The sequence below is a fragment of the Salmonella sp. SJTUF15570 genome (assembly GCF_043357055.1).
GTDB lineage: Bacteria > Pseudomonadota > Gammaproteobacteria > Enterobacterales > Enterobacteriaceae > Salmonella > Salmonella enterica.
The window spans coordinates 1-57,671 of the sequence record NZ_JBEUKJ010000012.1; the positions used below are offsets into that span (position 1 = coordinate 1).

47 protein-coding genes, 1 pseudogene and 1 riboswitch (1 of these 49 running past the window's edge) are annotated in these 57,671 nt (G+C 53.3%); of the genes and pseudogenes, 27 read left to right on the top strand and 21 right to left on the bottom strand.

The genetic code is table 11. The features are described from left to right. Nucleotides 1-428: 428 nt before the first annotated feature. Together murI and btuB are read right to left on the bottom strand one after the other, a co-directional pair. A complete protein-coding gene (murI, locus tag ABVN44_RS19750) occupies nucleotides 429-1,280 on the bottom strand; it encodes a glutamate racemase (RefSeq protein ID WP_023232576.1) in 852 nt (283 codons plus the stop codon). Next, nucleotides 1,225-3,081, bottom strand: a complete 1,857-nt coding sequence (gene btuB, locus ABVN44_RS19755) for a TonB-dependent vitamin B12 receptor BtuB (RefSeq protein WP_023232575.1) — start codon at nucleotides 3,079-3,081, stop codon at nucleotides 1,225-1,227. The genes murI and btuB overlap by 56 nt, the downstream gene beginning before the upstream one ends. 65 nt (nucleotides 3,082-3,146) lie before the next feature. Beyond that, nucleotides 3,147-3,340, bottom strand: a riboswitch (cobalamin riboswitch). Between the two features lie 114 nt (nucleotides 3,341-3,454). On the opposite strand from btuB, the gene trmA reads away from it, so the two are divergent. After that, nucleotides 3,455-4,555 (top strand): tRNA (uridine(54)-C5)-methyltransferase TrmA, encoded by a 1,101-nt coding sequence (gene trmA, locus ABVN44_RS19760; RefSeq protein ID WP_023232574.1) that lies wholly within the window; start codon nucleotides 3,455-3,457, stop codon nucleotides 4,553-4,555. Nucleotides 4,556-4,601: 46 nt separating this feature from the next. Here trmA and ABVN44_RS19765 read toward each other — a convergent pair whose 3' ends face one another. Next, a complete protein-coding gene (locus ABVN44_RS19765) occupies nucleotides 4,602-4,961 on the bottom strand; it encodes a YijD family membrane protein (RefSeq protein WP_000813838.1) in 360 nt (119 codons plus the stop codon). 15 nt (nucleotides 4,962-4,976) lie between these two features. After that, on the bottom strand, nucleotides 4,977-5,612 hold the full coding sequence (fabR, locus tag ABVN44_RS19770) for an HTH-type transcriptional repressor FabR (RefSeq protein WP_000971958.1): 636 nt from the start codon (nucleotides 5,610-5,612) through the stop codon (nucleotides 4,977-4,979). Nucleotides 5,613-5,810: 198 nt separating this feature from the next. Between fabR and sthA the strand changes: the two genes are divergently transcribed. Beyond that, nucleotides 5,811-7,211 (top strand): Si-specific NAD(P)(+) transhydrogenase, encoded by a 1,401-nt coding sequence (gene sthA, locus ABVN44_RS19775; protein ID WP_001120789.1) that lies wholly within the window; start codon nucleotides 5,811-5,813, stop codon nucleotides 7,209-7,211. On the opposite strand, the gene oxyR is transcribed toward sthA, so the two are convergent. The 4 genes from oxyR to argC all read right to left on the bottom strand — a co-directional run bounded on the left by oxyR (nucleotide 7,194) and on the right by argC (nucleotide 11,676). Further along, nucleotides 7,194-8,111 (bottom strand): DNA-binding transcriptional regulator OxyR, encoded by a 918-nt coding sequence (gene oxyR / locus ABVN44_RS19780; protein WP_001025919.1) that lies wholly within the window; start codon nucleotides 8,109-8,111, stop codon nucleotides 7,194-7,196. The genes sthA and oxyR overlap by 18 nt on opposite strands. 282 nt (nucleotides 8,112-8,393) lie before the next feature. Then, on the bottom strand, nucleotides 8,394-9,770 hold the full coding sequence (gene argH, locus ABVN44_RS19785) for an argininosuccinate lyase (RefSeq protein ID WP_023232573.1): 1,377 nt from the start codon (nucleotides 9,768-9,770) through the stop codon (nucleotides 8,394-8,396). A 117-nt stretch (nucleotides 9,771-9,887) separates the two neighbouring features. Beyond that, nucleotides 9,888-10,664, bottom strand: a complete 777-nt coding sequence (argB, locus tag ABVN44_RS19790; RefSeq protein WP_001575262.1) for an acetylglutamate kinase — start codon at nucleotides 10,662-10,664, stop codon at nucleotides 9,888-9,890. A 7-nt stretch (nucleotides 10,665-10,671) separates the two neighbouring features. Continuing rightward, entirely contained in the window at nucleotides 10,672-11,676 is a 1,005-nt protein-coding gene (argC, locus tag ABVN44_RS19795) for an N-acetyl-gamma-glutamyl-phosphate reductase (RefSeq protein ID WP_000935332.1), read from the bottom strand. A gap of 88 nt (nucleotides 11,677-11,764) precedes the next feature. Between argC and argE the strand changes: the two genes are divergently transcribed. The 7 genes from argE to ABVN44_RS19830 all read left to right on the top strand — a co-directional run bounded on the left by argE (nucleotide 11,765) and on the right by ABVN44_RS19830 (nucleotide 21,814). After that, nucleotides 11,765-12,916, top strand: coding sequence for an acetylornithine deacetylase (gene argE / locus ABVN44_RS19800; protein ID WP_000800208.1), 1,152 nt, complete (start codon nucleotides 11,765-11,767; stop codon nucleotides 12,914-12,916). A gap of 391 nt (nucleotides 12,917-13,307) precedes the next feature. After that, nucleotides 13,308-15,959 (top strand): phosphoenolpyruvate carboxylase, encoded by a 2,652-nt coding sequence (gene ppc / locus ABVN44_RS19805; protein ID WP_001005548.1) that lies wholly within the window; start codon nucleotides 13,308-13,310, stop codon nucleotides 15,957-15,959. 210 nt (nucleotides 15,960-16,169) lie between these two features. After that, nucleotides 16,170-17,903 (top strand): phosphoethanolamine transferase CptA, encoded by a 1,734-nt coding sequence (locus ABVN44_RS19810; RefSeq protein ID WP_129339489.1) that lies wholly within the window; start codon nucleotides 16,170-16,172, stop codon nucleotides 17,901-17,903. Nucleotides 17,904-18,063: 160 nt separating this feature from the next. Then, on the top strand, nucleotides 18,064-18,900 hold the full coding sequence (locus tag ABVN44_RS19815; RefSeq protein ID WP_048348794.1) for an AraC family transcriptional regulator: 837 nt from the start codon (nucleotides 18,064-18,066) through the stop codon (nucleotides 18,898-18,900). Between the two features lie 254 nt (nucleotides 18,901-19,154). Next, a complete protein-coding gene (gene fsa / locus ABVN44_RS19820) occupies nucleotides 19,155-19,817 on the top strand; it encodes a fructose-6-phosphate aldolase (RefSeq protein WP_000424866.1) in 663 nt (220 codons plus the stop codon). An 11-nt stretch (nucleotides 19,818-19,828) separates the two neighbouring features. Further along, on the top strand, nucleotides 19,829-20,932 hold the full coding sequence (locus ABVN44_RS19825) for a glycerol dehydrogenase (protein ID WP_000374041.1): 1,104 nt from the start codon (nucleotides 19,829-19,831) through the stop codon (nucleotides 20,930-20,932). A gap of 258 nt (nucleotides 20,933-21,190) precedes the next feature. Next, entirely contained in the window at nucleotides 21,191-21,814 is a 624-nt protein-coding gene (locus tag ABVN44_RS19830; protein ID WP_000666688.1) for a DUF1287 domain-containing protein, read from the top strand. 57 nt (nucleotides 21,815-21,871) lie between these two features. Here the strand turns inward: ABVN44_RS19830 and katG are convergent, their stop codons facing one another. From katG to ABVN44_RS19845, 3 genes are all read right to left on the bottom strand, one after another. Continuing rightward, nucleotides 21,872-24,052 carry a catalase/peroxidase HPI gene (katG, locus tag ABVN44_RS19835; RefSeq protein WP_000108105.1) on the bottom strand — a complete coding sequence of 727 codons (2,181 nt, stop codon included), beginning with the start codon at nucleotides 24,050-24,052 and terminating at the stop codon, nucleotides 21,872-21,874. Nucleotides 24,053-24,216: 164 nt separating this feature from the next. Beyond that, nucleotides 24,217-25,107, bottom strand: a complete 891-nt coding sequence (metF, locus tag ABVN44_RS19840) for a methylenetetrahydrofolate reductase (protein WP_000007508.1) — start codon at nucleotides 25,105-25,107, stop codon at nucleotides 24,217-24,219. 194 nt (nucleotides 25,108-25,301) lie between these two features. Further along, on the bottom strand, nucleotides 25,302-26,858 hold the full coding sequence (locus tag ABVN44_RS19845) for a bifunctional UDP-sugar hydrolase/5'-nucleotidase (RefSeq protein WP_023232482.1): 1,557 nt from the start codon (nucleotides 26,856-26,858) through the stop codon (nucleotides 25,302-25,304). Nucleotides 26,859-26,993: 135 nt separating this feature from the next. Here ABVN44_RS19845 and ABVN44_RS19850 point away from each other — a divergent pair, with 135 nt between their 5' ends. The 3 genes from ABVN44_RS19850 to mscS all read left to right on the top strand — a co-directional run bounded on the left by ABVN44_RS19850 (nucleotide 26,994) and on the right by mscS (nucleotide 30,211). Further along, complete coding sequence (locus tag ABVN44_RS19850; RefSeq protein ID WP_023232483.1) at nucleotides 26,994-28,118, top strand: hypothetical protein; 1,125 nt, start codon at nucleotides 26,994-26,996, stop codon at nucleotides 28,116-28,118. Between the two features lie 234 nt (nucleotides 28,119-28,352). Next, entirely contained in the window at nucleotides 28,353-29,351 is a 999-nt protein-coding gene (locus tag ABVN44_RS19855; protein WP_023232484.1) for a hypothetical protein, read from the top strand. 2 nt (nucleotides 29,352-29,353) lie between these two features. Beyond that, a complete protein-coding gene (gene mscS / locus ABVN44_RS19860; RefSeq protein WP_000398251.1) occupies nucleotides 29,354-30,211 on the top strand; it encodes a small-conductance mechanosensitive channel MscS in 858 nt (285 codons plus the stop codon). Between the two features lie 115 nt (nucleotides 30,212-30,326). Here the strand turns inward: mscS and ABVN44_RS19865 are convergent, their stop codons facing one another. Both ABVN44_RS19865 and metB read right to left on the bottom strand, forming a co-directional pair. Further along, on the bottom strand, nucleotides 30,327-32,759 hold the full coding sequence (locus tag ABVN44_RS19865; RefSeq protein ID WP_063054233.1) for a bifunctional aspartate kinase/homoserine dehydrogenase II: 2,433 nt from the start codon (nucleotides 32,757-32,759) through the stop codon (nucleotides 30,327-30,329). Between the two features lie 2 nt (nucleotides 32,760-32,761). Continuing rightward, nucleotides 32,762-33,922, bottom strand: coding sequence for a cystathionine gamma-synthase (gene metB / locus ABVN44_RS19870; RefSeq protein ID WP_000197213.1), 1,161 nt, complete (start codon nucleotides 33,920-33,922; stop codon nucleotides 32,762-32,764). Nucleotides 33,923-34,186: 264 nt separating this feature from the next. Between metB and metJ the strand changes: the two genes are divergently transcribed. Together metJ and ABVN44_RS19880 are read left to right on the top strand one after the other, a co-directional pair. Then, complete coding sequence (gene metJ / locus ABVN44_RS19875) at nucleotides 34,187-34,504, top strand: met regulon transcriptional regulator MetJ (RefSeq protein WP_000852811.1); 318 nt, start codon at nucleotides 34,187-34,189, stop codon at nucleotides 34,502-34,504. A 456-nt stretch (nucleotides 34,505-34,960) separates the two neighbouring features. Then, nucleotides 34,961-36,751 (top strand): aryl-sulfate sulfotransferase, encoded by a 1,791-nt coding sequence (locus ABVN44_RS19880; RefSeq protein ID WP_000899644.1) that lies wholly within the window; start codon nucleotides 34,961-34,963, stop codon nucleotides 36,749-36,751. 602 nt (nucleotides 36,752-37,353) lie between these two features. Here ABVN44_RS19880 and ABVN44_RS19885 read toward each other — a convergent pair. Together ABVN44_RS19885 and rpmE are read right to left on the bottom strand one after the other, a co-directional pair. Continuing rightward, nucleotides 37,354-37,467 (bottom strand): annotated as a pseudogene (locus ABVN44_RS19885) (hypothetical protein); the annotation flags it as partial. A gap of 279 nt (nucleotides 37,468-37,746) precedes the next feature. Continuing rightward, entirely contained in the window at nucleotides 37,747-37,959 is a 213-nt protein-coding gene (gene rpmE / locus ABVN44_RS19890) for a 50S ribosomal protein L31 (protein WP_000715284.1), read from the bottom strand. A gap of 203 nt (nucleotides 37,960-38,162) precedes the next feature. Here rpmE and priA point away from each other — a divergent pair, with 203 nt between their 5' ends. The 7 genes from priA (at nucleotide 38,163) to rraA (ending at nucleotide 46,170) form a co-directional block, all read left to right on the top strand. Beyond that, on the top strand, nucleotides 38,163-40,361 hold the full coding sequence (gene priA, locus ABVN44_RS19895) for a primosomal protein N' (protein ID WP_000109392.1): 2,199 nt from the start codon (nucleotides 38,163-38,165) through the stop codon (nucleotides 40,359-40,361). 154 nt (nucleotides 40,362-40,515) lie between these two features. Further along, a complete protein-coding gene (gene cytR, locus ABVN44_RS19900) occupies nucleotides 40,516-41,541 on the top strand; it encodes a DNA-binding transcriptional regulator CytR (RefSeq protein ID WP_000841337.1) in 1,026 nt (341 codons plus the stop codon). Between the two features lie 93 nt (nucleotides 41,542-41,634). After that, on the top strand, nucleotides 41,635-42,633 hold the full coding sequence (ftsN, locus tag ABVN44_RS19905; protein WP_023232485.1) for a cell division protein FtsN: 999 nt from the start codon (nucleotides 41,635-41,637) through the stop codon (nucleotides 42,631-42,633). A gap of 91 nt (nucleotides 42,634-42,724) precedes the next feature. Continuing rightward, nucleotides 42,725-43,255, top strand: coding sequence for an ATP-dependent protease subunit HslV (gene hslV / locus ABVN44_RS19910; RefSeq protein ID WP_000208240.1), 531 nt, complete (start codon nucleotides 42,725-42,727; stop codon nucleotides 43,253-43,255). Between the two features lie 9 nt (nucleotides 43,256-43,264). After that, the gene (gene hslU / locus ABVN44_RS19915) at nucleotides 43,265-44,596 is read left to right on the top strand and encodes an HslU--HslV peptidase ATPase subunit (protein WP_001293360.1); all 1,332 of its coding nucleotides are present in this window, start codon (nucleotides 43,265-43,267) and stop codon (nucleotides 44,594-44,596) included. A 66-nt stretch (nucleotides 44,597-44,662) separates the two neighbouring features. Further along, nucleotides 44,663-45,592 carry a 1,4-dihydroxy-2-naphthoate polyprenyltransferase gene (gene menA / locus ABVN44_RS19920; protein WP_000139639.1) on the top strand — a complete coding sequence of 310 codons (930 nt, stop codon included), beginning with the start codon at nucleotides 44,663-44,665 and terminating at the stop codon, nucleotides 45,590-45,592. Between the two features lie 92 nt (nucleotides 45,593-45,684). Next, nucleotides 45,685-46,170, top strand: a complete 486-nt coding sequence (gene rraA, locus ABVN44_RS19925) for a ribonuclease E activity regulator RraA (protein ID WP_000872918.1) — start codon at nucleotides 45,685-45,687, stop codon at nucleotides 46,168-46,170. Between the two features lie 221 nt (nucleotides 46,171-46,391). Here the strand turns inward: rraA and zapB are convergent, their stop codons facing one another. Then, nucleotides 46,392-46,631 carry a septal ring assembly protein ZapB gene (gene zapB, locus ABVN44_RS19930; RefSeq protein ID WP_000051370.1) on the bottom strand — a complete coding sequence of 80 codons (240 nt, stop codon included), beginning with the start codon at nucleotides 46,629-46,631 and terminating at the stop codon, nucleotides 46,392-46,394. A gap of 398 nt (nucleotides 46,632-47,029) precedes the next feature. Here zapB and ABVN44_RS19935 point away from each other — a divergent pair, with 398 nt between their 5' ends. The 4 genes from ABVN44_RS19935 (at nucleotide 47,030) to fpr (ending at nucleotide 51,369) form a co-directional block, all read left to right on the top strand. Continuing rightward, nucleotides 47,030-47,875, top strand: coding sequence for an MIP/aquaporin family protein (locus ABVN44_RS19935; protein WP_000084285.1), 846 nt, complete (start codon nucleotides 47,030-47,032; stop codon nucleotides 47,873-47,875). Nucleotides 47,876-47,895: 20 nt separating this feature from the next. Further along, nucleotides 47,896-49,404, top strand: coding sequence for a glycerol kinase GlpK (gene glpK, locus ABVN44_RS19940; RefSeq protein WP_000136811.1), 1,509 nt, complete (start codon nucleotides 47,896-47,898; stop codon nucleotides 49,402-49,404). 111 nt (nucleotides 49,405-49,515) lie between these two features. Next, nucleotides 49,516-50,526, top strand: a complete 1,011-nt coding sequence (gene glpX / locus ABVN44_RS19945) for a class II fructose-bisphosphatase (protein WP_023232486.1) — start codon at nucleotides 49,516-49,518, stop codon at nucleotides 50,524-50,526. Between the two features lie 96 nt (nucleotides 50,527-50,622). Further along, on the top strand, nucleotides 50,623-51,369 hold the full coding sequence (gene fpr / locus ABVN44_RS19950; RefSeq protein WP_023232487.1) for a ferredoxin--NADP(+) reductase: 747 nt from the start codon (nucleotides 50,623-50,625) through the stop codon (nucleotides 51,367-51,369). A 106-nt stretch (nucleotides 51,370-51,475) separates the two neighbouring features. Here the strand turns inward: fpr and ABVN44_RS19955 are convergent, their stop codons facing one another. Next, nucleotides 51,476-51,904, bottom strand: a complete 429-nt coding sequence (locus tag ABVN44_RS19955; RefSeq protein WP_000155239.1) for a DUF805 domain-containing protein — start codon at nucleotides 51,902-51,904, stop codon at nucleotides 51,476-51,478. Nucleotides 51,905-52,004: 100 nt separating this feature from the next. Between ABVN44_RS19955 and ABVN44_RS19960 the strand changes: the two genes are divergently transcribed. Together ABVN44_RS19960 and tpiA are read left to right on the top strand one after the other, a co-directional pair. Then, nucleotides 52,005-52,601: a YiiQ family protein gene (locus ABVN44_RS19960; protein WP_129339493.1), complete on the top strand. Its 597-nt coding sequence runs from the start codon at nucleotides 52,005-52,007 to the stop codon at nucleotides 52,599-52,601. 112 nt (nucleotides 52,602-52,713) lie between these two features. Then, the gene (gene tpiA, locus ABVN44_RS19965; protein ID WP_017441865.1) at nucleotides 52,714-53,481 is read left to right on the top strand and encodes a triose-phosphate isomerase; all 768 of its coding nucleotides are present in this window, start codon (nucleotides 52,714-52,716) and stop codon (nucleotides 53,479-53,481) included. A 109-nt stretch (nucleotides 53,482-53,590) separates the two neighbouring features. Here the strand turns inward: tpiA and ABVN44_RS19970 are convergent, their stop codons facing one another. The 4 genes from ABVN44_RS19970 to ABVN44_RS19985 all read right to left on the bottom strand — a co-directional run. Continuing rightward, complete coding sequence (locus ABVN44_RS19970) at nucleotides 53,591-54,895, bottom strand: SLC13 family permease (RefSeq protein ID WP_023232488.1); 1,305 nt, start codon at nucleotides 54,893-54,895, stop codon at nucleotides 53,591-53,593. A gap of 97 nt (nucleotides 54,896-54,992) precedes the next feature. Further along, a complete protein-coding gene (locus ABVN44_RS19975) occupies nucleotides 54,993-55,715 on the bottom strand; it encodes a GntR family transcriptional regulator (protein WP_001533426.1) in 723 nt (240 codons plus the stop codon). A gap of 62 nt (nucleotides 55,716-55,777) precedes the next feature. Next, the gene (locus ABVN44_RS19980; RefSeq protein ID WP_023232489.1) at nucleotides 55,778-56,818 is read right to left on the bottom strand and encodes an ADP-ribosylglycohydrolase family protein; all 1,041 of its coding nucleotides are present in this window, start codon (nucleotides 56,816-56,818) and stop codon (nucleotides 55,778-55,780) included. Between the two features lie 9 nt (nucleotides 56,819-56,827). Further along, nucleotides 56,828-57,671 carry the 3' portion of an aminoimidazole riboside kinase gene (locus tag ABVN44_RS19985; protein WP_023232490.1) on the bottom strand. The gene runs 116 nt beyond the window's last position, so 844 of the gene's 960 nt are visible here — the last part of the coding sequence; the start codon falls outside the window, past its right edge — the gene reads right to left on this strand; it ends in the stop codon at nucleotides 56,828-56,830.

Consider the following 57,671-nt stretch of genomic DNA (forward strand, 5'->3'; position numbering starts at 1 on the left):
AGGCCTGCCGCCAGCGTTCAATCTGAGCCATGATCAAACTCTTCAATTTAAAAGTTTGATGCTCAATGAATTAAACTTCGTAATGAATTACGTGTTCACTCTTGAGACTTGGTATTCATTTTTCGTCCGAGGACGTTAAGAATCCGTATCTTCGAGTGCCCACACAGATTGTCTGATAAATTGTTAAAGAGCAGTGCCGCTTCGCTTTTTCTCAGCGGCGCGGGGTGTGCATATTACGCTTTCCCGCTTCAGAGTCAAGCGTTTATTTTCGCTTTTCTCCGTGAGGTTCTGGTCTGAACCCCGCTGACCCGGCGGCCTGTGTGCCGTTGTTCCGTGTCAGTGGTGGCGCATTATAGGGAGTTATTTCTGCCTGACAAGAGGAAATTTAAAATAATTTCTCAAGTGCCTGGTATTTACCCAAAACGCCATTAAACCGCCAGTTTTTCGAGCGTTTCAAAGCCATAACGCTGTAAAACGGGTAATAATTGTTCAGCTCCTGGCGTCATTGCCATGCAATAAGCAATATTGGCATCGGTTGATTTCGCATCCGGCGCTTCATGTTCCAACAGCCAGGCTGTACGACGCGCTATCGCCGCGCCGGAATCCACCAACCGCGTCCCTTCGGGCAGGACTTGCAAAAGCTCGTCCCGTAATAGAGGGAAATGCGTACACCCCAGAACGACCGTGTCAGGCGGCTCCGGCATTCGTAGCCATGGGCGTAATATGCGACGCAGCTCTTCCAGCGATACCGAGTCGCCATGTAGTTTAGCTTCCGCCAGTTCCACCAGTTCTGCCGACCCCAACATCGCTATCTGACATTCATTGGCGAAGCGCGCAATCAGCTCGTGAGTATAAGGACGTTTGACCGTCGCTCTCGTCGCCAGTAGCCCGACGACGCCATTGGCGGTCAGCCGCGCCGCTGGTTTAATCGCAGGCACAACGCCCACCACCGGGAAGGCAAACTTTTCACGTAATGCGGGAAGTGAGACCGTACTGGCGGTATTGCAGGCAATCACCGCCAGTGAAAGGGGATAGCGCTGCTGTAACGCAGTCACAATCTCGACAACGCGCTCGACGATAAACGTTTCGCTCTTTTCCCCGTAGGGGAACGCCACGTTATCGAAAGCATATATATAGTGGAGATCCGGCAGGAGCCGCCGAATCTCATCATAGACCGACAATCCACCGACGCCGGAATCAAATACCAGCACGGTGGGACGTGGTTCAGAAGGTGTAGCTGCCAGACAAGGTGTATTCTCGTCCTGCAGTTTGGTAGCCATAAACTGTCTCGTAATCTTTGTCGAACAGGTTGGCTATTTTACCACGAACTGTCAGATGTGAGGTGACCGGATATGAAACTCCAATATCCCACAAGCTCAAGCCGCCCATTTTTACATCTCTATTATTGTCGTAGTCTTTATCGTAACGTTCGCCGAGGTACTGATACATCACATTCCAGCCGAGTTCAAAAATCTGTCCGGTCAGCTCATACTTTACCTGCTGCTTAGCACGGCGATAGAGAACCTTATTGGTTTCATCATCACGCGGATCGACGTATTGCAGCGTCAGGTGGTGATCTACCGGGCCAGTGGTGATATTTCCGGTCCACTCCAGACCTTTAATGGTGGCCGACTTCAGATTAACGTATTGATTATCTTTATAATCGATCAGGTTTTGAACCTTATAATGATATGCAGAAAGGCGCCAATCCAGCGGTCCGGTCAGCCCATCAATGCCGGCCTCCCACTGCCTGGATTCTTCCGGCTTTAGGTTTGGGTTAGCGGCAATACCAGGCCCATAAGAAGATGCAAAACGCGTCGCGCCATATTGCTGCCCAAGGGACGGTGCCAGGAACCCCGTACCATAGGAGAGAGTTGCCCGATAACCATCAACAAACTCCCAGCCCGTTGCGGTCTGCCATGTCCCATGCCAGCCGAACTGCTCATCATGATCTTCACGGCCAGAAGCTTCCAACGTGACACTATCGATTTGTTGCTGTCCGGTCAGATAGAGCCCGGTGGTATCACGTTTGTAAGTATCGGCCTTCGTTGTACTACTGGAGGTCAGTTTTTCCTGTTTCCAGTCAGCCCCACCGCTAACCGCTCCGTGCCCAACTTCAACACTATTACCCCATTGAATATAACGCTGCTCCATGTTATCCAGCGAGGCATCCCCCGCATACCGACCAAGATCGTTACTGTAGTTGTAATCTTTAATATGTTGATAATTGGCGATCAGCTGAGAAGAATAGATGCCAGAACTGTATTGCAGGCCAGCATCCCAAGATTGGGTGTAATTCTGGGCCTCATCATTGCCGCCAACATAACCATATGAACCCTGATCGTAATCGCTATTCGCCGTATAACCATAGCCGCGAAAGAAACCGGAGACGTTATCGTTAAACTTATGCTGTACGCCTCCCCAGAACAACTTATTGCGGTAGCCGTCCCGGTCACTGTCCCCGTTATAGGGAGAGTCAGGCTGAATGTTAAAACCCCTGGTCGTCTCATACGCCCCGGCAGCAGTTACAATCGTATCGCCAAACCGTTTATTCATAATCCCATCATAGGTCTGGTAGCTATCCGATCCCATACCGGCGTTGATCTGTGATTTCTCGTCATTGCTCATCGTAATAATATTGACGACGCCGCCAATCGCGCCAGAACCGTACACCGCTGAACGCGGTCCGCGAATGTATTCAATGCGCTGCACTAACGACACCGGAAGCTGACCAATATCAATCGCGTTACTAATGCCCGCCCGCGCCATCGGCACACCATCAATCAGTACCAGGACATGCCGCGATTCGGTGCCACGAACATACAGCGAGGAACTCTTCCCCATTCCGCCACTCTGTGAAATATCCACACCAGGAAGACGGCGCATTACGTCATTAAGATCTTTTGACTGCCAGCGCTGAATATCCTCGCGGGTGACGACATCGGTTGGCGCCAAAACAGAGTTTACAGGCTGCTGAAAACGGTTGGCGGTGACAACCAGGGTATCCGGGCTAGTGTCCTGCGCCCAAGCGGAAAAGGCCGTGACGGAGAACGCCGTCAGCAGCGTAGCTTTTTTAATCATTGTAAAGCATCCACAATATAAGAAGGATGCCGCAGGCTTCATCGATAGTACGCGATGATGAAAAACCAGATGCGACGTTAGCCGGCAGGTCTTCGGGCTTGGAGGGTTATCCGTTGACTGGATAGCAGAAATGATGACTTCCCGCCGGAGGCAGTGTCTGCTTACGCTCTCATCTCACCTTTCCTTACCGCTGCGCGTCAGCTCCAGATTTTCACTGGATTCCCTATTAACTCACAGGACCGGCCCACGGATGCTACCGTCTGTCACAACACCCTGTCCAGACCGCGCATCACAAATCAGAAATCATCAATAGCTGGACATCCACTGAGCAATCCCTACAATCCCCGCGTACTTTTATTATTCAGGATGCGATATGACCCCCGAACATCTTCCGACAGAACAGTATGAGGCGCAGCTGGCCGAAAAAGTGGCGCGCTTGCAGAGTATGATGGCGCCGTTTTCTGACCTGGTTCCGGAAGTATTTCGCTCGCCGGTCAGTCACTATCGTATGCGTGCGGAATTTCGCCTGTGGCATGACGGCGATGACCTGTACCACATTATGTTTGATCAGCAGACCAAAAGCCGGATTCGCGTTGACACCTTCCCGGCGGCCAGCCAACTGATTAATACCTTAATGAAGGCGATGATTGCCGGCGTGCGCGATAATCATGCACTGCGGCATAAGCTGTTCCAGATCGATTATCTCACGACCTTGAGCAACCAGGCGGTAGTGTCGTTGCTGTACCATAAGAAGCTGGACGAAGAGTGGCGTGAAGCCGCCACTGCGTTACGCGATGCTTTACGCGCGCAAGGTCTGAACGTACACCTGATTGGCCGGGCCACTAAAACTAAAATCGAATTGGATCAGGATTATATTGATGAGCGTCTGCCTGTGGCAGGTACAGAGATGATCTACCGCCAGGTCGAAAACAGCTTTACGCAGCCAAACGCCGCCATGAATATTCAGATGTTAGAGTGGGCGCTGGAGGTGACGAAAGACTCAAAAGGCGATCTGCTTGAGTTGTATTGCGGCAACGGCAATTTTTCTTTAGCGCTGGCGCGCAATTTTAACCGCGTGCTGGCAACCGAAATCGCCAAACCGTCCGTCGCTGCCGCACAGTACAATATTGCCGCTAATCATATTGATAATGTGCAAATTATTCGCATGGCGGCGGAAGAGTTTACCCAGGCGATGAATGGCGTTCGTGAGTTTAACCGCCTGCAGGGGATCGACCTGAAGCGCTATCAGTGCGAAACCATTTTTGTCGATCCGCCGCGCAGCGGTCTGGACAGCGAAACGGAAAAAATGGTGCAGGCTTATCCACGTATCCTGTACATTTCCTGCAATCCGGAAACGTTGTGCAAAAACCTGGAAACGTTAAGCCAGACGCATACGGTGTCTCGCCTGGCGCTATTCGATCAGTTCCCGTATACGCATCATATGGAATGCGGAGTATTACTCACCGCAAGGTAAAATGTACGTCGGATGGCCGGTTATACCGCCATCCGGCCTTCGCACACTACTCTGCGGTGTCCTGCTTGCGGTTACGCAGCTTAAAGCCAATCCAGAATACCAGAATCACCGACAGCACCGCCGGGAAGAAATTAGAGCCAATATCCGGATATTCTGCACGCACCACGGTGCTATACAGTAAAACGCCAAGAATGAAACAGGCGGCGGCCAACCCCGGCAAACCTACCGGCATAGTACGATTTTGGTAGCGCTGATGCAGGCAATATACCGTCAGCACCAGCGAGATAACCGGGAATACGGAGAACGGCACAATAGCGCTAAACAGCGCCGCGAATGTGCCGTTAATTGATAAGCCAGCGATGAGCGCCAGCAACAGCGTACCTTTATCTTGACCTGACTGTTTCATTACTCGTCCTTCACGTTATTCGGAATGATGTGCTATTTTCTCTTGCTCACGGCGATACCAGTAATACGCCCCTTTCGCAATCATGCGCAGTTGCAATACCAGCCGCTCTTCTAATTGCCGACGCTGTTCAGCGCCGATGTCCAACGCCTCTGCGCCCGCGCTAAAGACAATAGTCACCATCGCTTCGGCCTGGGCTTCAGTAAACGCGCGCGGCATATGGTTTTCGAGTTCCAGATAGTCGGCAAGTTCCGCAATAAAATGCTGAATCTCCCGCGCGACGGCGGCACGAAACGCCGCTGAAGTGCCGGAACGCTCACGCAATAACAGACGGAAGGCGTTGGGGTTGTTGCCGATAAACTCCATAAATGTGGAGACCGACGTGCGAATGACGCTGCCGCCTTTCGCGATACGCTGTCGCGCCTGACGCATCAACTGACGCAGCATCAGACCGCTTTCATCCACCATCGTCAGACCGAGTTCATCGACATCGCGAAAATGACGGTAAAACGACGTTGGCGCAATGCCCGCTTCACGCGCCACCTCACGCAAACTCAGGCTGGCGAAACTCCGCTCAGCGCTCAGTTGGCTGAATGCGGCTTCCACCAGCGAACGCCGGGTTTTTTCTTTTTGTTGCGCTCTAACACCCATCACAATGTCTGAATCCTTCCATATGCCTTATTCGGCACTATACCAGAGAATAAAAGTAACGGGTTCACACTGGATTGTGAATGATTGTTTACAGACAGTTTGTGCTCCGGCTTCGCAAAAAAGCACAACGATAATTGGGTTAAAGCTGGGCAAATGTTATCATCGTGTTTATTTTATGTATAAAAACAGGTGAGTAATACCATGCCACATTCCTGGGATTATGATGCAGTCGTCATAGGGTCAGGCCCCGGCGGTGAAGGTGCTGCAATGGGTCTGGTTAAGCAAGGAGCACGCGTCGCGGTGATTGAGCGTTATCATAACGTTGGCGGCGGATGTACCCACTGGGGCACCATCCCATCCAAAGCCCTTCGCCACGCCGTCAGCCGCATTATTGAATTTAATCAAAACCCGCTCTATAGCGACCACTCCCGTCTCCTTCGTTCTTCTTTCGCCGATATCCTTAATCATGCCGATAACGTGATTAATCAACAAACGCGTATGCGTCAGGGGTTTTATGAGCGTAACCACTGTGAAATCTTGCAGGGCAACGCCCATTTTATTGACGAACATACCCTGGCGCTGGAATGCCATGACGGCACGGTTGAAACCCTGACGGCAGAAAAATTTGTTATTGCCTGTGGTTCGCGTCCTTACCATCCCAATGATGTGGATTTCTCGCATCCGCGCATTTATGACAGCGACTCAATCCTGAGTCTCCACCATGAACCGCGCCACGTTATTATTTACGGCGCCGGCGTTATCGGCTGCGAATATGCGTCCATCTTCCGCGGTATGGATGTGAAAGTGGATCTGATCAACACCCGTGATCGCCTGCTGGCCTTTCTCGATCAGGAGATGTCCGACTCTCTCTCTTACCATTTCTGGAATAGCGGCGTGGTTATTCGCCACAATGAAGAGTATGAGAAAATCGAAGGCTGCGATGATGGCGTCATCATGCACCTGAAATCCGGCAAAAAACTGAAGGCTGACTGCCTGCTCTATGCTAATGGCCGTACCGGTAACACCGATTCGCTGGCGCTGGAGAATATTGGTCTGGAAACAGACAGCCGTGGACAGCTCAAAGTCAACAGTATGTACCAGACCGCCCTGCCGCACGTCTATGCGGTGGGCGACGTGATTGGCTATCCCAGTCTGGCCTCCGCCGCCTACGATCAGGGGCGTATTGCAGCGCAGGCGCTGGTGAAAGGCGAAGCGACCGCGCATCTTATCGAAGATATCCCCACCGGGATTTATACCATTCCGGAAATCAGTTCTGTCGGCAAAACCGAGCAGCAGTTAACGGCAATGAAAGTGCCTTACGAAGTGGGCCGCGCGCAGTTTAAGCATCTGGCGCGAGCGCAAATCGTCGGCATGAACGTCGGCACGCTAAAAATTCTCTTCCACCGCGAAACCAAAGAAATTCTGGGGATTCACTGCTTTGGCGAACGCGCCGCCGAAATTATTCATATCGGCCAGGCGATCATGGAGCAGAAAGGTGGCGGTAACACCATCGAATACTTCGTTAACACCACCTTTAACTACCCAACCATGGCGGAAGCTTATCGGGTTGCGGCGTTGAACGGCTTAAACCGCCTGTTTTAACGCCTTGTCGAAATGGCCATCCATTGCGCCACGGATGGCCTCTGCCAGTTGCTCATAACGGCTACGCAGCGGCGATCCCGGGCGATAAACCAGCCCCACGGTACGACGCGGCTCCGGCTTAATGCATGGCAGATAAACCACGCCGTCGCGCTTACGCTCCTGCGGTACGGCCAGCGCGGGAAGTAGTGTAATACCACTGCCCGCCGCTACCATGTTGCGCAGCGTTTCCAGACTGGTCGCCCGGAAATGGGTATCTTCATCCGCTCCCGCTTCAAAACAGAACCCCATCGCCTGATCGCGCAGACAGTGGCCATCTTCCAGCATCAGCAATTTCTCGCCCGCCAGATCGGACATCGGCACGCGATCGCGATTCGCCCACGGATGATCCTCATAAATAGCCAGCATCATGGGCTCATCAAACAGCGGCACTTCGATAAACGCCTCGCTCTCTTTCACCAGCGCCAGAATAGCGCAGTCAAGCTTGCCGCTATCGAGTTGCGCTAACAGCTGGTGCGTTTGCGCCTCATGCAGATACATTTCCAGCTTCGGGAAAGTCTGGTGCAACATTGGAATGATAAGCGGCAGCAAATAGGGACCAATTGTTGGGATTAAACCAATATGCAGCGGGCCGGACATCGTCTCGCCTTGTTGGCTTGCCATCTCCTTGAGCACCTTGACCTCACGCAGTACGGTACGCGCCTGATCCACCAGCAGTAAGCCCGCCTGGGTAAACAGCACCTTACGGCTCGTACGCTCCAGCAGCATAACGCCCAGCTCATCTTCCAGCTTACGTATTTGCCCACTAAGGGTTGGCTGGCTGACGTGACAGGAGTCCGCCGCTCGCCGGAAATGGCGATGTTCGGCTAACGCCACCAGATATTCAAGATCACGAATATTCATTATTCATCCTCCGTCGCCACGATAGTTCATGGCGATAGGTAGCATAGCAACGAACGATTATCCCTATCAACCTTTCTGATTAATAATACATCACAGAACGGAGCGGTTTCTCGTTTAACCCTTGAAGACACCGCCCGTTCAGAGGGTATCTCTCGAACCCGAAATAACTAAAGCCAACGTGAACTTTTGCGGACCTCTGGTCCGCTTTTTTTTGCGTAAAAAGCCCGGCGTCGCTGATGCTCGGCCGGGCAGTATTACCTGATAGCGCTACGCTTATAAGGCCTACAACGCGAGGCGCGCCCTGGCATCGTCGATGGCCTGCGCCACCTGCTGCGGAGAAACGCCGCCTTTTGCCGCCCGTTTATCCAGACACGACTGCAAAGACAATATCGGATACACATCGTCGCCAATCACGTGGCTGAATTTCTGTAAATCGGCCAGCGGCAACGCTTCCAGCGGCTTACCCTGGCGAATGGCTTCTACCACCGCTTCGCCGACAATATGGTGCGCTTCGCGGAACGGCACGCCTTTCGCGACCAGGTAATCCGCCAGCTCCGTGGCGTTGGCATACCCCTGTTGCGCCGCGTCCTGACAACGTGGGCGTTTCACCTGAATACCGTCCAGCACCAACGCCGCCATATGCAGGCAGTCAAGCCAGGTATCGAGCGCATCGAACAGCCCTTCTTTGTCTTCCTGCATATCTTTGTTATACGCCAGCGGCAGACCTTTTAAGGTCATCATCATGCCGGTTAGCGCCCCTTGTACGCGACCGCACTTACCGCGAATCAGCTCCAGCGCGTCCGGGTTTTTCTTCTGCGGCATTAACGATGAACCGGAAGTCACGCGGTCAGAAAGCTCTACAAAACCCGCTTCACCAGAATTAAAGAAAATCAGATCTTCCGCGAAGCGTGACAGATGCACCATGCCGATAGCCGCATCAGAAAGCAGTTCCAGTACGTGGTCACGATCGGACACGCTGTCCAGGCTGTTGCGGGTCGCAGACGCAAAGCCCAGCCAGCCTGCCAATTGTTCACGGTCAATTTCATAGGCCGTTCCCGCCAACGCGCCGCAACCTAGCGGACTCACGTCCAGACGTTTAAGCGTGTCCTGCAGGCGGCTTTCATCGCGCGCCAGCATTTCGACATACGCGAGACACCAGTGGGCGAAAGTCACTGGCTGCGCGCGTTGCAGATGGGTATATCCCGGCATTACCGCGTCCTGGTTCGCCTGCGCGGTTTCCACCAGCGCGCTCTGTAGCTGGCGGTTAGCGGTAAGCAGTTCCCTCACCGTCTCTTTGCACCACAGTTTCAGGTCCGTCGCCACCTGATCGTTACGGCTGCGCCCGGTGTGCAGCTTTTTACCCAACTGACCCACTTTGTCGATGAGCTTACCTTCCACCCAGCTATGGATATCTTCCGCATCGCTTTGCAGGATTTGCTGCGGATTCGCGCGAACCTCCTCCAGCAGCACGTTCAGCGCTTCTTCCAACTGTCGTTGCTCATCGGCAGTCAGTACGCCTACCGTGACCAATGCTTTGGACCAGGCCACAGAACCGACAATATCCTGCTCCGCCAGACGGTAATCGAAGCGCAACGAATCATTGAATTGTTTAAACCGCTGGTCTGCCGCCTGTGTAAAACGCCCACCCCAAAGTGCCATAATAGACTTCCTTAAATTCTTCGAATTTCACTGCCGGATAGCGCTACGCTTATCCGGCCTACAATTTCTGTTCACGTAGGCCCGATAAGGCGCAGCCGCCATCGGGCGAACAAATAGTTAAGCCAGAATACGCGTGCCAATCGGCGTGCCGTTAAACAGCGCCGGCAGTTGCTCCGCATGACGCCAGGAAGCGATATCCACCGGGCGACCCAGCGCCCGCGCAGCATCGAGAGCCGCATTCACTTTCACAATCATCCCGTCGGTAATAATGCCCTGGTCGATAAGCTGCTCGGCTTTGGACGCCGTCATTTCGGCGATACGCTGGCCTTTGCCGTCCAGAATACCGCTCACGTCAGAAAGCAGGATCAGATCGGCCCCCAGCGTCGCCGCCAGCGCGGTTGCCGCCTGATCGGCGTTGACGTTCATCAGTTGGCCGTCGTCTGTTACGCCAATGGAGCTGACCACCGGCAGAAAGCCGTTTTCCAGCAGCATGTTAATCAGCTTCGGCGACCCCGGCTGCGCCAGCCCGACGTGGCCTAACGCTTCATCGAGTTGGGTCACGTTTACGCTGTCGCCATCGCCCAGAAACAGACCAACAGAGGCGATATGGTGTTTCTTCGCCCAGGCCAGCAGAGTTTTGTTAGCGGTTCCCGCCAGCGCGCCGGTAATGATGCCAATCTGATCGGCAGGCGTCACGCGCAGTCCGTCTTTCTTTTTCACTGGCAAATTCAGCCCTTTCATCAGCTCATCCACCACGCAACCGCCGCCGTGAACAATCACCAGCGGACGCTGATGGGACTCACGATAGTTGACCAGCGCGGTAAAAAGACGTTCCAGAGCCTCTTCGCTATCCAGTAATACGCCACCCAGCTTGATAATTAATGGATTCATCATTTCACCCTTAAATAAGAGACTGCGTTTCAGCGAAGCCAAAACGAATATTAGCGCACTGCACCGCCTGCGCCGCTGCGCCTTTCAACAAGTTGTCTTCGGTTGCCACCACAATCAGATGTTCGCCCTGGACGGCAAAACCAATATCGCAGAACGGCAGCCCGACGACGTTCTTTAACGCCGGAACGCCTTTGTCATACAGGCGCACCAGCGGTTTGTCGCCATAGGCTTTTTGCAACACGTCGGCGACCTGCGCATGGGTTACTCCCGCTTTCAGGCGGCAGGTAATGGTTTCCAGAATCCCGCGCGGAAAATTCCCCAGATGCGGGGTGAAGATGACCTCCGCACCCAGATGGGCGGCGATTTCCGGCTGATGACGATGCGTAAACACGCCATACGGTTGCAAACTCACTTCACAGAAACTGTTCGAAATTGCTGCCTTGCGCCCCGCGCCGCTCACCCCGCTGGTGGCATTAATTACCGGCCACTGCGTCAGATCCAGAAGCCCGCCGTCAATCAGCGGTTTTAGCGACAACTGCGCTGCGGTTGGATAGCAACCAGGAACCGCAATCAGATTCGCCGTGTTCAGTTTATCGGCATTCCACTCCGCCAGACCGTACACCGCCTGCTCCAGCAGCTCAGGATACTGATGAGTAAATCCGTAGTACTTTTCATAGAAGGCGCGATCGTTTACCCGAAACGCGCCGGAAAGATCGAATACGACGCATCCGGCCTGTAAAAATTGCGGCGCCAGATCGTGGCTCACTTCATGCGCTGTCGCCAGGAACACCACATCAACATCTGCACTAAAATCACGTACATCCGACATCGGTTGCAATGGCAGGTCGACAATCCCTTTTAACTGCGGATGTAAATCAGAAATTAACTTTCCTGCATCATTGCTTTGCGCTGAGACGGTCAAAGCGGTTATGGTCATATGTGGGTGGCGATTTACGTAGCTTACAAGCTCTGCGCCCGCATAACCGCTAGCGCCTACAATCAGCGTATTCAACATCGGGTTCCTTTATGCTCAACGTTAATGTATTTTTATTCATAATTAATGCATGAATATTGATACTATCATGACCTGAGGTGTGTCAACAATGAAAAACGTTTTACCGCCATTTATCGAGATTTACCGCGCTCTGATTGCCACACCGTCGATAAGCGCAACCGAAGAATCCCTGGATCAAAGTAATGCGTCTTTAATCACTTTGCTTGCAGGCTGGTTCAGCGATCTTGGTTTCAACGTAGAGGTTCAACCGGTTCCAGGAACGCGAAACAAATTTAATATGCTCGCCAGCACCGGACATGGCGCGGGCGGTTTGCTGCTGACCGGCCATACCGACACGGTTCCCTTTGATGACGGACGCTGGACGCGCGACCCGTTCACGCTGACCGAGCACGACAATAAGCTCTATGGTCTGGGCACTGCGGATATGAAAGGCTTCTTCGCTTTTATTCTGGACGCGCTACGTGACGTTGACGTCACAAAGTTGAAAAAGCCGCTCTACATTCTGGCGACCGCCGATGAAGAGACCAGCATGGCGGGGGCGCGTTATTTTTCCGAAACCACGGCATTACGTCCGGACTGCGCGATCATTGGCGAACCGACGTCGTTGCAACCGATACGCGCGCACAAAGGGCATATCTCTAATGTCGTTCGCGTCCTGGGGCAGTCCGGTCATTCCAGCGACCCGGCGCGTGGGGTTAACGCCATTGAACTGATGCACGATGCGATTGGCCATATCATGCAACTGCGTGACTCGCTGAAAGCGCGGTATCACTACGAGGCGTTTACCGTTCCGTATCCAACGCTGAATCTGGGCCATATTCACGGCGGCGATGCCTCAAACCGTATCTGCGCCTGCTGCGAATTGCATATGGATATTCGTCCACTGCCGGGCATGACGTTAAACGACCTTAATGGACTGCTTAACGACGCGCTGGCCCCGGTAAGCGAACGCTGGCCGGGCCGCCTGACGGTGGCGGAATTACATCCGCCGATTCCAGGTTATGAGTGTCCACCGGACCACCAACTGGTTGAAGTAGTAGAAAAACTGTTGGGAACGAAAACCGACGTGGTGAACTACTGTACTGAAGCGCCGTTTATGCAGACATTATGCCCAACGCTGGTGCTTGGTCCGGGCTCAATTAATCAGGCGCATCAGCCGGATGAATATCTCGAAACGCGTTTTATTAAGCCAACCCGGGAATTGATTACCCAGGTAGTACACCATTTTTGCTGGCATTAATGCATATTGCCCGGTGACGCGATGTTTACCGGGCCTCCCCCGTCTTGTAGGCCGGATAAGCGCAGCGCCATCCGGCATCTCTACGCCACATGTTCATAAGCATTTCTTATTTGGCACGATGCGAATTAACTTTAATAAATTACCGTCATTTCTTCGTTTGCTGAACCGATTTCGCAGTAATTGACGCCACGGGTTTTACGTGGCTTTATAAAGATGAGAAGTGATGTGAAAAAGCTTGGTCCGAAAGATTTCGCGTTGCGGCAAGACGGCAAACGAGCACATCCCAGGGAGCTTACATAAGTAAGTGACCTGGGTGGGAGAGCGCAGCCAACGCCGCCGCAGCGTGAAAGATGCAGGACAATTACAACAGAGATGGGGTGTCTGGGATCATATGAACGAACAATATTCCGCGTTGCGTAGTAATGTCAGTATGCTCGGCAAGGTGCTGGGAGAAACCATCAAGGATGCGCTGGGAGAACACATTCTTGATCGCGTAGAAACAATCCGTAAGCTATCCAAATCTTCACGCGCCGGCAATGAAGCTAATCGCCAGGAGCTGCTCACCACGCTACAAAATTTGTCTAATGACGAGCTGCTGCCAGTTGCGCGCGCGTTTAGTCAGTTCCTGAACCTGGCCAATACTGCCGAGCAATACCACAGCATTTCGCCAAAAGGCGAAGCTGCCAGCAACCCGGAAGTGATTGCCCGCACTCTGCGTAAACTAAAAAACCAACCGGACCTCAACGACGCAACCATCAAAAAAGCGGTAGAGTCGCTGTCTCTGGAGTTGGTGCTAACCGCCCACCCGACAGAAATTACCCGCCGTACGCTTATTCACAAGATGGGTGAAATCAACAACTGTCTGAAACAGCTTGATAATACCGATATCGCCGACTACGAACGCCACCAGGTAATGCGTCGCCTGCGCCAGTTGATTGCCCAATCCTGGCATACGGATGAGATCCGCAAGCAGCGTCCAAGCCCGGTGGATGAAGCCAAATGGGGCTTCGCCGTGGTTGAGAACAGCCTGTGGCAGGGCGTACCTAACTATCTGCGTGAACTGAACGAACAGCTGGAAGAAAATCTCGGCTACAAATTGCCGGTGGATTTTGTGCCGGTACGTTTTACCTCCTGGATGGGCGGCGACCGTGACGGCAACCCGAACGTGACGGCGGATATCACCCGCCACGTGCTCTTGTTAAGCCGCTGGAAAGCCACCGATCTGTTCCTGAAAGACATTCATGTTCTGGTATCAGAACTGTCGATGGTCGACGCCACGCCGGAGCTGCTGGCGTTAGTGGGCGAAGAAGGCGCGTCTGAGCCGTATCGCTACCTGATGAAAAAATTGCGCGCCCGTCTGATGGCGACCCAGTCCTGGCTGGAAGCGCGTCTGAAAGGCGAGAAGCTGCCCAAACCGGCTGGCCTGCTGACGCAAAACGAGCAGCTCTGGGAACCTCTGTACGCCTGCTACCAGTCGTTACAGGCCTGCGGCATGGGCATTATCGCCAACGGCGAGTTACTCGACACGCTCCGCCGCGTGAAGTGTTTCGGCGTACCGCTGGTGCGTATTGATATCCGTCAGGAGAGCACCCGCCATACCGAAGCGCTGGGCGAAATTACCCGCTACCTTGGTATTGGCGACTACGAAAGCTGGTCGGAAGCCGACAAGCAGGCCTTCCTGATCCGCGAACTGAACTCCAAACGTCCGCTGCTGCCGCGTAACTGGGAGCCGAGCAACGATACCCGCGAAGTGCTTGAAACCTGCAAGGTTATTGCCGAAGCGCCAAAAGGGTCGATCGCCGCCTACGTAATTTCAATGGCGAAAACGCCGTCTGATGTGCTGGCTGTGCATCTGCTGCTGAAAGAGGCAGGTATCGGCTTTGCCATGCCGGTCGCGCCGCTGTTTGAAACCCTCGACGACCTGAACAACGCCGACGACGTGATGACCCAGTTGTTGAATATCGACTGGTATCGCGGGCTGATTCAGGGTAAGCAGATGGTCATGATCGGCTACTCCGACTCGGCGAAAGACGCCGGCGTTATGGCCGCGTCATGGGCGCAGTATCAGGCGCAGGACGCCCTGATTAAAACTTGTGAAAAAGCCGGCATCGAGCTCACCCTCTTCCACGGCCGCGGCGGCTCTATTGGCCGTGGCGGCGCGCCAGCCCACGCGGCGCTGCTTTCGCAACCGCCAGGCAGTCTGAAAGGCGGTCTGCGCGTGACCGAGCAGGGCGAGATGATCCGCTTCAAATACGGCCTGCCGGAAGTCACCGTCAGCAGCCTCTCGCTCTACACCAGCGCAATTCTGGAAGCAAATCTGCTGCCGCCGCCGGAACCGAAAGACAGCTGGCGTCATATTATGGATGAGCTTTCCGTCATCTCCTGTGAAACCTACCGCGGCTACGTGCGCGAAAATAAAGACTTTGTACCGTACTTCCGCTCCGCGACGCCGGAACAAGAGCTGGGCAAATTGCCGCTCGGCTCACGTCCGGCGAAACGTCGTCCAACTGGCGGCGTCGAATCGCTGCGCGCGATTCCGTGGATCTTCGCCTGGACGCAAAACCGCCTGATGCTGCCAGCCTGGCTGGGCGCGGGTACTGCGCTGCAAAAAGTGGTGGAAGACGGTAAACAAAGCGAACTGGAAGCCATGTGCCGCGACTGGCCGTTCTTCTCCACGCGTCTTGGGATGCTGGAAATGGTATTCTCGAAAGCCGACCTGTGGCTGGCCGACTATTACGATCAGCGTCTGGTGGCGAAAACGCTATGGCCGCTGGGCAAAGAGCTACGAGACCTGCTGGAAGAAGACATTAAAGTGGTGCTGGCGATTGCCAACGATTCGCACCTGATGGCCGACTTACCGTGGATTGCGGAGTCCATTCAGTTAAGAAACGTTTATACCGATCCATTAAACGTGTTGCAGGCCGAGTTGCTGTATCGTTCCCGTCTGACTGAAGAGCAGGGCAAATCGCCCGATCCTCGCGTCGAACAGGCGTTGATGGTCACGATTGCGGGCGTCGCCGCCGGTATGCGCAACACCGGCTAACGCCAAAAGAAAGCCGCCCTCACGCAGTTATGTGGGGGCGGCATGAAATACTGCTGTCATCCTCGTCATTTTTTCAATATATTCCTGTCTGCATTTTATGCATTTGTAAATCTTTCTTAGCAAAACGTGCGGCATAAAGCAGGTTTGCTTCAGATTCTTTTAAGGTTCAGGCGTTACGTTTGGCGCTACGATTAAAGACAGGCTCTCATTATGCAATCCACATTACTCCAGACTAAACCCGCGTTTAGCTGGAAAGCCCTGGGCTGGGCACTGCTCTACTTTTGGTTCTTTTCCACCCTCCTGCAGGCCATTATTTATCTCACCGGATACAGCGGGACAAACGGTCTGCGGGATTCGCTACTGTACAGCTCACTGTGGCTGATCCCGGTCTTTCTGTTTCCAGGCCGCATCCGGGTTATTGCTGCCGTTATTGGCGTCGTACTTTGGGCCGCCTCGCTGGCGGCGCTGAGCTATTACGTAATCTACGGGCAGGAGTTCTCGCAAAGCGTGCTGTTTGTGATGTTTGAAACCAACGCCAATGAAGCCAGCGAATATTTAAGCCAATATTTCAGTCTGAAAATTGTTCTTGTCGCCCTGGCTTATACGGTAGCGGCGATTCTGCTGTGGACACGTCTGTGCCCGGTTTATATTCCATCTCCCTGGCGCTATCTGGTGTCGTTTGCCCTGCTGTACGGGCTGATCCTCCATCCCATCGCGATGAATACCTTTATCAAGCATAAGTCGATGGAGAAAACGCTGGATAGCCTGGCGTCACGAATGGAACCCGCTGCGCCGTGGCAATTTATTACTGGCTACTATCAGTACCGTTTACAGCTCGCCTCGCTGAATAAACTGCTGAATGAAAACGATGCCCTGCCGCCGCTGGCTAACTTCCAGGACCACTCCGGCGATGCGCCGCGCACGCTGGTACTGGTGATTGGCGAATCGACCCAGCGTGGCCGTATGAGTCTGTACGGTTATCCGCGCGAAACCACGCCGGAACTGGACGCGCTGCATAAAACCGACCCCGGGCTGACCGTGTTTAATAACGTGGTAACTTCGCGACCGTACACCATTGAGATTCTGCAACAGGCGCTAACGTTCGCGGACGAAAAGAACCCGGACTGGTATCTGACGAAGCCATCGCTGATGAATATGATGAAACAGGCCGGGTATAAAACCTTCTGGATCACTAACCAGCAGACGATGACGGCGCGTAATACCATGCTGACCGTGTTCTCTAAGCAGACTGATAAGCAGTTCTATATGAACCAGCAGCGCACTCAAAGCGCACGCGAATATGACAGCAACGTGCTGGCGCCGTTTAAAGCGGTGTTAGCCGACCCGGCGCCGAAAAAATTCATTATTGTGCATCTGCTGGGAACGCACATTAAATACAAGTTCCGTTATCCAGAAAACCAGGGCAAGTTTGATGGTAAAACCGACCATGTTCCGCCGGGATTAAGCAGCGACGAACTGGAATCGTATAACGATTACGACAACGCGAACCTGTATAACGACTATGTTGTCGCCAGCCTGATTAAGGACTATAAAGAGACCGATCCGAACGGTTTCCTGCTCTACTTCTCCGATCACGGTGAAGAAGTGTATGACACGCCGCCGCATAAGACGCAGGGACGAAACGAAGATTCGCCAACCCGTCATATGTATACGGTGCCGTTCCTGCTGTGGACCTCAGAGAAATGGCAGGCGGCGCATCCGCGCGACTTCTCACAGGATGTCGATCGTAAGTACAGCAGTTCCGAGCTTATCCATACCTGGTCGGACTTAGCGGGCCTGACCTATGATGGTTACGACCCGACGCGTTCCATCACCAACCCGCAGTTCAAAGAGACCACGCGCTGGATTGGCAACCCGTATAAGAAAAACGCGCTGATTGATTATGATACGTTGCCGTATGGCGATCAGGTCGGTAATCAATAGCCTGTATGCTGCCCGATAACGCTAACGCTTATCGGGCCTGGCGTTCTTCTCTCCCGTAGTCCGGATAAGGCGCAAAGCGCCGCTATCCGGCAATAATCGCTTGAGGACATCGGTTTTCGACGTTACTGTTTCCTCTGTTTGCGATCGGCAGGGGATTATCATGTATCACGACGTCAGCCACCTTCTCACCCGTCTCATCAACGGTCCGCTGCCGCTGCGCCAGATTTATTTTGCCAGCGCCAGCGGCCCAGCGCCGGAACTGGCGTACCAGGTGGATTTTCCGCGGCTGGAGATTGTGCTGGAGGGCGAGCTTACTGACATGAGCATTACCGCCCCGCTCATTCCTTGCGATGTTCTCTACGTTCCGGCTGGCGGCTGGAACATCCCGCAATGGCAAACGCCCGTCACCACCCTGAGCATTCTGTTTGGCAAACAGCAGTTAGGTTTCAGCGTGGTCCACTGGGATGGTCAGCAGCATCAAAACCTCACGAAACAGCACGTTGCGCGCCGCGGCCCGCGTATCGGCTCTTTCCTGTTACAAACGCTTAATGAGATGCAGATGCAGCCGCAAGAGCAGCAAACGGCCAGATTGATTGTCGCCAGCCTACTAAGCCATTGCCGCGATCTGCTCGGCAGCCAAATCCAGACCGCCTCCCGCAGCCGCGCGCTTTTTGAAGCCATTCGGGAGTATATTGATGAACGCTACGCCGCGCCGTTGACGCGCGAATCGGTAGCACAGGCGTTTTATATCTCGCCAAATTACCTCTCGCACCTGTTCCAGAAAACGGGGGCCATCGGCTTTAACGAATACCTGAACCATACGCGACTGGAACACGCCAAAACGTTGCTGAAGGGCTATGACCTGAAAGTGAAAGAGGTGGCGCACCGTTGCGGTTTTGTCGACAGTAACTATTTCTGCCGCCTGTTTCGCAAAAATACGGAACGCTCGCCGTCGGAGTATCGCCGCCAGTATCACAGCCAGCTAACGGAAAAATAATCCACACGCCAGTAAAGAGGATACAGTAGATAAAACGCGCATTTACTGGATTATTGTAATATCAATGCAAAAACCTCACTCTCTCACATGGCATACAACAGCACGTTATACGTTAATCATCACCAACTTGTGAAGTAAATCACACTTTACCAAGAGCATCACATTTGTCCAGTTTTTGGCAGATTTGTCACATAGCGCATCCGGGTCACGCTCCTTTATCCTGTCCATAACGAAAACTCACGAAGAGAAAGACTATGGAACTCTATCTGGATACCGCTAACGTGGCGGAAGTTGAACGTCTGGCGCGCATTTTCCCGATTGCCGGCGTCACCACCAATCCAAGCATTGTGGCAGCCAGCAAAGAATCTATCTGGGATGTGCTGCCCAGGCTGCAAAACGCCATCGGCGAAGAAGGCACTTTATTTGCGCAGACCATGAGCCGCGACGCGAAAGGGATGGTGGAAGAAGCCAAACGACTGAATAACGCCATCCCCGGCATTGTGGTGAAAATTCCGGTGACCGCCGAAGGTCTTGCAGCGATTAAATTGCTGAAAAAAGAAGGCATCGTGACGCTGGGCACCGCCGTCTACAGCGCGTCGCAGGGCCTGCTGGCGGCGCTGGCGGGCGCAAAATATGTCGCTCCCTACGTCAACCGCGTTGATGCGCAGGGCGGCGATGGCATTCGTATGGTTCAGGAGCTGCAAACGCTACTGGAACATCACGCTCCCGACAGCATGGTGCTGGCGGCCAGCTTTAAAACACCGCGGCAGGCGCTGGATTGCTTACTGGCAGGTTGCCAGGCGATTACCCTTCCTTTAGATGTAGCGCAACAAATGCTCAATACGCCTGCGGTAGAGTCAGCAATAGAGAAGTTTGAGCAAGACTGGAAAAACGCTTTTGGTAATCTGAACCTGTAGGAGAGAAATGTATGGATCGCATTATTCAGTCACCAGGTAAGTATATTCAGGGTGCAAACGTCATCGCGCGTCTTGGCGATTATTTAAAACCAATGGCGAACAACTGGCTGGTTGTGGGCGATAAATTCGTGCTGGGATTTGCCGAAGAGACGCTGCGCAAAAGCCTGACGGGTGCCGGTTTGTCAGTAGAAATCGCCCCGTTTGGCGGCGAATGTTCGCAAAATGAGATCGACAGGCTGCGCGCCGTCGCCGAGAAAAGTCAGTGTGGCGCCGTACTGGGTATCGGCGGCGGTAAAACGCTGGATACCGCCAAAGCGCTGGCGCATTTTATGAACGTCCCGGTCGCTATCGCGCCGACCATCGCCTCTACCGACGCACCGTGTAGCGCGCTCTCGGTTATTTATACGGATGCCGGTGAGTTTGACCGTTATCTGCTGCTGCCGCATAACCCGAATATGGTCATTGTCGATACGCAGATAGTGGCGGGCGCGCCGGCGCGTCTGCTGGCAGCCGGTATCGGCGATGCGCTGGCGACCTGGTTTGAAGCGCGCGCCTGCTCACGCAGCGGCGCCACCACAATGGCGGGCGGCAAGTGTACACAGGCCGCGCTGGCGCTGGCGGAGCTATGCTATAACACGCTGATCGAAGAAGGCGAAAAAGCCATGTTGGCCGCCGAACAGCACGTCGTCACGCCAGCGCTGGAACGCGTCATCGAAGCCAACACCTACCTGAGCGGGGTCGGTTTTGAAAGCGGCGGTCTGGCCGCAGCGCACGCGATTCATAACGGTTTAACGGCGATTCCGGATGCGCACCACTATTATCACGGTGAGAAGGTCGCTTTCGGTACGCTGACGCAACTGGTGCTGGAAAACGCGCCGGTCGAAGAAATCGAAACCGTTGCGGCGCTGTGCCATTCCGTTGGCCTGCCGATTACGCTGGCGCAACTGGATATTAAACAGGATATTCCGGCAAAAATGCGCACCGTCGCGGAAGCCTCCTGCGCAGAAGGTGAAACTATTCATAACATGCCTGGCGGCGCAACGCCGGATGAAGTGTACGCCGCGCTGCTGGTCGCCGACCAGTACGGTCAACGCTTCTTGCAGGAATGGGAATAAGGTCTGAGCAATACTCCTGACGATAGTCAGGAGTATTTCAGCTTGCTGACCCAACAGAATTCATTTGCTGAATATCGACACAGGCGCCTTATCTGGCTTTGTTATCCAATCATCCAGGCCGGGTAAGCGAAGCGCCATCATCAGGTATTCCATAGCCTGGAATCAGTCCATTTTGTCCTGAAATAGACTTTTTTATCACGCACCATTCTCTCCGCGGAAAGTCAAATGACGTACTGACACACTTCACGGACGAAGAAGATGAAATTCGCACAGGCGCTTATCGGTATTCTTGCTGCTTTTTTTATTAGCCATATCTCTCATCATTCGCCACGCTCTGATACCAGACCAATAACCGTTCAGGCGCAAACTAATGCTGCAATCGCCCAAAGTGCCGGGACGCAAATAGGTAAGACGCTATTTTATGATGCTGCCTATGTTCGTCTGGATTATCCGAATGGCGATCTTCCGCTGGAGCGTGGCGTATGTGCAGATGTCGTCATCCGCGCGCTGCGCAGTCAGCAGGTTGATTTACAGAAACGGGTACATGAAGACATGCAGGCGCATTTCTCTGCCTACCCGAATAACTGGAAGCTGAAACGCCCGGACAGCAATATCGACCATCGCCGCGTTCCGAATCTGGAAACCTGGTTTCAGCGCCACAACAAAGCGTTGCCGGTGACAGATAAATATAGCGATTATCAACCGGGAGATATTGTCTCCTGGCGACTGGATAACGGCCTTGCGCATATTGGCGTGGTATCCCTGAACGTCACGCCTGAAGGGGTGCCGCTGGTTGTGCATAACATAGGCGCGGGAGCACAGGAGGAAGATGTATTATTTAACTGGAAAGTAACGGGGCATTTTCGTTATTTTTCGCATTAAACGCGGAAAAAGTCAGCGACTACCGAATAGCAGCCGCTGACGAATTAACCTATCAGATTATTGCAGATCGAAACGGTCCAGGTTCATCACTTTCACCCATGCCGCGACGAAGTCCTTCACAAACTTCTCGTGCGCATCGCTACACGCGTAAACTTCCGCCAGCGCGCGCAGTACGGAGTTGGAACCAAACACCAGATCGGCGCGGGTCGCCGTGTATTTCACCTCGCCAGTCAGACGATCCCGGCCTTCGAACAGCTCATTAGATTCGTCGGTCGGTTTCCACTCGTAACGCATATCCAGCAGATTAGCGAAGAAGTCTGTGCTGAGCACGCCCGGTCTGTCGGTAAAGACACCGTTCTGGCTGCCGTCAAAGTTGGTTCCCAGCACACGCATCCCGCCAACCAGTACTGTCATTTCCGGCGCGGTCAACGTTAACTGCTGCGCTTTATCAATCAACAGCGATTCGGTCGTCGACACATCCAGACGCGCACGATAGTTACGGAATCCATCGGCAATCGGTTCAAGCAGCGAGAACATCTCAATGTCGGTCTGATCCTGACGCGCATCCACCCGGCCCGGCGCAAAAGGCACGCTGATGCTGACACCCGCAGCAGCGGCCGCCTGCTCGATACCGACCACGCCCGCCAGCACAATAATATCGGCCAGCGAGGCTTTATTCGTCGTTTTCTGGATCTCTTCTAATACCGGCAGAACGCGAGCCGCAACGGCGTTGACATCCCAGTCGCGCTGAGGCGCTAATGCCAGACGCGCGCCGTTAGCGCCGCCACGCTTATCGCCGCCGCGGAAAGTAGACGCGGATGCCCAGGCAACCGAAACCATCTCGCTAATAGAAAGCCCGGATGCAGCGATCGCCGCTTTCAGGTTGATAATGTCTTCCTGCGTTGGCTGATAGAGCGGTTGCGGCAACGGGTCCTGCCAGATCAGATCTTCTTTCGGCACTTCCGGTCCGATGTAACGCGCTTTTGGTCCCATATCTCTGTGCGTCAGTTTGAACCAGGCACGAGCAAAGGCTTCATTAAAGGCCTGCGGATCGTTAAGGAAACGACGGGAAATCTTCTCGAACTCCGGATCAAAACGCAGCGTCAGGTCGGTGACCAGCATGGTTGGCTTACGTTTTTTCGACGGATCGAACGGGTCCGGGATGATGTCCGGCGCGTCTACCGCTTCAAACTGGATAGCGCCAGCCGGACTACGGGTTTGTACCCACTCATATTTGAACAGGTTCTCGAAGAAATAGTTGCTCCACTGGGTCGGCGTCTGCGTCCAGACCACTTCCAGCCCGGAGGTGATAGCATCCGCGCCAACGCCGCTACCATAGCTGCTGGCCCAACCTAAGCCCTGCGCTTCAATCGGCGCGGCTTCCGGATCGGCCCCTACATGGGATGCCGCTGCCGCGCCGTGGGTTTTACCGAGGGTATGCCCGCCAGCGATCAACGCCACGGTTTCTTCGTCGTTCATCCCCATATTGCCAAAGGTAGCGCGAATAGCGGCGGCGGCAGAAAGTGGTTCACCGCTGTGATCCGGCCCTTCCGGGTTAACGTAGATAAGGCCCATCTCGGTCGCGCCCAGCGGCGCTTTTGCCAGCGCTTCAGGGTGTCGGTGAGTCAACCAGGCTTTTTCATCGCCCCAGTTCACATCCAGATCCGGTTCCCAGACATCTTCACGCCCGGCGCCAAAACCGAAGGTACGGAAGCCGGAGTTTTCCAGCGCCACGTTACCCGCCAGAATAAACAGGTCGGCCCAGGAAATTTTCTGGCCATATTTCTGCTTAATCGGCCACAACAAACGACGCGCCTTATCCAGGCTGACGTTATCCGGCCAGGAGTTAAGCGGCGCAAAACGCTGTTGACCACGACCCGCGCCGCCACGACCATCAATAGAACGGTAGGTGCCAGCGCCATGCCAGGCCATACGAATAAACAAACCGACATAGCTGCCCCAGTCGGCGGGCCACCACGGTTGTGAATCGGTCAGCAGCGCCTTGAGATCCCCTTTCAGGGCGGAGTAGTCTAACTTGCTAAACTCTTTGCGGTAGTCAAAGTCTTCACCCAGCGGGTTAGAACGGTTGGAATGTTGATTCAAAAGATCCACGCGAAGCTGGTTCGGCCACCAGTCGCGGCTGGCAGTCCCTGCGCCTGCGCTTCGGTCATGCCCCCCCTGATGGAAAGGACATTTTCCAGTGGATAACGTGTTATGGGTATCGTCGGTCGTGCTCATATCTCAGCTCCCTTTTAAAGTGTTACCGTTACGATATACACCAGGAGCAAATAGATATAGTTGAATTAATCCACAGATTCGATAGCTAATACCTTTTATATTTTTAGTTACAGAGATGTAGATCAATATGAGGTGTAATAAAGCTCCCGGCAGGGAGCTGGAGGTTATAAACCCGGTCTTACGCCCAGTGTGTGGCAAATGGCATAACTCATTTCCGCACGATTCAACGTGTAGAAGTGGAAATCCTTCACTCCTTCACGGCTTAAAATTTTCACCATGTCCATCGCAATGTTAGCGCCCACCAGCTTGCGGGTTTCTGCGTCATTATCCAGCCCCTCAAACATCAGTGACATCCAGGACGGAATGCGGACATTGGTCATATCGGCAAATTTTTTCGCTTGCTTGAAGTTCGATACCGGCAGGATCCCCGGAATGATTTCCACATCAATCCCCGCAGATACGCAGCGGTCACGAAAACGCAGGTAGCTTTCCACATCGAAGAAAAATTGGGTTATCGCGCGGTTAGCGCCAGCATCCACTTTACGCTTCAGATTAAGCAGATCGGCCTGCGCGCTTTTCGCTTCCGGATGTACCTCCGGATAGGCCGCTACTGAAATATCGAAATCGGCCACCTCTTTGAGCAAACCAACCAGATCGGCGGCGTACATCTCCGGCTTACCGCTGCCCGGCGGCAAATCGCCGCGCAAAGCGACAATGTGGCGGATACCGTTATTCCAGTAGTCGCGGGCGATGGTGCGCAGTTCATCGCGGGTGGCGTCAATACAGGTAAGGTGCGGCGCGGCCTCAAGCCCAGTACGCTCTTTAATGCCTTTAATAACGCTATGAGTGCGGTCGCGTTCCCCGGAGTTGGCACCATACGTTACCGAAACAAACTTCGGTTTCAGACTGCTCAGGCGATCGATGGAGTTCCACAGGGTTTGCTCCATTTCACTGGTGCGCGGCGGGAAAAATTCAAACGAAACGTTAATCTGACCCTGTACTTCCGCCAGGCTCTGATTCAGGGCTTCCCGCTGGTTGGCGTGAAAAAAGCTCATACCTTACCTCATCAATCGCATGTTATTATTTGTTGTGTTGTAAACATCTATCCGTTTAGACGTCCAGATGTAAAAATGACGGAAAAGCAGAAGGACGTCAACTGAAAAATCACGCCAAAGAATGAGGAATATTCAGCAAAGTTGAATTTTCTTCATGTCACGCCGCGACACTGAACGCGCCGCGGCAGGGGAAATTACTTCTTCACATCCGCAACGCGCATCCCTTTGAGCTGCTCATCCGTGATGGTGTTGCCCGCCTTAAAGTAATCGACTATCGCATTCGACACATAGTAGCCGCCGGAGGTATTCCGCGCCTGGCCTTCCGTGAATGCCGCAAAACCGTCGCCGCCGTCGGCAAGGAAGCTGTTGGTAGCGATGTGATAAACCGTAGCATCGTCAATCGGCTTGCCATTGAGCGTCAGCACGGTAACCCGCTGGCCGATAGGTTTGCTGCTGTCATACTTCATCTCCAGCCCTTTAGACACCTGCAATACGCCGTTGCTTAATCCAGCGCCATGCTCCATCAGGCTGCGCAATTGTTTACCGGTTAAATCCATCGTGACCAGTTCATTAGGGAACGGGAAGGTACTGATTACCGCCCCCATCGTCACCGCGCCAGCCGGGATTTCGTTGCGGATACCGCCAGAGTTAGTAAGCGCTAACTGGGTGTCTTTCCCCGCCGTAAAAAGCAGCGCATCCGCCGCCAGATTCCCCAGCGACGACGATTCGCCATACGCGCGGGTCAGCTCAACCGGCGATTGCGCCACCGTCTGCTGCACGACTTTATCGAGCTTTTTATTCCAGCCGTCGATCACCTGTTTCGTTTGCGGATCGGGCTTCCACTCATCAGCAAAAATGGTCTTCAGCTCGAAGTTCTTCACCGTAAAGTGGTGTGGTTTCTCTTTGTAATCCAGCACCAGTTTACCGACATCAATGCCGCCGCTGTCCGTTGAGAGGATCAGCGTATTACCGACTTTAATCGGTTCCGGCGTACCGACATGCGCGTGGCCGGTAATCAAAATATCCAGCCCTTTTACCTGACTTGCGGTCTGAATATCTTTATCCAGCGCGCGTCGCACATCGGTATTCCCCATGCTGGACTGGCGGGCCGGGGTGCCCTCGTGAATCAGCGCGACGGTCAGATCGACTTTACCTTTAAATTCATCAATGTAACGTTGCAGCCACTTAATCTCATCGCGTGCCTCAATGCCCACGCGCGTCGCGGCAGAAACCGTATCATTAAAAGCAAAGACACCGTGTAAGCCGATTACGCCAATCTTGACGCCATCTTTTTCAACAATGGTGTACGGCTTATCCCAGAAGGATTTACTGCTGTCCTCATAAAAAATATTGCCCTGCACGATAGGGAATTTTGCCCGGCTCAGTTGCAACAATGTATTGTCCCAGCCATGATCGAACTCATGATTACCGATAGTGGCAGCGTCATACTGCATGGTATTCAAAATATCGATAATCGCTTTACCCTTCGTCAGGCTGCTGATATACGGTCCGGTAAAGTAATCTCCGGCATCAAAAAACCACGTCGCCTTATTTTTGGCTTTTTCCTGCTTCACCAACGTGGTGATATTGGCCCAACCGCCAATATCGCGTTTACCGTCAGCAATCCACGGCACTTTATAAGGCTCCACATGGGCGTGTAGATCGTTGGTGTAAATAATGGTGACATCTTTGGCGCAGGCCCAGAACGGCAGCGTGAACAAAATACCGGCTGCAAGCAGTTTTACTTTCATAAATAAGTCCCTTTCAGTCATATAAAGATTCGCTACGTTACGTTCTGAAAGGTTTTTTTATGTGAGAGTCCTCACACCCGCGTACCGTTTTATGAAGGCAGAATCAACGACCTGCCAAAATCGTTGGTAAAATGTATGCCGCCTCTGTTCACCATTAATGCCTGCAAAAGCGCTGGTTGTCGCAATCTTGGGCTGCCTGACTCGCCGGATTATGTGTGGCCGGACTATCGCCTGGGTTATCCGGCATTGCATTGTCGAGCCTGCGGCAGTTATCCGCCGCTCTTCAACGAGGGGGAATTTCGCCGCTGGGCGTCTGCTTATATCGCGCAGTATGCCAAAGAGCATGGTCACTTTTGTCCCGACTGCTATCAAAAAACATGGATTCGCTATGGACGTAATCCCGGCGGAACGCAGCGACTTCAGTGCCAGTACTGTAAGAAAGTCTGGACGCCAAAACAGCACGCGCTGAATGTCGCCGAAACGCCGGAACAGATTTGCAGTATTTCGCTGCTCGTACCGTTTCAGGGAGCGAATGCCTTCCAACAATTGTACTTTTTATTCAGTTTTGACGCTGTTCGCGGCAATGTTCTTCACCTTTCCAGCAATTTCACGTTACTTTCTGCCGGAAAGAGTTTGCATTACCACTGGAAAGGAATTGCGCCGCCCGAGGGTGAGGATGGCGATATTATTCACCGTATCGCCATTAAAGAACGGCAATTTTTACAGCGCAGTCAGTTCGATGAGATTCAGTATGGCCCGGCGGCGCTTAAACGTAACGCGCAAGGAACAATACTTCGCCCGGTCATTACGGCGCATGGTCATTTTCGGGTGCTGAAAAACCGCTTTCCTGATGTCACGACACACATCATTGCCCATGAGTGTTTTTTGCGCGGCGCGGTCATTACGGCATGGGCGGAGCGGTTTCGCCAGCGTCTCTCCTCGCTGTGGTTCGTTGAGGAAGAGATAAACGATGACGATTGCCGCGCAGAGTGGCAACTGTTAGGCAAAACATGGCAGGGATGGTGGCAAAATCAGTGGCAACTCTGGGGGCAAGGTCACAACCGCAAAATGGTCTGTTCGTTAACTGGTTCCCACTTAGAACAAGGTGTCGCCGTTAATCTGGCGGCCAGTCGCCGCTTTGTTACCTGGCTATGGCAACAACCTGAATTCCAGCAAAGCGCCCACTATTCCGCCAAACGCGTCACGCAAATTCTGTATTTGCTGACGGAAAAATATAACTCACAATGGAATCACATTTAACCCAATGATGTAATGCCATGCATAAAAAATCACAGATTATCATTCAGAAGGCGCTATAGATTTAATCACCTCACATCCTGCTTTTATACGCTGAAAAAGAATAGAACTATTTGATAAAATGGCCCTTCGTTTTAAGTTAAAATCGGCTATAAACGTTATTCACATAATCAATATTTATTATCAATTTAAATAGTTCTATACATTCTTATTTTCTATGGAAAACAAGGGATAAATATGGAAATTACTTTACCGTCAATGTCAGATAAAAAATGGACCTGCGCCGATCTCCTGAGTAGCTATCGATTCTGGGGGATCACTTTTTTCTTTTTGGTGCTCTCTTTTATCAGTTCGCTGGGATCGTCGTATGGTGTTTATTTTTGGAGTAAATCACTGTCTATTCCAGCCGATCGTATTGGTGTTATTCTCGTTTGCGGCCAACTGGGATACCTCCTGGGTATGGTTGCCAGCTGGTTTGTCTGCCGTATAAAAAATTGTTACCCCTTCTACTTTGTTGCGCTCCTGTTAATCATTAGCGTGGTCTGTTCCTTCTGCGTAAATGGCCCGTCTGACGTAGTCAGGCTTATCATAGCGCAGTTTTTAATTAGTCTGGGTGTGGGGATCGTAACGCTGTTAGTCCCCATGCTGCTTTTCAGCGCTATCGGCAGTACACAGACATTTGTTATTTTATTTAGCCTCTGCTTACTGTTCAAATTTATCATCGCTAGCTGTCTGTCTATATTTATATACTCAATTCCTTATATAGGAATAATCGTAATTACTTTAGCGGTTATCGCGCTTTTGCTACTATTACCGCTCAAAAAAGAACTTTTCTATATTGCACCGCCCAAAAGGTTCTCATCAACCCAGCGACCTGAGTGCGCAGAACCCCTTGTCGTCGCATTATTGGCCTTTTTCATTCCATTTTATATTATTTATTGGTTCTTCAGAATTCACCGGGAAATGCAATTTGTGGCGCCTTCGCCCCGACTCATGACCGCATGTGGCGCGGGATGGCTGTCAGCCATTATGCCGTTTGGCACAGCCATATTGTGTCTGACGCTTAGCGACGAAATCCGCGCTCTGCTGGCGAATAAAAACGAAGATGGCGGAATACGAACCGGCTGGACACTATTCTGGGCGTTACTGCTGCCACCCGTCGGCGCGGCGATTATCCAGGCAAAAATGAACCGTTTTATTACCGCTAATACCGCGGATACTGCTGACAGAGGATAAACATGGAAGGTTTTGAGTTATTTCCAAAAATTAAAGGCGCGATCAAATGGATGGCCGAGCACAGTGACTCGGTAATTCATTTTGGCTGGAATGTTGTTGCCGCCATCATTCTACTTTTCATCGGTAAGTTAATAGCTCGCTTACTATCGAGGGGGCTGGAAAAATTACTTCTCAGGCGGCAAGTGGATGCCACTATTGTCCACTTTTTCTCCGCGCTGGTTCGCTACATCACAATAGCTTTCACGGCAGTAGCCGCTCTTGGCCGTGTCGGTATAGAAACCTCCTCAATTATTGCCGTTATCGGCGCGGCGGGTTTAGCCATTGGCCTGGCGTTGCAAGGGTCACTTTCCAACTTTGCCGCAGGCGTACTGCTTGTCTCCCTGCGCCCTTTCCGCGCCGGGGAAATTGTACAAATTGGCCTGGTTATCGGCACAGTAGAAAAGGTCCATATTTTCTCCACCACTCTGCTCACTGCGGATAGCAAAGAAGTTGTCATCCCGAATGGTAAAATTATTGCTGATAATATTATCAACTATTCACGACACCCCTATCGACGTATTGATCTGATTATTGGCGTGGATTACCAAAGCCGTATTGCTGACGTAAAAAGCGTTATACATCGTATTATTGAACAAGATCATCGCATTGATAAAACCCGCGATATTACGGTCCGCCTGGGCGAACTTGCGCCCTCTAGCCTGAATTTCTATGTTCGCGTATGGGTGCCCAACGCTCAGTACTGGAGTACTTACTACGATCTTCTGGAAAATATCAAGGAAGCAATGGATGAAAACGGCATCAATATTCCTTACCCCCGGATGGATGTCCGGGTTGAGAATGTAAAAAGCATCACGCCATAATGTTTCGTCAGCAATCGGATAGCGCTTCGTATATCAGTATCTACAGAATGACTGCATAACGTATTGATGAGGGAGCGAAGCGCAACCCGGCGCTTCGCTCACGAACTTGCCTTTATTACAGCAACTGCGCCAGGCGGTTGATATCCGACTGAATCGCCCCGGCGGTCACATCGCGACCCGCGCCCGGCCCACGGATCACCAGCGGGTTATCGCGATACCAGCGGCTTTCAATAGCAAAGACATTATCGCACGGCAGCAGCGCCGCCAGCGGATGCTCCGGACGCACCGCTTCAACGCCGACGCGCGCTTTGCCATTGGCGTCGAAACGCGCCACGTAACGCAACACCAGCCCCAGTTCGCGGGCTGCCTCCAGACGCTGCACCATCTGTTCATTCAGCGCGTCGCCGTTTTCGAAAAAGTGATCGATAGACCCTTCTTCACAATGCGCCGGCACCAACGATTCTACACGCACCTGATCCGGCTCGATGTCGTATCCCGCCTCGCGCGCCAGAATCACCAGCTTACGCATGACATCTTTTCCGGAAAGATCGACGCGCGGATCGGGTTCGGTCAGCCCCTGCTGCCAGGCCTGATCCACCAGATCGGTAAACGGCACCGTACCGTCAAATTGCAGGAACAGCCAGGATAGCGTCCCGGAGAAGATCCCGCTGATCGAGAGAATCGTATCGCCGCTGTCAATCAGATCCCGCACCGTGTGGTTGATCGGCAACCCCGCGCCCACGGTGGCGTTATACAGCCAGTAACGCCCGGTTTTTTCAAACGCGTCATGAATCTGGCGATACTTATCGCTGGCGCTTGCGCCCGCCAGTTTATTGGCGCTAATCACATGAAAACCGTGGCTGGCGAAATCAAGGTACTGATCGGCCAGTTGCTCGCTTGCTGTCACATCCAGCACCACTAAATCATCATACGGATGCGCACGCATCCACAGGAATAGCGACTCTTCGTCCTGCTCAACGGCTTCATCATCAAAGAATGCCAGCGCGCGGCTGGCATCCAGCCCTTCATAATTCAGCAGGCTACGGCGGCTATCCACCACGCCCGCCAGCACAAATTCAAAACCAGTACGCGCGGAAAGCGTGCTTTGTTCACGGGCAAACAGTTCCAGCCAACGGGAGCCGATGTTCCCCTTACCGAACAGCATCAGGCCAATGCGTTTTTCGGCGCGGAAAACCGACTGATGCAGCCCCTGAATCAGGCTCTCAGTTGGGCCGGTACGCAGGACCGCCACCAGACTGATGCCCTCCTCTGACTGCCAGGTAAATTCCACTGGCTGACCTTTAAGCTGCTGCCAGAAGCGATGGCAGTGTAGCGGATTGCGAGTAACGCCCGCACCGACCATCGCCACCAGCGCCAGCCCCTGCCGCAGGCGCAATTCGCCCGGCAGCCCGACATCGTCGAGGAGTTTCAGTACGCTATCCGCTACCTCGGCGGTATAGCAGAACTGCAATAGCTGGCGATCGCGATGCACGCCCACTGCCAGCGGACGCGCCTGCGCCCGTTTTAAAATGTGGTCGAGCTCTTTATGCGCCAGCCTGAAATCCTGGCTGGCAGGCACCTGAAACTCAATCAGACAGATATCATCGTGACTGGTCACGATACGCGCGCCCGTCCCGGAAGCCAGCACTCGTTCAATTCGGGTTGACCCTTGATCCGGCGTGTAGCTACAGCGCAACTGCAAATCGATATCGCTGCCGGACACTGGCTGTAGCGTGCGGGCGTGCAGAACAGGCGCCGCCAGACGCGCCAGCTCGCTGGCTTCGTCCAGACGCAGCAACGGCAGCAGGCAGGCATCTTTCACTTTGCGCGGGTCGGCGCTATAAACGCCCGCGACATCGCTCCAGATGGTCACGCGGGAAACGCCCGCCAGCGCGCCGATTTGCGTGGCGGAATAGTCGGAACCGTTCCGGCCTAACAGGACCGTTTCGCCGTCGTGATTGCGGCTGATAAAGCCGGTCACGACCAGACGTTTGCCAGGATGCTGCGCCAGTAGCTGTTGCAATAAAGGATAAGATAGCCCTTCATCAACCTGCGGCTGTGCGGCGCGTTCGGCGCGTAAAAATGAGCGCGCGTCCAGCCAGGCGGCATCCAGCCCCTGCTGATTCAGGACGGCGGACATCAATCTCGCCGACCAAATTTCGCCGTGTCCGACGATCTCGGCATAGACGGCATCCGTTACGCCGCCGTCGAGCAAGGCGGCAAGACGTTCCAGATCGCTGATAAAAGCGCTGGTTAAGTCATCTGCCGCGTCGGCGGGAAGCAGCCCGCTAATCAGATCGCACTGGTAGCGGCGTAACGTCTGTAATACCTGATGCGCAGAAAGGCGATCGGTCTGGCTTAACTTGAGCCAGCTAATCAACTGGTTGGTGGTACTGCCTGCGGCGGACACTACCATCATATCGTCAGGCTGCGAATACTCCGCCATAATGCCTGCGACACGCAGGTAACACTTCACATCCGCCAGACTACTGCCGCCAAATTTATGCAGTTGACGACCTTTCGCCCCTGCCTGCGCAATCACACTCATGTTTACCCCTTGTTTGCAGCCCGGAAGCCATTTTCCAGGTCGGCAATTAAATCTTCGCCATCTTCAATACCGGTGGAGATACGCAGTAGCGTTTCGGAGATCCCGGCGGCGGCACGCGCCTGCGGCGACATACCGGCATGCGTCATGGTGGCGGCGTGAGAGATCAAACTTTCCACTCCCCCTAAAGATTCCGCCAGCGTAAACAGCGACAGCCCGCCCAGAAAACGACGCAGCGTCTCCTCATCCCCATCCAGTTCAAAACTCAACATTGCGCCAAAGCCTTTTTGCTGGCGCGCGGCAATTTCATGCCCCTGATTTTCCGGCAGCGACGGGTGATACAGTTTTTTCACCAACGGCTGGGTTTGCAGATATTTCACAATCGCCTGCGCGTTGCGCTGCGCCAGCTCCATACGCGGCACCAGAGTTCGCAAACCGCGCAGCAGCAGATAGCTATCAAACGCCCCGCCGGTCACGCCAATATTATTCGCCCACCACGCCAGTTCAGTGACCATTTCCGGATCTTTGGCAATCACCACGCCGGCCACGACATCCGAATGACCGTTGAGATATTTCGTGCATGAATGCAACACCAGATCGGCACCCAACGCCAGCGGATTTTGCAGCGCCGGGCTTAAAAACGTGTTATCAACGACGCTCACTGCGCCCGCCTCGCGCGCCAGCCGACAGATTTTCGCAATATCCACCACGCGTAACAATGGATTACTTGGACTTTCTACCAGTACCAGCTTCGGTTTTTCTTCCAGCGCCGCCTGTAAGGCGCGTTCATCGCCCTGATCGACAAACCGCACACGATAACAGCCGCGTGTCGCCAGACTGTCAAACAGACGATAACTGCCACCATAGCAATCATGCGGCGCGACCAGCAGATCGCCCGGCTTGAGGAAAACGGTGGTGACCAGATGAATCGCCGACATGCCGGTATTCGTCAATACCGCGCCCGCGCCGCCTTCCAGTTCCGCTAATGCGCGCTGAACAACATCACGCGTGGGATTACCGCGGCGGGAATAATCATGCGCGCGCGGCTCATTGAAACCGGTAAAGTTATAGGTGCTGGAGAGATGGATCGGCGGCACAACGCAGCCGTATTGCTCGTCGTCGTTTAATCCGCTACGCACTGCGATAGTGGCCTGTTTACGCGTCATATGAAGATATTCCTGGCTGAGTCGGTGAAAGTCAGGCCACAGATTAACCACTACCACGATAGACGTCAATACATCTGGACATCTAAACTTCTTTGCGTATAGATTGAGCAAACCGCAAATAGCCGTTAAAATTATATGCATTAGCGCACATCTGCGACCGCTAACTTCGTGTCAGGGCCGCGCCACTACGGTAAACTACGCGCGATTATGGTCCGGGCTCAGGTTCAGACCTCAATATTAATGACGAAGAGGATTAAGTATCTCATGGCTGAATGGAGCGGCGAATATATCAGCCCATACGCTGAGCACGGTAAGAAGAGTGAGCAAGTCAAAAAAATTACGGTTTCCATTCCTCTGAAGGTGTTAAAAATCCTCACCGATGAACGTACGCGTCGTCAGGTGAACAACCTGCGCCACGCCACCAACAGCGAGCTGTTGTGTGAAGCATTTCTGCACGCCTTTACCGGGCAACCCTTGCCGGATGATGCCGATCTGCGAAAAGAGCGCAGCGATGAAATCCCGGAAGCGGCAAAAGAGATCATGCGTGAGATGGGGATTGACCCGGAAACGTGGGAATACTGATAGCAAAGCATGCGGTCAGAACGCCTCTGGCCGCGCTTTTTTAACGATTCCCCCTGTACACGGCTATCTCCGACATTTTTCTAACCGTTCATCTTCCCGAATAGCCCTCGGTGGATGAATTTGTCAGACATGATAAGTTTCTCTTCGTTATTTTCCTGCAAAAAATTCCCGACATGCCATAACCGATATAATTTTATTATATTTAAACTTCCAATATTTATTTAATGTTTCACGTAGCAAAGCGTACATGAATAATAATACACCGCCATATATTTACTGAACAAATAGTATAACGATGAGTATTGTTAAAAAGACCATGGACACCTCATATTTGTGACCAACATCATTATTCCCCTCCGCGGATTGTTTTACTTTTTTAAATGTTTTTTCATCTCCGATAAATAAGAAGGTTAATATACATTCATTTTATCGATAATATCGAATGGGGAAATAAATATGTTATTTACAAGGAAAGTCTTACCTGTATTATGCTGCCTGTGTTTGAGCGGCAGCGTTTTGGCCTCAGGCGTTTTAGACCCAAACAGGCCAATGGTCGCATCAGCAGATGTCATTCCAGTCCATGAAGGGCCATTAGGTATGGTCGATGTCGCCCCCTACGGCGGCGTTTTCCCATTAACAGCAATCATTAATAAAGCCAATCATAATGTACAGAACGTGAAGGTTACCGTTTTAGGGAAAGGGGAAAAAGGTATCCCGATCAGTTATGATGTCGGCCCGCAGGCTATAAATACCCATGACGGCATACCTGTATTTGGCTTGTATCCAGATTATGTCAATAAGGTTAAAGTTGACTGGACTGAAGAAGGTAAAAAACAAACTTATACGTGGTCCATTTACGCCGCACCGGTATCATTACCCTCTACTACCGGGCAAACTGCCGTTCTTCCTACAGTAGAACCGGTTAAAGTCGATAGCTCGCTTAAAAATCGCTTATATCTTTTTAACCATATAACAGGGATGCCAAGAGCCGGCCACATTATGCATGTCGCAGGCGGCGCGGCGAACTGGGATTATACCGGTATCAACTGGATTAGCGATACGAATGGCGATGTTCGCGGCTATATGAATATTGATAAATTCCGTAACCAGGATGATATAACGCGCTTTGGTTCCATGATGAGCTTCCATCAGGTTAACGATGGCAATCTTATTTTTGGCCAGGGTCAACGTTACTTTAAATATGATTTCTTAGGCCGCGTTATTTCCGATAAACGACTGCCAAAAGGATTTATTGATTTTTCGCACGCCATTACCGAAACGCCGAAAGGCACCTACCTGCTGCGTGTCGCAAAAGAAAATTATCCATTAAATGGTAAATACACCATCAATACGGTGCGTGATCATATTCTTGAAGTTGACCAGAACGGCGATACCGTCGATTACTGGGATCTGCCAAAAATCCTCGACCCCTATCGTGACGACGTTATTCTGGCGATGGATCAGGGAGCGGTATGTTTGAGCGTCGATGCCGAACATTCCGGTCAGGTCATGACCAAAGAGCAGCTTGCAAAACAACCCTTCGGCGATATCGCGGGCTCCGGCCCGGGCCGCAACTGGGCGCATGTTAACTCCGTCAGCTACGATCCTCGCGACGACAGCATTATCATTAGCTCGCGCCACCAGTCTGCCATCATCAAAATTGGCCGCGATAAAAAAGTGAAATGGATACTTTCCGATCCATCCGGCTGGAAAGGCGAACTGGCGAAAAAAGTGCTGAAACCCGTAGACAGCAACGGTAAACCGCTAACCTGCGAAGCGCACCACTGCGACGGTGGATTTGACTGGACATGGACACAACATACCGGTTGGTTAGTGCCATCCAAAAGCACCGGAGGTAAAACCGTCGTGACCGCCTTTGATAACGGCGATGCACGCGGCATGGAACAACCGGCCATGCCATCAATGAAATATTCCCGCGGCGTGGAATATCAAATTGACGAAAAAAATATGACGGTTTCCCAAATGTGGGAATATGGTAAAGAGCGCGGTTTTGACTGGTACAGCGCTATTACTTCCGTCACGGAATATCGCCCGGAAACCAAAACGATGTTCATGTACTCGGCTACAGCGGGAATGAGCGGTACAAAACCGATCGTTTCCGTTCTGGATGAAGTCAAAGACGGTACTCAGGATGTGATGCTGGAGCTAAAAGTACACAGTAACCGTGCCGGTATGCTGGGTTATCGGGCGCTGATTATCGATCCAGAGCAGATGTTTAAAAAATAAAGCGAGATAGTAAAAGTAAAACAGGCGGAAGCTAACTTCCGCCTGAATGGTTAAAACGTATTGTAGTTATGACATTCGCCTTATCCAGACTCAGATCGACCACCCGTTTCTTCAGCTGGAAGGTCAGAATTTGACATTGTCGCAGTTAGCCATTTATGTTGAAGGACGACTGAAGAATGTGATGCCGCTGTAGCATTTTTAACGTGACACATAATTCTGAACGCTCTCAAGATAATTTCTTCTCCAGATTTTATTTTAAAATTGTGTAATTAATAACTCACTTTAAAATAAATTATTTCTTTTTCTTTCGTCCTGTATCCCATCCATTTATTCTATAAACAACGCATAGCAACCATGCGCCAGTGGCATAAAAGAAAACAGGAGCAAAAATATCATTAATATTAAAATCAATTTTTGGCCATGTCGAAAATCTGAAATAATAGATACCTCTTAGAATCCATTCTCCCACAAAACACATAAGGAAAAATGAAAAGTACACATAAAAATACAATAGTATGAATTTAATTATTCCTTTCATTTTTTCGTCTCCTCTGTATCAAAAATCTCCTCTGATTTATCTCCTATATATTCAGAGAGGACTACACCGAACAGGCCACGTCCGTCGGCGCGCCAATCAGCACACCCGCTGCCCCCTGGACTATCGGACCGCCCACCGGGGTCATGTCACCCTGACGCGCCGCCGGTTTTCCGCTTATTGTTATATCCTTATGAGTTATAGTTGCGCAAAACCCTACAAGGAACAGGTGGTATACAAAAGATCAAAAATGGTTGTACGGTGAATTTTAGGAATATATCAAGATCGGCGGGCGAGAAAGGTTGTTCGAGTAATAAGCAGCGTTATTACCACTGGCTAGTTCTGGAATAGATTGACATATCTTCCTTTGTATATAAATAAAATGTGTCAACGTTATTATTCAGGACGGGTCATCCATAACAAAAAAGCGCCCTGCGGCGCTTTTTTTTCTGGCGGTAACTTATTTGCTGCCAGGGATGCTGAAGCGCTTGTTGAAGCGCTCAACACGACCACCGGTATCAACAACACGCTGCTTACCAGTGAAGAACGGGTGGCATTTGCCGCACACGTCCAGGTTCAGGTCGTGACCCACGGTAGAGTGGGTTTTGATAACATTACCGCAAGAACAGGTTGCAGTAATTTCTACGTAATTCGGGTGAATACCTTTTTTCATGGGGAACCTCAGTGTAAGGCCGCGTCGCTCTTCCAGCCCTAACGCCAGACACCACGCGAAGTTAATAGTAAAGGGTTTGATGCTCACAACACGCACCAAAGGCGGCGAATCATACAGAATTTGACCACCGTATGCAAACTGATCCGCGCTCCCTTATCGTAATGTGTATACTACCCGACGAAATTTCAAGTCAGGAAGATGCTATGTCCGTCGCGCACGTTGCCTTGCCCGTTCCGCTTCCCCGAACCTTTGATTACCTGCTGCCGGAAGGCGGGGTCGCCAAAGCCGGGTGCCGCGTGCGCGTGCCGTTCGGCAAGCAGCAAGAGCGCGTGGGCATTGTCGTCTCGGTTAGCGACCACAGCGAATTGCCGCTCGATGAATTAAAATCGGTCATTGAAATCCTGGATAACGAGCCAATCTTTTCTCCCTCCATCTGGCGCTTACTCCTCTGGGCGGCGGATTACTACCACCATCCCCTCGGCGACGTTCTGTTTCACGCTCTGCCGGTTTTACTGCGTCAGGGAAAACCAGCCAGCAACGCGCCCCTATGGTATTGGTTCGCCACCGAAGAGGGGCAAGCCGTCGACATCAACAGCCTGAAACGCTCCGCCAAACAACAACAGGCACTGGCGGCGCTGCGGCAAGGAAAGATCTGGCGCTATCAGGTAGCCGAGCTTGATTTTACTGACGCCACGCTGCAAACGCTGCGGCGTAAGGGGCTTTGTGAGCTTGCCAGTGAAACGCCCGCGTTTACCGACTGGCGGGAGCATTACGCCGTCGCAGGAGAGCGCCTGCGGCTGAATACCGAACAGGCGACAGCAGTCGGCGCGATTCACAGCGCGTCGGACGGTTTCTCCGCCTGGTTGCTGGCAGGCGTAACCGGTTCCGGCAAGACCGAAGTGTATCTGAGCGTGCTGGAAAACGTCCTCGCCCAGGGCAAACAGGCGCTGGTGATGGTGCCGGAAATCGGCCTGACGCCGCAAACGATCGCCCGTTTTCGCGAACGTTTTAACGCGCCGGTGGAAGTGCTGCATTCCGGGCTAAACGACAGCGAGCGTCTTTCGGCATGGCTGAAAGCGAAAAACGGCGAAGCGGCGATTGTCATCGGCACGCGCTCCTCGCTGTTTACGCCGTTTAAAAATCTTGGCGTGATTGTCATCGACGAAGAGCACGACAGTTCTTATAAACAGCAGGAAGGGTGGCGCTACCACGCCCGCGATTTGGCTGTGTATCGCGCCCATAGCGAGCAAATCCCGATTATTCTCGGTTCCGCCACCCCAGCCCTGGAAACGCTATGCAACGTGCGGCAGAAAAAATACCGGATGCTGCGTCTGACGCGGCGCGCAGGCAATGCCCGCCCAGCCCTGCAGCATGTGCTGGATTTAAAAGGCCAGCGTCTTCAGGCGGGACTGGCGCCCGCCCTTATCGCCCGTATGCGCCAACATCTCCAGGCCGACAATCAGGTAATTTTATTTCTTAACCGCCGGGGATTCGCGCCCGCGCTGCTTTGCCACGACTGCGGCTGGATTGCGGAGTGCCCGCGTTGCGATCACTACTACACGCTGCACCAGGCGCAGCATCATTTACGCTGTCATCACTGCGACAGCCAACGTCCGGTACCGCGTCAGTGCCCCTCCTGCGGCTCCACACATATGCTACCGGTTGGGTTAGGGACGGAACAGCTGGAGCAGGTGCTGGCGCCCTTCTTCCCCGGCGTGCCGATCTCACGAATCGACCGTGATACCACCAGTCGTAAAGGCGCGCTGGAGCAGCATCTGGCGGAAGTTCACCGCGGCGGAGCGCGCATTCTGATAGGCACACAAATGCTGGCGAAAGGCCATCACTTTCCGGACGTCACGCTGGTGGCGTTGCTGGACGTCGATGGCGCGCTTTTTTCCGCAGATTTTCGTTCGGCGGAACGCTTCGCCCAGCTCTACACTCAGGTTTCCGGCCGCGCCGGGCGCGCGGGCAAACAGGGCGAAGTGGTGCTCCAAACGCACCATCCTGAGCATCCCCTGCTGCAAACGTTACTGTATAAAGGCTATGATGCGTTTGCGGAACAGGCGCTGGCGGAACGGCAAACGCTCCAGCTTCCGCCGTGGACCAGCCACGTCATTATTCGCGCAGAGGATCACAACAATCAGCAGGCGCCCGTCTTTCTCCAGCAGTTGCGTAATCTGATTCAGGCCAGCCCGCTATCAGACGATAAGCTGTGGATCTTAGGTCCGGTTCCGGCCCTCGCGCCAAAACGCGGCGGCCGCTATCGCTGGCAAATTTTACTTCAGCATCCTTCACGGATTCGCCTGCAACACATCATCAGCGGCACGCTGGCGTTGATCAATACGCTCCCGGAAGCGCGGAAAGTTAAATGGGTTCTGGACGTCGATCCGATTGAAGGATAGTCCTCACGATGCGAGGCGGATCGTAAAATTAAAGATCCATCACACTTTTTATGAAAATTCTGTAACCGCTTCCACGCACTATCTGATAAAAATGTTTTCGATGAGTGTTACCAGGGATAGATCTGCGCCAGCAGTTCCCAGGCGAGGAGAAAGAGTGAAATCGAACAAGCAGGTTACTGCCGCTACGATGAAGGATGTTGCGTTGAAGGCGAAAGTCTCTACGGCAACCGTATCCCGCGCGTTAATGAACCCCGATAAAGTCTCCCAGTCGACCCGTAGCCGGGTTGAACAGGCCGCGCTTGAAGTGGGTTATTTCCCGCAGTCGATGGGGCGAAATGTAAAACGCAATGAATCCCGTACGATTCTGGTGATTGTCCCGGATATTTGCGATCCCTTCTTCAGTGAAATTATCCGCGGTATCGAAGTGACCGCGGCAGAACAGGGGTATCTGGTGCTGATTGGCGATTGCGCCCATCAAAACCAGAAAGAAAAAACCTTTCTTAATCTCATCATCACCAAACAGATCGACGGCATGGTACTTCTCAGTTCCCGACTGCCCTTTGACGCCAGCGTTGAGGAGCAGCGCAATTTGCCTCCGATGGTGATGTCGAATGAGTTTGCGCCGGAGCTTGAACTGCCGACGGTACATATCGATAACCTGACCGCCGCGTTCAACGCCATGAATTACCTGTTGGATTTGGGCCACAAGCGAATTGGTTGTATTGCGGGGCCGGAAGATATGCCGCTCTGTCACTATCGCTTACAAGGTTACGTACAGGCATTAAGACGCAGTGGCATTGTGGTCGATCCGCATTACATCGCCCGTGGCGACTTTACCTTTGAAGCCGGGGCAAACGCATTAAAGCAGTTGCTTGAGCAACCGTTGCCGCCTACCGCCGTCTTTTGTCATAGCGACGTAATGGCGCTGGGCGCCCTCTCCTGGGCCAAGCGCCAGGGTCTGAAAGTGCCTGACGATCTGTCGATTATCGGCTTTGACAATATCGCGCTGGCCGAGTTTTGCGACCCTCCGTTGACAACCGTGGCGCAGCCGCGTTTTGACATTGGTCGCGAGGCGATGCTGCTGTTGCTCGATCAGATGCAGGGGCAAAATGTGAGCAGCGGCTCGCGTTTAATGGATTGCGAGCTGATTATTCGCGGTTCTACGCGCGCTTTACCCTAAAGTAAATAGCTTTAAGACTCACCTGTCTGGTCAAAGGCCCGCCGCTTCAGTAACATGACGGGCTGACGAACGAATAAATACAGCGAAACGATAGTGGCACAACGAGATTATGTACGTCGCGGCCAACCGGCTCCTTCGCGGCGCAAAAAGAGCACCTCACGGAACTCACGGAAGAAGCAAAGCAACATGCCTGCCGTCTCGCCGGCAATGGTCGCGATTGCGGCAGCCGTCCTTGTGACCTTTATCGGCGGTCTGTACTTCATTACTCACCATAAGAAAGAAGAGTCCGAAACGCTACAAAACCAGAAAGTCACCGGCAATGGGCTTCCGCCAAAACCGGAAGAGCGCTGGCGTTACATCAAAGAGCTGGAAAGTCGCCAGCCGGGCGTGCGTACGCCAACGGAACCGTCCGCTGGCGGCGAAGTCATGAATCCGAATCAGCTCACCAGCGAACAGCGTCAACTCCTGGAGCAGATGCAGGCGGATATGCGTCAGCAGCCGACGCAACTTAACGAAGTGCCGTGGAACGAGCAGACGCCAGAACAACGCCAGCAAACGCTACAGCGCCAGCGTCAGGCGCAGCAGCAGCAGCAGCAGCAGCAGCAGCAGCAGCAGTGGGCTCAAACGCAGCCTGTTCAGCAACCACGTACGCAGCCGCGGGTAAACGAACAGTCGCAAACGCGCACGGTACAGTCCGCCCCGGCGCAACCCGCGCGCCAAAGTCAGCCGCCGAAGCAGACGGCCTCGCAGCAACCTTATCAGGATTTGCTGCAAACGCCGGCGCATACCAGCGCGGCAGCGCCAAAAGCCGCGCCAATTACGCGCGCGCCTGAAGCGCCGAAGGCGACAGCAGAGAAAAAAGATGAACGTCGCTGGATGGTGCAATGTGGTTCATTCAAAGGCGCCGAGCAGGCAGAAAGCGTCCGCGCTCAGCTGGCATTTGAAGGCTTTGACTCCAAAATTACCACCAATAACGGCTGGAATCGCGTGGTTATCGGGCCGGTGAAAGGTAAAGAAAATGCCGACAGCACCATTAACCGTCTGAAGATGGCGGGCCATACAAACTGCATTCGACTCGCCACCGGGGGTTGAAACCCTCAAAATCTCCCCCATCTATACTTGCATTATGCCCCGTACGCCGTACGGGGCCGCAATTCAGCATTAGTAACCAAGGGGTCTGCTCGTGACAACAATAGTAAGCGTACGCCGTAACGGCCACGTGGTAATCGCCGGTGATGGTCAGGCCACACTGGGTAACACAGTAATGAAAGGCAACGTGAAGAAAGTCCGCCGCCTCTACAACGACAAGGTCATTGCGGGCTTTGCGGGCGGTACTGCGGATGCATTCACGCTGTTCGAGCTGTTTGAACGTAAACTGGAAATGCATCAGGGGCACCTGGTCAAAGCCGCCGTTGAACTGGCGAAAGACTGGCGTACCGACCGTATGCTACGCAAACTGGAAGCGTTGCTGGCCGTCGCGGATGAAACCGCCTCGCTCATCATCACGGGTAACGGCGATGTCGTGCAACCTGAAAACGATTTAATTGCTATCGGCTCCGGCGGTCCTTATGCCCAGGCTGCCGCTCGCGCTCTGTTGGAAAATACCGAGCTCGGCGCGCGCGAAATTGCTGAAAAGGCGTTGGATATTGCAGGCGATATCTGCATTTACACCAACCATTTCCACACCATTGAAGAATTGACCGCCAAAGCGTAAGGACCTCTCATGTCTGAAATGACCCCACGCGAAATTGTCAGCGAACTGAACAAACACATTATCGGCCAGGATAACGCAAAGCGTTCCGTGGCGATTGCATTGCGTAACCGCTGGCGTCGTATGCAGCTTGATGAAGAGCTGCGCCACGAAGTAACGCCGAAAAATATTCTGATGATTGGCCCGACCGGCGTCGGTAAAACCGAAATCGCCCGTCGTCTGGCAAAACTCGCCAACGCGCCGTTCATTAAAGTCGAAGCCACCAAATTCACCGAAGTGGGCTATGTCGGGAAAGAAGTGGACTCTATCATCCGCGATCTGACCGATGCCGCAGTGAAAATGGTTCGCGTACAGGCTATCGAGAAAAACCGCTATCGTGCGGAAGAGTTGGCGGAAGAGCGTATTCTCGACGTACTGATCCCACCCGCAAAAAATAACTGGGGCCAGGCCGAACAGCAGCAGGAGCCTTCTGCCGCCCGTCAAACGTTCCGCAAAAAACTGCGCGAAGGCCAGCTCGACGATAAAGAGATCGAGATTAACCTCGCCGCCGCGCCGATGGGCGTAGAGATTATGGCGCCTCCGGGCATGGAAGAGATGACCAGCCAGTTGCAGTCTATGTTCCAGAACCTGGGCGGTCAGAAACAGAAACCGCGTAAGCTGAAAATTAAAGACGCGATGAAACTGTTGGTTGAAGAAGAAGCTGCTAAGCTGGTCAACCCGGAAGAGCTGAAACAGGACGCTATCGACGCGGTTGAACAGCACGGCATCGTGTTTATCGATGAAATTGACAAAATTTGTAAGCGTGGCGAAACCTCCGGCCCGGATGTTTCACGCGAAGGCGTACAGCGCGACTTACTGCCGCTGGTAGAAGGCTGCACGGTTTCGACCAAACACGGGATGGTCAAAACGGATCATATTCTGTTTATCGCCTCTGGCGCGTTCCAGGTGGCGAAGCCGTCTGATCTGATCCCGGAACTGCAGGGCCGTCTGCCGATTCGCGTTGAACTTCAGGCGCTGACCACCAGCGATTTCGAACGCATTTTGACCGAGCCAAACGCCTCCGTCACCGTGCAGTATAAAGCGCTGATGGCAACTGAAGGCGTCAATATCGAGTTCACCGATTCCGGTATTAAACGTATTGCCGAAGCCGCCTGGCAGGTTAACGAAACCACCGAAAACATCGGCGCGCGCCGTCTGCATACCGTACTGGAGCGTCTGATGGAAGAAATTTCCTATAACGCCAGCGATCTGCACGGCCAAAACATCACAATTGATGCGGAATATGTGAGCAAACATCTGGATGCGCTGGTCGCAGATGAAGATCTAAGCCGTTTTATCTTATAATCGCGTCCAATGCATTTTCATCACTGTTGATGGGGCTGAAAAGCCCCATTTTTATTGGCGCTAAATATGACTGAACAACAACAAATTAGCCGCACCCAGGCCTGGCTGGAAAGCTTACGACCCAAAACCTTACCCCTCGCCTTCGCAGCGATTATCGTCGGTACGGCCCTGGCATGGTGGCAAGGCTATTTCGATCCTCTGGTCGCACTGCTGGCCCTTATCACCGCCGGGCTGTTGCAAATTTTATCCAACCTCGCCAACGATTACGGCGACGCTGTCAAAGGCAGTGATAAACCAGATCGCATCGGGCCGCTGCGGGGGATGCAAAAAGGCGTCATCACCCGGCAGGAGATGAAGCGGGCGTTAATCATTACCGTCGTGCTGATCTGTATCTCCGGACTGGCGCTGGTGGCGGTCGCGTGCCATACGTTAACCGATTTTGTCGGCTTCCTGATTTTGGGCGGGCTGTCGATTATCGCCGCCATCACCTACACCGTGGGTAATCGGCCCTACGGCTATATCGGGCTGGGTGATATCTCTGTCCTGGTATTCTTTGGCTGGCTAAGTGTCATGGGGAGCTGGTATCTCCAGGCGCATACGCTGATTCCGGCGCTGATTCTCCCGGCCACCGCCTGCGGTTTACTGGCGACGGCGGTGCTGAATATTAATAACCTGCGCGATATTAATAGCGACAGAGAGAACGGCAAAAACACCCTTGTAGTACGACTGGGCGATGTCAACGCGCGTCGTTATCACGCCTGCCTGTTGCTAGGCGCGCTGCTCTGTCTGGCGCTGTTTAATCTGCTCTCGCTACACAGTCCGTGGGGATGGTTGTTTATTCTGGCCGCGCCATTGCTCATTAAACAAGCGCGCTATGTAATGCGCGAAAGGGAGCCTGCGGCAATGCGCCCGATGCTTGAACGTACCGTTAAAGGCGCGTTGTTAACCAACCTGTTATTTGTGATTGGGATACTCTTAAGTCAGTGGGCCGTTTAACTGACAAATATCAATTAACAATTGATGATTTTGCCAACAGTATACTTAGCGCGATATACTAAAAATTCTCGCAGCAACTGAACGTTAAGCCTATGAAATACGATACTTCCGAGCTTTGTGACATCTATCAGGAAGATGTCAACGTCGTGGAACCGCTGTTCTCTAATTTTGGAGGGCGGTCGTCGTTTGGCGGACAAATCATCACGGTAAAATGTTTCGAGGACAACGGGTTGCTGTACGATCTGCTCGAACAAAATGGCCGTGGTCGGGTTCTGCTGGTCGATGGCGGCGGTTCTGTCCGTCGTGCATTAGTCGATGCGGAGCTGGCGCGTCTGGCCACGCAAAATGAATGGGAAGGGCTGGTTATCTATGGCGCGGTGCGTCAGGTGGACGATCTGGAAGAGCTGGATATCGGCATTCAGGCGATCGCCGCCATTCCGGTTGGCGCCGCAGGTGAAGGCATTGGGGAAAGCGATGTGCGCGTCAATTTCGGCGGCGTGACGTTCTTCTCCGGCGATCATCTCTATGCCGACAACACCGGGATTATCCTTTCCGAAGACCCACTTGATATCGAGTGATCAAAAAAGGCGCCGTAAGGCGCCTTTTTTATGCGTTGTCGCTGATTGCCGGATGGCAGCTTACGCCTTATCCGGCCCACCGGTATCCGCATTCTAAATCCTCTATAGATTTCGCGTCAGGGCAAGGCGGCAAGTAAGTGAATCCCCAGGAGCATAGGCCACTATGTGACTGGGGTGAACGCACGCAGCCAACGCCGCCATAACGTGAAATATGACGAGGATTAGACTTCTTCCATACGACCAAGCAGCGCCTGTAAACGTTCCTGCCAGCCGCTCTGCTGTTCCTTCAGAGAATTATTTTCACGCTCGAGTTCTTCACGCTGATGCTGTGCAGACTGCACTTCCTGCGTCAGGCTGTTGTTCTTTTCTTTCAGCTCTTCAATTTCCATCTGTAACAGGGTGATGGTGTCAATCGCCTGCTGTACTTTTGCTTCCAGTTTCTCAAACACTTCTAAAGACATGATCTTACCTCTCCTGAATTGCAAGGCGACGCTTCACGTAAACGCGCACAATATATAGTGTCGATTGTATGAAGCCCCGCTCTCGCTGTCCAGCGACATACCGCGTAGATCGCGGTTTGCAGCAATTTTCATCCATCTCCTGGTAACATTCATTCAATAACTTAAAAGTGTTAACATATTGGTTAATGAAATGATTCAATTCACTCTCTTCTGCTGTCTCAAAATGCGCCTCATGGCGCGATAACGCTCATTTTATTGACGCAGTACACACATTTTGATTTCGATATTTCTCGTTTTTGCTCGTTAACGATAAATTAACAGTGTGCCTACAGGGCATCGTGGATGTCCATGACTTCCTCGCATACCAATAATCATTACATACTCTTCAGGATCCGATTATGAGTCAAACATCAACCTTAAAAGGCCAGTGCATTGCTGAATTCCTCGGTACCGGGTTGTTGATTTTTTTCGGTGTGGGTTGTGTCGCTGCGCTTAAAGTTGCCGGAGCTACTTTTGGACAGTGGGAAATCAGCGTCATCTGGGGTCTGGGAGTAGCGATGGCTATCTACCTGACGGCAGGTGTTTCTGGCGCACACCTGAACCCGGCAGTGACCATCGCACTCTGGCTATTTGCCTGTTTCGACAAACGTAAAGTTGTTCCTTTTATTATTTCTCAAGTTGCCGGCGCCTTTTGCGCAGCGGCGTTAGTTTACGGGCTTTATTACAATCTTTTTGTGGACTTCGAACAAACCCACCATATCGTCCGTGGCAGCGTTGAAAGTCTCGATCTCGCAGGCATTTTCTCAACTTACCCGAATCCTCATATCAATTTTGTGCAGGCCTTCGCGGTTGAAATGGTGATTACCGCTATTCTGATGGGGCTGATTCTGGCGCTGACCGACGACGGTAACGGCGTACCTCGCGGTCCGCTTGCGCCACTGCTCATTGGTTTACTGATCGCCGTTATCGGTGCCTCTATGGGGCCGTTGACCGGGTTTGCGATGAATCCGGCGCGTGACTTTGGCCCCAAAATGTTCGCCGGGCTTGCCGGTTGGGGTGAAATTGCGTTTACCGGCGGTAGAGACATTCCTTACTTCCTGGTGCCGCTGTTTGGCCCCATCGTCGGCGCCATTCTGGGCGCGTTTGCTTATCGCAAATTTATTGGCCGTCATTTGCCGTGCGATACCTGCGTCGTGGAAGAGAAGGACTCCACCGCGACCACACAACAAAATGCTTCGCTGTAATCTGATTACGGGACAAAATTATGACTGAAAAAAAATATATCGTTGCGCTCGACCAGGGTACCACCAGCTCCCGCGCGGTCGTTATGGATCATGACGCGAATATCGTCAGCGTATCACAGCGTGAATTTGAGCAAATTTATCCTAAGCCAGGCTGGGTAGAACACGACCCGATGGAAATTTGGGCGTCCCAAAGCTCAACGCTGGTAGAAGTGCTGGCTAAGGCCGATATCAGTTCCGATCAGATTGCCGCTATCGGTATCACCAACCAACGTGAAACCGCAATCGTCTGGGAACGTGAAACCGGCAAACCGATATACAACGCTATTGTCTGGCAGTGTCGTCGTACCGCCGATATTTGCGAACAGCTTAAACGCGACGGCATGGAAGATTACATCCGCGACAATACCGGTCTGGTCGTCGACCCGTACTTCTCTGGCACTAAAGTGAAATGGATCCTTGACCATGTGGAAGGTTCGCGCGAACGCGCGAAGCGTGGCGAGCTGCTGTTCGGTACGGTGGATACCTGGCTTATCTGGAAGATGACGCAGGGCCGCGTCCACGTTACGGATTACACCAACGCCTCACGAACCATGCTGTTCAACATCCATGATTTGGACTGGGACGATAAGATGCTGGACGTGCTGGATATCCCACGCGCGATGCTGCCCCAGGTACGTAAGTCCTCCGAAGTCTACGGCCAGACCAATATTGGCGGTAAAGGCGGTACACGTATTCCTATCGCCGGGATTGCCGGGGATCAGCAGGCCGCGCTATTCGGTCAACTGTGCGTAAAGGAAGGAATGGCAAAGAATACCTACGGCACCGGCTGCTTTATGCTGATGAACACCGGTGAGAAAGCGGTAAAATCGGAAAACGGCCTGCTGACCACCATCGCCTGCGGCCCAAGCGGCGAAGTCAACTATGCGCTGGAAGGCGCGGTGTTTATGGCGGGAGCGTCCATTCAATGGCTGCGTGATGAAATGAAGCTCATCAGCGACGCGTTCGACTCCGAATATTTCGCCACGAAAGTGAAAGATACCAACGGTGTCTACGTGGTTCCAGCCTTCACCGGTCTGGGCGCGCCGTACTGGGATCCGTATGCCCGCGGCGCCATTTTTGGCCTGACCCGCGGCGTGAACTCTAATCACATTATCCGCGCGACGCTCGAATCCATCGCTTACCAGACCCGCGACGTACTGGAAGCGATGCAGGCCGACTCCGGCATCCGCCTGCACGCTCTGCGTGTGGACGGCGGCGCAGTGGCCAACAACTTCCTGATGCAGTTCCAGTCAGATATTCTCGGCACGCGGGTGGAACGCCCGGAAGTGCGCGAAGTGACCGCGCTGGGCGCCGCCTATCTGGCTGGTCTGGCCGTCGGTTACTGGCAGAACCTGGACGAGCTGCAGGAAAAAGCCGTCATTGAGCGAGAATTCCGCCCCGGTATTGAAACCACCGAGCGTAACTACCGTTACAGCGGCTGGAAGAAAGCGGTTAAACGCGCAATGGCGTGGGAAGATCACGACAAGTAAGGTCGCCATCCGGCAAAATCTTTGTGCGGGGGCAACTCCGCACACACATCAATTATTCCCTCCTTCCCCTGTGCTACACTGCGCGCCACTCCTTTTTGCTACGAGTTTGTTATGAGACGAGAACTTGCCATCGAATTTTCCCGTGTGACCGAAGCGGCGGCGCTGGCTGGCTACAAATGGCTGGGACGCGGCGATAAAAATACCGCGGACGGCGCGGCGGTCAACGCCATGCGTATCATGCTCAACCAGGTCAACATTGACGGCACCATCGTGATTGGCGAAGGCGAAATCGACGAGGCCCCGATGCTCTATATCGGCGAGAAAGTCGGTACCGGCCACGGCGATGCGGTAGATATCGCCGTCGATCCGATTGAGGGCACGCGCATGACGGCGATGGGTCAGGCGAACGCGCTGGCGGTGCTGGCGGTCGGCGATAAAGGCTGTTTCCTGAATGCGCCCGATATGTATATGGAAAAACTGATTGTCGGTCCGGGCGCCAAAGGGGCGATCGATCTCAATCTGCCGCTGGCGGATAACCTGCGCAACATCGCGGATGCGCTGGGTAAACCGCTTGGCGATCTGACCGTGACCATTCTGGCAAAACCGCGTCATGACGAGGTCATCGAAGAGATGGCCAAACTGGGCGTACGCGTGTTTGCCATTCCTGACGGCGACGTCGCGGCCTCAATTCTGACCTGTATGCCGGATAGCGAAGTCGACGTGCTGTACGGGATTGGCGGCGCACCAGAAGGCGTAGTATCCGCAGCGGTGATCCGCGCGCTGGACGGCGATATGCAGGGGCGTCTGCTGGCGCGCCATGATGTGAAAGGCGACAGCGAAGAAAACCGCCGCATTGGCGAACAGGAACTGGCGCGCTGCAAAGCAATGGGCATTGAAGCGGGCAAGGCGTTATGCCTGGGCGATATGGCGCGTAGCGATAACGTTATTTTCTCCGCGACCGGCATCACGAAAGGCGATCTGCTGGAAGGAATTAGCCGAAAAGGCCATATCGCCACGACGGAAACGCTGCTGATCCGCGGCAAATCACGCACCATCCGCCGTATTCAGTCGATCCACTATCTTGATCGTAAAGATCCGGATGTACAGGCGCATATCCTCTAGCGCATTTGTTAGTTAGAGCCTTCCAGCCTCGCGGGGCTGGAAATCTTTCTCCTGACGAACGAAGATAAGGTTAGCGATTCAGAACAGGAGAAAACCATGGCCGATTGGGTAACAGGTAAAGTCACTAAGGTGCAAAACTGGACTGACGCACTGTTCAGCCTGACCGTTCACGCCCCCATTAATCCTTTTACTGCAGGCCAATTTACCAAACTCGGACTGGAGATCGATGGCGAGCGCGTTCAGCGCGCGTATTCCTATGTCAATGCGCCTGACAATCCGAATTTAGAGTTTTATCTGGTGACGGTGCCGCAAGGAAAGCTCAGCCCGCGGCTGGCGGCGCTAAAACCTGGCGATGAGGTGCAAGTGGTCAGCGACGCGTCGGGTTTCTTTGTACTGGATGAAGTGCCTGACTGCGAGACGCTATGGATGCTGGCGACCGGAACCGCTATTGGCCCGTATTTGTCTATTCTGCAATATGGCCAGGATATCGCGCGCTTTAAAAATCTGGTCTTGGTCCACGCCGCACGCTTCGCCGCCGATTTAAGCTATCTGCCGCTAATGCTGGAACTGCAACAGCGTTATGAAGGCAAGCTGCGCATCCAAACGGTGGTCAGCCGGGAGAGCGTGCCAGGCTCGCTTACCGGACGCGTGCCAGCGCTCATTGAAAACGGCGAGCTGGAAAAAGCCGTTGGATTACCGATGGATAAAGAGACCAGCCACGTCATGCTGTGCGGGAACCCGCAGATGGTGCGCGATACGCAGCAACTGCTGAAAGAGACCCGACAGATGACTAAACATCTGCGCCGCCGACCGGGGCAGATGACGGCTGAACATTACTGGTGATGTTTTACCGAATGGCGGCTGGGGCTTATCCGGCCTGCAAATCATCACCAATCTGTAGGCCCGGTAAGCGTCAGCGCCACCGGGCAAATTACGGTTTACCGCCCGTTTACGGTTCTGCTTTAAACTTCACGCCCTGTGTCGCTTTCCCAAACTTATTTTCCCCCTGAACACCGACAAACGCGCCCAGATCGATAAGCATCATCACCAGGATCAGCGTCGGAATAAATCGCCCGACGACCCACTGCCACATCCCCGGCAGCATCACCCAGTTTCCGGCCAGCAGCATCCACGCCAGAATCATCAGCAACGCCCACGCGCCGGAGCGTCCCCGGTCATGCAGACGTTTGACCATGACAGCGGCGGTCGGCCACAGCAGGCACACCAGGCAAAATGCCGCCGTTTGGATATCAAGCAGATTTTTCCCCGCCAGCGAAAATAGCGCCAGCATCCCGGCAAACCAGAGGCCGATCCAAATCCAGAAATCACGGCGTCCGATACGCCCTTTAAATGAGAATAACCATTGCTGTATGGTCATGTAAGTTCCTTATATTTTGCCTTCCGCTACAGTTTACCCTTTTGACAAGCCCGACAGTTATCGTTTTAATCGTGAGCAGTCCTAACGAAAGGTAAGATTGATGAAGCCAGTATGTACTCTGTTTTTACTGTTGTTTTCTGCTCTCACCGCCAGCATAACGGCGCACGCGCAGCTCTCTTCATCGACCACGACAGCGCCCTATTTGCTGGCGGGCTCGCCAACCTTTGATCTTTCTATTAGCCAGTTTCGTGAGAACTTTAACCACCAGAATCCCGATCTGCCGCTCAATGAATTTCGCGCCATTGAGAATAGCCGCGATAAGGCGAATCTGACCCGCGCCGCCAGTAAGATTAACGAAAATCTGTATGCCTCCACGGCGCTGGAGCGCGGTACGCTCAAAGTGAAAAGTATGCAGATTACCTGGCTGCCCATTCAGGGGCCGGAACAGAAAGCGGCGAAAGCGAAAGCGCTGGAATATATGGCCGCCATTATTCGCACTGTCGCCCCGTTGCTGACAAAAGAGCAAAGCCAGAAAAAACTGCAAAAGATGCTTATCGCCGGTAAAGGCAAACACTATTACGCCGAGACCGAAGGCGCGGTACGTTATGTTGTCGCAGATAACGGCGAAAAGGGGCTGACCTTCGCGGTTGAACCGATTAAGCTGGCGTTATCTGAAAATCTGGAAGGGGCGAATTGATGACAAAAAGCAAAGCCTTTCCGGGGATGAATCTCTATACTGTTTCACAGACCATGCTGCTCTGACGAGCGGCCATCTTCCTTAATTCGCTGACTAAGCGTGGAGAAATGAAATGCGACATCCTTTAGTGATGGGTAACTGGAAACTGAACGGCAGCCGCCACATGGTAAACGAACTGGTGGCTAACCTGCGTAAAGAACTGACGGGCGTAGCAGGCTGCGATGTGGCAATCGCTCCGCCGGAAATGTATATCGATCTGGCGAAACGCGCTGCTGCCGGTAGCCACATTATGCTGGGCGCGCAGAACGTTGATCTGAACCTGTCTGGCGCATTCACCGGTGAAACTTCGGCTGAAATGCTGAAGGATATCGGTGCACAGTACATTATTATCGGCCACTCCGAGCGTCGTACTTATCACAAAGAATCTGACGAGCTGATCGCCAAAAAATTCGCCGTACTGAAAGAACAAGGTCTGACGCCGGTACTGTGCATCGGTGAAACCGAAGCGGAAAACGAAGCGGGCAAAACAGAAGAAGTGTGTGCACGCCAGATCGACGCGGTACTGAAAACGCAGGGCGCGGCAGCCTTTGAAGGCGCGGTTATCGCTTACGAACCCGTATGGGCGATCGGTACCGGTAAATCTGCAACTCCTGCGCAGGCTCAGGCAGTGCACAAATTCATCCGTGACCACATTGCTAAAGCTGACGCGAAAATCGCTGAACAGGTTATTATCCAGTACGGCGGTTCTGTTAATGCGTCCAACGCAGCCGAACTGTTCGCGCAGCCGGACATCGACGGCGCACTGGTAGGCGGCGCTTCTCTGAAAGCTGACGCCTTCGCCGTGATCGTGAAAGCAGCAGAAGCTGCTAAAAAAGCGTAATTCGCTTTAGCGGGTCTTTCCCCGGTCGCGCTTCGCAACCGGGGTTATCGCCTGGTAGCCCGGACAGGTGCGTAGCACCGCCTCCGGGAAAATCCCCAAGCGGAACAGGCTACAGTTTCCCCAACGCCTGATACCACAGGTAGTCCAGCGGCAGCAGAATCAAATAGCTCACCACCGCTAGCGCGATACATAACAGCATTCCCGCCCGCGCAGGAACTTTCCCTAGTCCCATCGCCACCACAATCGGTGACGCCTGATACGGCAGCAGTGGCGTGGAATACCCCAGTACTTGAATCATGATCGCGCTCAATAGTGGAAAACCGGTAGCATCGGAAAAGCTCTGCGCGAAGGTGGTATACAGCGCCGGTACGCCATTAGCGGTCATAATAAAGTTCAGCGCGCTGGTAATTCCGGTCAGCGCGAGGAAGCTGGTAAACGGACTCTCTTTATCCAGCGGCATAATATGCAGCAGCGCATTTCCCACGACGCTGCCAATACCCGTGTGAGTGACGGTGATCGCCAGCCCCAGAATCCCGGCGACGTAAATACAGGTACGGATATTCACGCCGCTGGAAAACTCGTCGCCGTTGATAAAACCAACGCGCGGCAGAAGCGTTATCACCGCCGCCGCCAGCCCCGTCCAGGCTGGCCCCACGCCGTGCCAGCTTTCAGTCACCCAGAGCGTCAACACCACCGCCAGCAGCCATGCCAGGCGCTTCTCATCATGGCTCATCGGCGGCAGCGGCGTCATGTCGCGCGGCGGATGCGGTTTACCGGGAAACAGCCAGCATATCAGCGCAATCAGTACCGCCCCTTTTAGCCAACCGAGCACCGGCGTATGCAGAAGTAAATAAGGTACATAATTCAGATGGATGCCGTATGAACCTTCCGCCGCGCCGCTCATCACCAGATTCGGGACGTTAGCAGGCAAAATGGTGGCCGACAGCTGGAAAGTACCGAATCCCACCGCCAGCGCCAGCCCATACCAACCGCGTGTGCCATCCTCAATCCCCGCGCGTTTCGCCATGGCCGCCACAATCGGCATCAGCAGCGCAATGCGCCCCATATTTGAAGGCATAACAAAGGCCAGGGCATAGCTGAGCAGCACCACGCTGCCAACCATCAGCGGCCATGAGTCGGTGAGCCGCGACGAAAGCACCCGCGCCGCCCTGTCCGCCAGCCCGGTTTTGCGAATCGCGATCCCCAGCACAAAGCCGCTGAACACCAGCCAGAAGGCCGATGAAGCAAAGCCGCCGAAGATAACCTCCGGCGGCGCGATTTTGGCGATCATCGCCACAGCAAAAAACAGCAGTGCGATCATAAACTCCGGCAGTAGCGAAGTCCCCCACAGAAGGATAGTAACGCCAACGATGATGGAGGGGAGGAACAGAGGATGGGACAACCAGAGCGACATACCTGTCTCCTGACGATTTTTTCAGCAAGAATACGACGGACAGTCAGGCAGGTAAACGCCAGATATGGTGGGGTTATCGCAGGATTAAGTGGACAGATCAGTGATAATGAATTTCACCAAAGTATTCAGACAGCACGTAATAGCGGCAATACTCAAAAGGGTTGTCTTGTCCGGCCTGAAACGTCTGTCTGGCAACGGATAGCAGCGGTTTATTGGCGGCGATTTGCAATTTTTCGCACAGGTCAGCGGAAGGTAAAATCGCCTCAACTTTTTCTATCGCCGAGTCGCTTGTGACGTTTAATAACGAATAGAGCGACGTATGCTCCAGCGCCTGCGGCGTCAGTTCCAGGCCGGGAAAGAAGCTGAGATCGAGATATATTTTCTCATGGTTAAATGGGCGGTTATTCAGGCAACGAATACGCGAAATATAGAGATAGTGATGCTGTGCGGGCAGGCTCAAGCCGTCTGCCTGAGCGTCGCGCGCGCGGCGCGGCGCGATTTCCAGAATACGGTTCTCAATCGCCACGCTGGCGTCCTGGAGATCGCGGGTAATACCGCGAAACGTGTGCCCGTAGCTCACTCCTTCCGGTACCGAGCACACCACCGAACCACTCCCGCGCTGCGACGAAATAATGCCCGCATTGATTAATTCGCTCCAGGCCTGTTTAACCACAATCAGCGAGACGTTGTAGGCTCTGGCAATCTCTTTTTGCGTCGGCAGCTGGCTGCCTAAAGGCAGGGATCCATTTTGGATCTGCTGACAGATGATAAAAAATAGTTGCTTATAAAGCGGAGTAAAGCTCGTTTTATCAACCTGCAAGCTGCGCACCTCACGTCTTCGCCAGCAGGGGACGTTTTACCGTCCCCGGCAGGGTGAATTCGCTACCCTGCGATTTGCCTGGCCAGTTCTGCCAAATCGAAATGATTCATACGATCCAAAGTCGTTAAATAATCGGCGGGAAAAGCCTCCACGCCATGGAATGCGCCGGAAATCGCCCCGACCATGGTGGCGACAGTATCAGTATCATTGCCGATATTAACGCCGGAGATAATAGCATCTACGGCAGAATTCGGACAACACGCGAACAGGCCAAAGGCCGCCGGCACCGCTTCACTCACGTGCAGTCCGGAGCCAATAATATCAGCAAGTTCCACCACCGCCGTTTCCCAATGGCGATGACGTTTACCGATATCTACGGCCAGTTCAATGCGTCGGGCAACGGAAGGCCCGGCGACCATCATCGCCCCTTGCTCCTGCGCCAGCAGATAGCCTCTTTGCGCACCGTAAATACCGGCAGCAATAATGCTGTCTGCATTAGTCTGCGCTCTTAACGCCTCGCTGGTTGCCGCCGCCATCGCCGCCGCACCGGACATTGCCAGCACGTTATTATGGGTAAAGCGGCAAATCTGTAGCGCGCATTCAATCGCCGCGTCGATATCGCCAGGATGCAGCACCGCCGCTGGCCAAATCTTCATAGCCGCGCCGTTGGTGGCTTCGGCATTACCCTTATTAATGATCTGTACCGATTGTTTTTCGCCTTCCAGCTCGCCCTGCAAAGAGGCGCGATTATCATTAAATATCGCTTTCATTGCCGCACGCGTCGTCGGACCGGTAAAGTTGGCGTAGAAAGGATAATCCAGCCACTGCTGGAAAGCTTCGCGCATCGCTTCGTCGCTGACCTGGCGTTGATGGCGCAGCAGCGCGTCCATAATGTACTTAGCCTGAATAAAATCATCCGTGCACATACCTGCTTCATTGCAGCGGCCAAACGTGTCCGCAGGCGGTTTTTGAAAGGTCGTCACCCAGCCGCCAAAATAGTCTTTTATCTGCTGCTGGGTGCGTACTTCCGTCGCGGCTCCCATCGCGTCCGCGGCGGCGGCGCCAACCAGGCATCCCAGTATTTTGTTTTGATCAACGTGCATGATGACTCCTTATTTCACGGTCATGGCTTGTGCCAGCGAATGGCTGGAAAGAAAAGTGTTGAGTTGGTCAGGAAACGGTAAAGCGGTCATTGCGCCCTTTGCCGTTACCGCCATGGCGCCGCAGGCGTTGGCATTGCTGATGGCCTCCGCCAGCAGGGCATGGTTCCAGCAATTTGCGCGGGAAAGGGTGAACAACAGTCCGCCGACAAAAGCATCACCGGCTCCCGTGGTATCGACAACATCGACGCGCGGTGCGGGAAAATGGAACTCCCCCTCGGCGGTAATCAACAGCGCGCCATCGGCCCCCAGCGAAATGATCGTGGTGTCACCGCCTAGATCGCGCAGGTAATAACGCGCATCCTGCCAGTGACTGGCCCCGCTGAGCTGGCACAGCTCATCTGCCGAGACTTTGCAGATAGAAGCCAGCGCGGCGGACCGGGCGATCAGTTCAGGGATTTCATCGGTATTGCGCCACATCTTGCTGCGCAGATTGACGTCAAACAGTACGTAACCACCCGCTTCACGCATTCTTCTCGCTCCCTCAAGGCACGCCTCGCGAGCGGGCCTGTCGGTGAGGCCAATTGAGCTGAAGTAAAACCATTCGTGCTGCCTGAACGGCGGCAAATCCTGCGGCGAAACGTAGGTATCAGCCCCCGGATGCACCAGATAGGTAAAGCTGCGTTCCCCGTCAGCCGTCAGGTTGACGATCAGCACCGCGCTGGTCAGGTCCGCATCCAGCCTTAGAAACGTGACATCCACGCCGTTATCCTGAAAAACCTGGCGCAGGAAGCGACCGGCGTCATCGTCACCAAGACAGCCAATAAAACCGCACTCTCCGCCCAGCCTGGCAACG

Excerpts from the sequence above, each read along its gene's own strand:
- ABVN44_RS19980 (WP_023232489.1), bottom strand. The coding sequence starts at position 56,818 with ATGCACGTTGATCAAAACAAAATACTGGGATGCCTGGTTGGCGCCGCC.
- argB (WP_001575262.1), bottom strand. The coding sequence starts at position 10,664 with ATGATGAATCCATTAATTATCAAGCTGGGTGGCGTATTACTGGATAGC.
- ABVN44_RS19815 (WP_048348794.1), top strand. The coding sequence starts at position 18,064 with ATGTATCACGACGTCAGCCACCTTCTCACCCGTCTCATCAACGGTCCG.
- glpX (WP_023232486.1), top strand. The coding sequence starts at position 49,516 with ATGAGACGAGAACTTGCCATCGAATTTTCCCGTGTGACCGAAGCGGCG.
- argE (WP_000800208.1), top strand. The coding sequence starts at position 11,765 with ATGAAAAACGTTTTACCGCCATTTATCGAGATTTACCGCGCTCTGATT.
- glpK (WP_000136811.1), top strand. The coding sequence starts at position 47,896 with ATGACTGAAAAAAAATATATCGTTGCGCTCGACCAGGGTACCACCAGC.
- ABVN44_RS19845 (WP_023232482.1), bottom strand. The coding sequence starts at position 26,858 with ATGAAAGTAAAACTGCTTGCAGCCGGTATTTTGTTCACGCTGCCGTTC.
- zapB (WP_000051370.1), bottom strand. The coding sequence starts at position 46,631 with ATGTCTTTAGAAGTGTTTGAGAAACTGGAAGCAAAAGTACAGCAGGCG.
- ABVN44_RS19865 (WP_063054233.1), bottom strand. The coding sequence starts at position 32,759 with ATGAGTGTGATTGCGCAGGCAGGGGCGAAAGGTCGTCAACTGCATAAA.
- metF (WP_000007508.1), bottom strand. The coding sequence starts at position 25,107 with ATGAGCTTTTTTCACGCCAACCAGCGGGAAGCCCTGAATCAGAGCCTG.
- rraA (WP_000872918.1), top strand. The coding sequence starts at position 45,685 with ATGAAATACGATACTTCCGAGCTTTGTGACATCTATCAGGAAGATGTC.
- btuB (WP_023232575.1), bottom strand. The coding sequence starts at position 3,081 with ATGATTAAAAAAGCTACGCTGCTGACGGCGTTCTCCGTCACGGCCTTT.
- ABVN44_RS19855 (WP_023232484.1), top strand. The coding sequence starts at position 28,353 with ATGGAAATTACTTTACCGTCAATGTCAGATAAAAAATGGACCTGCGCC.
- ABVN44_RS19810 (WP_129339489.1), top strand. The coding sequence starts at position 16,170 with ATGCAATCCACATTACTCCAGACTAAACCCGCGTTTAGCTGGAAAGCC.
- argC (WP_000935332.1), bottom strand. The coding sequence starts at position 11,676 with ATGTTGAATACGCTGATTGTAGGCGCTAGCGGTTATGCGGGCGCAGAG.
- murI (WP_023232576.1), bottom strand. The coding sequence starts at position 1,280 with ATGGCTACCAAACTGCAGGACGAGAATACACCTTGTCTGGCAGCTACA.
- fpr (WP_023232487.1), top strand. The coding sequence starts at position 50,623 with ATGGCCGATTGGGTAACAGGTAAAGTCACTAAGGTGCAAAACTGGACT.
- ABVN44_RS19970 (WP_023232488.1), bottom strand. The coding sequence starts at position 54,895 with ATGTCGCTCTGGTTGTCCCATCCTCTGTTCCTCCCCTCCATCATCGTT.
- ABVN44_RS19825 (WP_000374041.1), top strand. The coding sequence starts at position 19,829 with ATGGATCGCATTATTCAGTCACCAGGTAAGTATATTCAGGGTGCAAAC.
- ABVN44_RS19955 (WP_000155239.1), bottom strand. The coding sequence starts at position 51,904 with ATGACCATACAGCAATGGTTATTCTCATTTAAAGGGCGTATCGGACGC.
- mscS (WP_000398251.1), top strand. The coding sequence starts at position 29,354 with ATGGAAGGTTTTGAGTTATTTCCAAAAATTAAAGGCGCGATCAAATGG.
- ABVN44_RS19850 (WP_023232483.1), top strand. The coding sequence starts at position 26,994 with ATGCCGCCTCTGTTCACCATTAATGCCTGCAAAAGCGCTGGTTGTCGC.
- sthA (WP_001120789.1), top strand. The coding sequence starts at position 5,811 with ATGCCACATTCCTGGGATTATGATGCAGTCGTCATAGGGTCAGGCCCC.
- menA (WP_000139639.1), top strand. The coding sequence starts at position 44,663 with ATGACTGAACAACAACAAATTAGCCGCACCCAGGCCTGGCTGGAAAGC.
- ABVN44_RS19880 (WP_000899644.1), top strand. The coding sequence starts at position 34,961 with ATGTTATTTACAAGGAAAGTCTTACCTGTATTATGCTGCCTGTGTTTG.
- ABVN44_RS19935 (WP_000084285.1), top strand. The coding sequence starts at position 47,030 with ATGAGTCAAACATCAACCTTAAAAGGCCAGTGCATTGCTGAATTCCTC.
- metJ (WP_000852811.1), top strand. The coding sequence starts at position 34,187 with ATGGCTGAATGGAGCGGCGAATATATCAGCCCATACGCTGAGCACGGT.
- rpmE (WP_000715284.1), bottom strand. The coding sequence starts at position 37,959 with ATGAAAAAAGGTATTCACCCGAATTACGTAGAAATTACTGCAACCTGT.
- metB (WP_000197213.1), bottom strand. The coding sequence starts at position 33,922 with ATGACGCGTAAACAGGCCACTATCGCAGTGCGTAGCGGATTAAACGAC.
- hslU (WP_001293360.1), top strand. The coding sequence starts at position 43,265 with ATGTCTGAAATGACCCCACGCGAAATTGTCAGCGAACTGAACAAACAC.
- fsa (WP_000424866.1), top strand. The coding sequence starts at position 19,155 with ATGGAACTCTATCTGGATACCGCTAACGTGGCGGAAGTTGAACGTCTG.
- oxyR (WP_001025919.1), bottom strand. The coding sequence starts at position 8,111 with ATGAATATTCGTGATCTTGAATATCTGGTGGCGTTAGCCGAACATCGC.
- trmA (WP_023232574.1), top strand. The coding sequence starts at position 3,455 with ATGACCCCCGAACATCTTCCGACAGAACAGTATGAGGCGCAGCTGGCC.
- argH (WP_023232573.1), bottom strand. The coding sequence starts at position 9,770 with ATGGCACTTTGGGGTGGGCGTTTTACACAGGCGGCAGACCAGCGGTTT.
- priA (WP_000109392.1), top strand. The coding sequence starts at position 38,163 with ATGTCCGTCGCGCACGTTGCCTTGCCCGTTCCGCTTCCCCGAACCTTT.
- ABVN44_RS19830 (WP_000666688.1), top strand. The coding sequence starts at position 21,191 with ATGAAATTCGCACAGGCGCTTATCGGTATTCTTGCTGCTTTTTTTATT.
- ppc (WP_001005548.1), top strand. The coding sequence starts at position 13,308 with ATGAACGAACAATATTCCGCGTTGCGTAGTAATGTCAGTATGCTCGGC.
- ABVN44_RS19960 (WP_129339493.1), top strand. The coding sequence starts at position 52,005 with ATGAAGCCAGTATGTACTCTGTTTTTACTGTTGTTTTCTGCTCTCACC.
- tpiA (WP_017441865.1), top strand. The coding sequence starts at position 52,714 with ATGCGACATCCTTTAGTGATGGGTAACTGGAAACTGAACGGCAGCCGC.
- ABVN44_RS19765 (WP_000813838.1), bottom strand. The coding sequence starts at position 4,961 with ATGAAACAGTCAGGTCAAGATAAAGGTACGCTGTTGCTGGCGCTCATC.
- katG (WP_000108105.1), bottom strand. The coding sequence starts at position 24,052 with ATGAGCACGACCGACGATACCCATAACACGTTATCCACTGGAAAATGT.